The sequence below is a fragment of the Colwellia sp. BRX8-9 genome (assembly GCF_014077245.1).
Taxonomy (GTDB): Bacteria; Pseudomonadota; Gammaproteobacteria; order Enterobacterales; family Alteromonadaceae; genus Colwellia_A.
The window spans coordinates 115,344-173,014 of sequence record NZ_JACGVN010000007.1; the positions used below are offsets into that span (position 1 = coordinate 115,344).

General features: G+C 37.8%; 52 protein-coding genes and 1 pseudogene (2 of these 53 cut by a window edge). 9 read left to right on the forward strand and 44 right to left on the reverse strand.

Annotation, left to right across the window (positions count from 1 at the left end):
• Positions 1-1,547 carry the 3' end of a TonB-dependent receptor gene (locus tag H4J70_RS07880; RefSeq protein WP_182250861.1) on the forward strand. Its footprint begins 1,693 nt before the window's first position, so the window shows 1,547 of its 3,240 coding nt (coding positions 1,694-3,240); the start codon falls outside the window, past its left edge; its stop codon occupies positions 1,545-1,547.
• Positions 1,548-1,712: 165 nt separating this feature from the next.
• On the opposite strand, the gene H4J70_RS07885 is transcribed toward H4J70_RS07880, so the two are convergent.
• Positions 1,713-2,720, reverse strand: a complete 1,008-nt coding sequence (locus tag H4J70_RS07885; protein ID WP_182250862.1) for an AraC family transcriptional regulator — start codon at positions 2,718-2,720, stop codon at positions 1,713-1,715.
• 98 nt (positions 2,721-2,818) lie between these two features.
• Here H4J70_RS07885 and H4J70_RS07890 point away from each other — a divergent pair, with 98 nt between their 5' ends.
• Together H4J70_RS07890 and H4J70_RS07895 are read left to right on the forward strand one after the other, a co-directional pair.
• Positions 2,819-3,283 (forward strand): SRPBCC family protein, encoded by a 465-nt coding sequence (locus H4J70_RS07890; RefSeq protein ID WP_182250863.1) that lies wholly within the window; start codon positions 2,819-2,821, stop codon positions 3,281-3,283.
• The gene (locus tag H4J70_RS07895; protein ID WP_182250864.1) at positions 3,274-4,095 is read left to right on the forward strand and encodes a sterol desaturase family protein; all 822 of its coding nucleotides are present in this window, start codon (positions 3,274-3,276) and stop codon (positions 4,093-4,095) included. Before H4J70_RS07890 ends, H4J70_RS07895 begins: the two co-directional genes overlap by 10 nt.
• Positions 4,096-4,130: 35 nt before the next feature.
• Here the strand turns inward: H4J70_RS07895 and H4J70_RS07900 are convergent, their stop codons facing one another.
• Both H4J70_RS07900 and H4J70_RS07905 read right to left on the reverse strand, forming a co-directional pair.
• Positions 4,131-5,372, reverse strand: coding sequence for a CaiB/BaiF CoA-transferase family protein (locus tag H4J70_RS07900; protein ID WP_182250865.1), 1,242 nt, complete (start codon positions 5,370-5,372; stop codon positions 4,131-4,133).
• Positions 5,372-6,553 carry an acyl-CoA dehydrogenase gene (locus H4J70_RS07905; RefSeq protein WP_182215953.1) on the reverse strand — a complete coding sequence of 394 codons (1,182 nt, stop codon included), beginning with the start codon at positions 6,551-6,553 and terminating at the stop codon, positions 5,372-5,374. The genes H4J70_RS07900 and H4J70_RS07905 overlap by 1 nt, the downstream gene beginning before the upstream one ends.
• Positions 6,554-6,685: 132 nt before the next feature.
• On the opposite strand from H4J70_RS07905, the gene H4J70_RS07910 reads away from it, so the two are divergent.
• The gene (locus tag H4J70_RS07910; protein ID WP_182215951.1) at positions 6,686-7,567 is read left to right on the forward strand and encodes a LysR family transcriptional regulator; all 882 of its coding nucleotides are present in this window, start codon (positions 6,686-6,688) and stop codon (positions 7,565-7,567) included.
• 72 nt (positions 7,568-7,639) lie between these two features.
• On the opposite strand, the gene H4J70_RS07915 is transcribed toward H4J70_RS07910, so the two are convergent.
• Both H4J70_RS07915 and H4J70_RS07920 read right to left on the reverse strand, forming a co-directional pair.
• Positions 7,640-8,074 (reverse strand): GNAT family N-acetyltransferase, encoded by a 435-nt coding sequence (locus tag H4J70_RS07915; protein ID WP_182215950.1) that lies wholly within the window; start codon positions 8,072-8,074, stop codon positions 7,640-7,642.
• A 214-nt stretch (positions 8,075-8,288) separates the two neighbouring features.
• The gene (locus H4J70_RS07920; RefSeq protein ID WP_182215948.1) at positions 8,289-9,134 is read right to left on the reverse strand and encodes a carboxylate/amino acid/amine transporter; all 846 of its coding nucleotides are present in this window, start codon (positions 9,132-9,134) and stop codon (positions 8,289-8,291) included.
• A 191-nt stretch (positions 9,135-9,325) separates the two neighbouring features.
• Here H4J70_RS07920 and H4J70_RS07925 point away from each other — a divergent pair, with 191 nt between their 5' ends.
• Positions 9,326-11,509, forward strand: coding sequence for a prolyl oligopeptidase family protein (locus H4J70_RS07925; protein WP_182250866.1), 2,184 nt, complete (start codon positions 9,326-9,328; stop codon positions 11,507-11,509).
• A gap of 228 nt (positions 11,510-11,737) precedes the next feature.
• On the opposite strand, the gene H4J70_RS07930 is transcribed toward H4J70_RS07925, so the two are convergent.
• From H4J70_RS07930 to H4J70_RS08000, 15 genes and pseudogenes are all read right to left on the reverse strand, one after another.
• Positions 11,738-12,562, reverse strand: a complete 825-nt coding sequence (locus H4J70_RS07930) for a hypothetical protein (protein ID WP_182250867.1) — start codon at positions 12,560-12,562, stop codon at positions 11,738-11,740.
• A gap of 963 nt (positions 12,563-13,525) precedes the next feature.
• Positions 13,526-14,122, reverse strand: a pseudogene (locus tag H4J70_RS07935) (RHS repeat-associated core domain-containing protein); the annotation flags it as partial.
• Positions 14,123-14,302: 180 nt separating this feature from the next.
• Positions 14,303-15,838, reverse strand: coding sequence for a Fic family protein (locus H4J70_RS07940; RefSeq protein ID WP_182250869.1), 1,536 nt, complete (start codon positions 15,836-15,838; stop codon positions 14,303-14,305).
• A gap of 206 nt (positions 15,839-16,044) precedes the next feature.
• Entirely contained in the window at positions 16,045-16,596 is a 552-nt protein-coding gene (locus H4J70_RS07945) for a hypothetical protein (protein WP_182250870.1), read from the reverse strand.
• A 613-nt stretch (positions 16,597-17,209) separates the two neighbouring features.
• Entirely contained in the window at positions 17,210-17,539 is a 330-nt protein-coding gene (locus H4J70_RS07950) for a hypothetical protein (RefSeq protein WP_182250871.1), read from the reverse strand.
• A gap of 71 nt (positions 17,540-17,610) precedes the next feature.
• Positions 17,611-21,912, reverse strand: coding sequence for an RHS repeat domain-containing protein (locus tag H4J70_RS07955; protein WP_182250872.1), 4,302 nt, complete (start codon positions 21,910-21,912; stop codon positions 17,611-17,613).
• A 579-nt stretch (positions 21,913-22,491) separates the two neighbouring features.
• Positions 22,492-22,806: a DUF4144 family protein gene (locus H4J70_RS07960; protein ID WP_182215936.1), complete on the reverse strand. Its 315-nt coding sequence runs from the start codon at positions 22,804-22,806 to the stop codon at positions 22,492-22,494.
• 54 nt (positions 22,807-22,860) lie between these two features.
• Positions 22,861-24,309 carry an NAD(P)/FAD-dependent oxidoreductase gene (locus tag H4J70_RS07965; protein WP_220465333.1) on the reverse strand — a complete coding sequence of 483 codons (1,449 nt, stop codon included), beginning with the start codon at positions 24,307-24,309 and terminating at the stop codon, positions 22,861-22,863.
• A gap of 429 nt (positions 24,310-24,738) precedes the next feature.
• Positions 24,739-25,008 carry a hypothetical protein gene (locus H4J70_RS07970; protein WP_182222612.1) on the reverse strand — a complete coding sequence of 90 codons (270 nt, stop codon included), beginning with the start codon at positions 25,006-25,008 and terminating at the stop codon, positions 24,739-24,741.
• A gap of 113 nt (positions 25,009-25,121) precedes the next feature.
• On the reverse strand, positions 25,122-25,532 hold the full coding sequence (locus H4J70_RS07975) for a PaaI family thioesterase (RefSeq protein ID WP_182222644.1): 411 nt from the start codon (positions 25,530-25,532) through the stop codon (positions 25,122-25,124).
• 139 nt (positions 25,533-25,671) lie between these two features.
• Positions 25,672-26,052, reverse strand: coding sequence for a VOC family protein (locus tag H4J70_RS07980; RefSeq protein ID WP_070376776.1), 381 nt, complete (start codon positions 26,050-26,052; stop codon positions 25,672-25,674).
• Positions 26,053-26,285: 233 nt separating this feature from the next.
• On the reverse strand, positions 26,286-28,571 hold the full coding sequence (locus H4J70_RS07985; protein WP_182250873.1) for a xanthine dehydrogenase family protein molybdopterin-binding subunit: 2,286 nt from the start codon (positions 28,569-28,571) through the stop codon (positions 26,286-26,288).
• A gap of 6 nt (positions 28,572-28,577) precedes the next feature.
• Positions 28,578-29,072: a (2Fe-2S)-binding protein gene (locus tag H4J70_RS07990; protein ID WP_070376774.1), complete on the reverse strand. Its 495-nt coding sequence runs from the start codon at positions 29,070-29,072 to the stop codon at positions 28,578-28,580.
• 639 nt (positions 29,073-29,711) lie between these two features.
• On the reverse strand, positions 29,712-30,605 hold the full coding sequence (locus H4J70_RS07995; protein ID WP_182250874.1) for a DMT family transporter: 894 nt from the start codon (positions 30,603-30,605) through the stop codon (positions 29,712-29,714).
• A gap of 103 nt (positions 30,606-30,708) precedes the next feature.
• Positions 30,709-32,637, reverse strand: a complete 1,929-nt coding sequence (locus tag H4J70_RS08000) for an alpha/beta fold hydrolase (protein WP_182250875.1) — start codon at positions 32,635-32,637, stop codon at positions 30,709-30,711.
• 476 nt (positions 32,638-33,113) lie between these two features.
• Between H4J70_RS08000 and H4J70_RS08005 the strand changes: the two genes are divergently transcribed.
• The gene (locus H4J70_RS08005; RefSeq protein ID WP_182250876.1) at positions 33,114-33,887 is read left to right on the forward strand and encodes a hypothetical protein; all 774 of its coding nucleotides are present in this window, start codon (positions 33,114-33,116) and stop codon (positions 33,885-33,887) included.
• 141 nt (positions 33,888-34,028) lie between these two features.
• Here H4J70_RS08005 and H4J70_RS08010 read toward each other — a convergent pair whose 3' ends face one another.
• From H4J70_RS08010 to H4J70_RS08040, 7 genes are all read right to left on the reverse strand, one after another.
• A complete protein-coding gene (locus H4J70_RS08010; RefSeq protein ID WP_182222617.1) occupies positions 34,029-35,438 on the reverse strand; it encodes an aldehyde dehydrogenase family protein in 1,410 nt (469 codons plus the stop codon).
• Between the two features lie 59 nt (positions 35,439-35,497).
• Complete coding sequence (locus H4J70_RS08015; RefSeq protein ID WP_404842491.1) at positions 35,498-37,138, reverse strand: acetolactate synthase large subunit; 1,641 nt, start codon at positions 37,136-37,138, stop codon at positions 35,498-35,500.
• Between the two features lie 166 nt (positions 37,139-37,304).
• Complete coding sequence (locus tag H4J70_RS08020) at positions 37,305-40,424, reverse strand: efflux RND transporter permease subunit (protein WP_182250877.1); 3,120 nt, start codon at positions 40,422-40,424, stop codon at positions 37,305-37,307.
• A gap of 2 nt (positions 40,425-40,426) precedes the next feature.
• Positions 40,427-42,013 (reverse strand): efflux RND transporter periplasmic adaptor subunit, encoded by a 1,587-nt coding sequence (locus H4J70_RS08025; RefSeq protein WP_182250878.1) that lies wholly within the window; start codon positions 42,011-42,013, stop codon positions 40,427-40,429.
• Positions 42,010-43,479: a TolC family protein gene (locus tag H4J70_RS08030; RefSeq protein ID WP_182250931.1), complete on the reverse strand. Its 1,470-nt coding sequence runs from the start codon at positions 43,477-43,479 to the stop codon at positions 42,010-42,012. Before H4J70_RS08030 ends, H4J70_RS08025 begins: the two co-directional genes overlap by 4 nt.
• Positions 43,480-43,765: 286 nt before the next feature.
• Entirely contained in the window at positions 43,766-44,209 is a 444-nt protein-coding gene (locus tag H4J70_RS08035; RefSeq protein ID WP_310733792.1) for a CopL family metal-binding regulatory protein, read from the reverse strand.
• Between the two features lie 45 nt (positions 44,210-44,254).
• Complete coding sequence (locus H4J70_RS08040) at positions 44,255-44,530, reverse strand: metal/formaldehyde-sensitive transcriptional repressor (protein ID WP_182242684.1); 276 nt, start codon at positions 44,528-44,530, stop codon at positions 44,255-44,257.
• A gap of 102 nt (positions 44,531-44,632) precedes the next feature.
• Here H4J70_RS08040 and dmeF point away from each other — a divergent pair, with 102 nt between their 5' ends.
• Positions 44,633-45,574 carry a CDF family Co(II)/Ni(II) efflux transporter DmeF gene (gene dmeF, locus H4J70_RS08045; protein WP_182250879.1) on the forward strand — a complete coding sequence of 314 codons (942 nt, stop codon included), beginning with the start codon at positions 44,633-44,635 and terminating at the stop codon, positions 45,572-45,574.
• Positions 45,575-45,781: 207 nt separating this feature from the next.
• Here dmeF and H4J70_RS08050 read toward each other — a convergent pair whose 3' ends face one another.
• Positions 45,782-46,471 carry a tetratricopeptide repeat protein gene (locus H4J70_RS08050; RefSeq protein ID WP_182215909.1) on the reverse strand — a complete coding sequence of 230 codons (690 nt, stop codon included), beginning with the start codon at positions 46,469-46,471 and terminating at the stop codon, positions 45,782-45,784.
• A 503-nt stretch (positions 46,472-46,974) separates the two neighbouring features.
• Here H4J70_RS08050 and H4J70_RS08055 point away from each other — a divergent pair.
• Complete coding sequence (locus H4J70_RS08055) at positions 46,975-48,360, forward strand: lyase family protein (RefSeq protein WP_182250880.1); 1,386 nt, start codon at positions 46,975-46,977, stop codon at positions 48,358-48,360.
• 290 nt (positions 48,361-48,650) lie between these two features.
• Here the strand turns inward: H4J70_RS08055 and H4J70_RS08060 are convergent, their stop codons facing one another.
• Positions 48,651-49,169, reverse strand: coding sequence for a hypothetical protein (locus H4J70_RS08060; protein ID WP_182215906.1), 519 nt, complete (start codon positions 49,167-49,169; stop codon positions 48,651-48,653).
• Positions 49,170-49,574: 405 nt separating this feature from the next.
• Here H4J70_RS08060 and H4J70_RS08065 point away from each other — a divergent pair, with 405 nt between their 5' ends.
• Complete coding sequence (locus tag H4J70_RS08065) at positions 49,575-49,757, forward strand: hypothetical protein (RefSeq protein WP_182215904.1); 183 nt, start codon at positions 49,575-49,577, stop codon at positions 49,755-49,757.
• 161 nt (positions 49,758-49,918) lie between these two features.
• Here the strand turns inward: H4J70_RS08065 and H4J70_RS08070 are convergent, their stop codons facing one another.
• The 15 genes from H4J70_RS08070 to H4J70_RS08140 all read right to left on the reverse strand — a co-directional run.
• Positions 49,919-50,386 (reverse strand): N-acetyltransferase, encoded by a 468-nt coding sequence (locus tag H4J70_RS08070; RefSeq protein ID WP_182250881.1) that lies wholly within the window; start codon positions 50,384-50,386, stop codon positions 49,919-49,921.
• Positions 50,387-50,469: 83 nt separating this feature from the next.
• Positions 50,470-51,186: a riboflavin synthase subunit alpha gene (locus H4J70_RS08075; protein WP_182215900.1), complete on the reverse strand. Its 717-nt coding sequence runs from the start codon at positions 51,184-51,186 to the stop codon at positions 50,470-50,472.
• Positions 51,187-51,714: 528 nt separating this feature from the next.
• Positions 51,715-51,861, reverse strand: a complete 147-nt coding sequence (locus H4J70_RS08080; RefSeq protein ID WP_182215898.1) for a hypothetical protein — start codon at positions 51,859-51,861, stop codon at positions 51,715-51,717.
• Positions 51,862-51,996: 135 nt separating this feature from the next.
• On the reverse strand, positions 51,997-52,248 hold the full coding sequence (locus tag H4J70_RS08085) for a GlsB/YeaQ/YmgE family stress response membrane protein (protein ID WP_070376763.1): 252 nt from the start codon (positions 52,246-52,248) through the stop codon (positions 51,997-51,999).
• A gap of 115 nt (positions 52,249-52,363) precedes the next feature.
• A complete protein-coding gene (locus H4J70_RS08090; protein WP_182250882.1) occupies positions 52,364-52,891 on the reverse strand; it encodes a DUF1439 domain-containing protein in 528 nt (175 codons plus the stop codon).
• A 104-nt stretch (positions 52,892-52,995) separates the two neighbouring features.
• Positions 52,996-53,235: a DUF2798 domain-containing protein gene (locus H4J70_RS08095; protein WP_182215894.1), complete on the reverse strand. Its 240-nt coding sequence runs from the start codon at positions 53,233-53,235 to the stop codon at positions 52,996-52,998.
• A 175-nt stretch (positions 53,236-53,410) separates the two neighbouring features.
• Complete coding sequence (locus H4J70_RS08100) at positions 53,411-53,824, reverse strand: hypothetical protein (RefSeq protein ID WP_182215892.1); 414 nt, start codon at positions 53,822-53,824, stop codon at positions 53,411-53,413.
• Positions 53,825-53,970: 146 nt separating this feature from the next.
• On the reverse strand, positions 53,971-54,411 hold the full coding sequence (locus H4J70_RS08105) for a GNAT family N-acetyltransferase (RefSeq protein ID WP_220470370.1): 441 nt from the start codon (positions 54,409-54,411) through the stop codon (positions 53,971-53,973).
• Between the two features lie 266 nt (positions 54,412-54,677).
• A complete protein-coding gene (locus tag H4J70_RS08110; RefSeq protein WP_182242698.1) occupies positions 54,678-55,037 on the reverse strand; it encodes a hypothetical protein in 360 nt (119 codons plus the stop codon).
• Positions 55,038-55,134: 97 nt separating this feature from the next.
• Positions 55,135-55,467, reverse strand: a complete 333-nt coding sequence (locus H4J70_RS08115) for a hypothetical protein (RefSeq protein WP_182250883.1) — start codon at positions 55,465-55,467, stop codon at positions 55,135-55,137.
• Positions 55,468-55,601: 134 nt separating this feature from the next.
• A complete protein-coding gene (locus H4J70_RS08120; RefSeq protein WP_070376757.1) occupies positions 55,602-55,796 on the reverse strand; it encodes a DUF4177 domain-containing protein in 195 nt (64 codons plus the stop codon).
• A gap of 90 nt (positions 55,797-55,886) precedes the next feature.
• Complete coding sequence (locus H4J70_RS08125) at positions 55,887-56,423, reverse strand: TlpA disulfide reductase family protein (protein ID WP_182215886.1); 537 nt, start codon at positions 56,421-56,423, stop codon at positions 55,887-55,889.
• Positions 56,424-56,463: 40 nt separating this feature from the next.
• Positions 56,464-56,817, reverse strand: coding sequence for a hypothetical protein (locus H4J70_RS08130; protein WP_182250884.1), 354 nt, complete (start codon positions 56,815-56,817; stop codon positions 56,464-56,466).
• 133 nt (positions 56,818-56,950) lie between these two features.
• Positions 56,951-57,202, reverse strand: coding sequence for a hypothetical protein (locus H4J70_RS08135; protein ID WP_182250885.1), 252 nt, complete (start codon positions 57,200-57,202; stop codon positions 56,951-56,953).
• Positions 57,203-57,401: 199 nt separating this feature from the next.
• Positions 57,402-57,671, reverse strand: partial view of a LysE/ArgO family amino acid transporter gene (locus H4J70_RS08140; RefSeq protein ID WP_182250886.1) — the 3' portion only. The gene runs 330 nt beyond the window's last position; only the last 270 of its 600 coding nucleotides appear in the window; its start codon lies off the right edge, out of view; the stop codon is at positions 57,402-57,404.

Here is a 57,671-nt window from a genome sequence, read left to right on the forward strand (position 1 = left end):
AAAATTCCTATACCGGCGATACTCAAGACCTTGCTTACGATGTTTCACGTAGCCAACTATCCTTTTATATTGAAGACAACTTCGACCTAACAGACGATATCAATGTTACTGCAGGTGTTCGTTATGAACGATTATCATCAAGCGACAAGCCAACACTTAATAGCAAATTTCAAGAAACTTACGGTTACACTAACCAGGAAAATCTTGACGGTTTAGATATTATTTTACCACGGGTTAATATTGAATGGAGATTCTCTGAAAAACTAACACTTTCTGCGGGTATTGGTCGTTTTCAAGGTGGTATCCCAAATGTTTGGTATAACAACCCATTTCAAAATGACGGTATTACGCTGGTTGCTGCATCAAGTAAAGTGATTGAAGATTATTATAAAGATAGACTTGTTGAGATTGACTTCAATGTTCCTAGCGAAATAATCAGCTCACTTGAAAAAGGCGCTGGTAGTACAAACTATACTGACCCTAATTTCAAACTCCCTTCAAGTTGGCGTAGCCGCATTGCCGCAGATTACACTTTTGACATTGATGGCTTAGGCGAAAACTTTAACTGGTCAACAGAATTGATGTACCATGTTAAAGAAAATGAAGCTGTTTGGAAGAATACCGCATTACTTTATCCTATTACCGCTGCTGATGGTGAACGTCTAATCTATGAAAGCCGTTACACCGGTGATGTAGAGGATAACTTTGATATTCAAATGACTAACGCGCAAGACAATGGTCGCTCTATTATCTTCTCAACAGCGCTAGCAAAGCGTTGGGACAACGGCTTAAGTATGACCATGTCTTACGCTCATCAAGATATCGAAGAAAATCACGCAGGCTCATCATCACGCGCACAAAGTAACTACAAAAATAATGTTATTAAAAGCCGTAATATTGATTTCGTTGCTCGTGGTAATTATGAAGTTGAGCATAACCTAAAAATTAACTTAGGCTATGAAACTGAGTTTTTTGCCGGTTATAAAACCAATATCAACTTATTCTTTGAACGTCGTTCAGGCCGTCCATTTAGCTGGGTAACAGGTAACTATCAAGATGAAGACTTAGGTGATACTCGCGACTTTTATTCAAACTCGGCTTACTTAGCGTACATTCCAACAGGTGCTGAAGATCCAAATGTAAATTGGACCGATTCAGGAATGAAATGGAACGAGTTAGAAGCGCTTTTAGACCGAGCAGGTATTAGCGAACGAGGTGAAATTCTTGACCGTAATACTGGCACACAACCTTGGGTAACAACTATGGATCTAAGCATTAAGCAACAGATCCCAGGTTTTGCAGAAGGTCATAAAGGTGAAGTATTCTTGATGGTGAACAATTTTGCTAACATGTTAAATGATGACTGGGGTGTTGAAAAGCGAATGGGCTATCCACAACAAGCTATTTATGATTTTGCTGGTTTAGATGGTGATGGTAAATATAAAATAGATAAAGTTTATAATGGCTCTGATACTCGCAGTTACGATCGAACAGTATTAGGCTCATCTGGTTGGCAGATGAAGGTAGGTATTAACTACAAATTCTAATACCAATCGGTAAAACTGCTTAATAACAGTTTTGTTTAAAAATCGAACGGCTTTGATTTAATTCAAAGCCGTTTTTTTATTTTACGGCTAACTTTTAACTGATAAGAATGCTCACAAATATAATTACCTGCTGGGGTTTATCTAGTGGTCCCCAGAAGAATAAGCTTATGTTTTAATTAATTTATATTTTAAGTAATACAGAGGGCTGCAACCATACCAACGTTTAAATGCGCGATTAAAAGAACTTTGATCGTTAAAACCAAGTTTTAAGGCGATAGTACCTAAGGGATATTTACCCATATAGCCTTGTAACCGCCTTTGGCGTTCGCTTTCAAGTAAATAAACAAACGAGGTCTGTTGTTGTTTTAACTGACGTTGCACCGTTCGAACTGTCATGTTTAAAGCACTTGCTGTGCGTATTAAATTGCAATCGTCCAAATCATTTTTAGCCATTAGGAGATGGCTTATTTTCTCGGCTAAGCACTGTTGGCTTTTAAAACCTGACAATTGCTGCGCCGATACTTGTTTAAGTGCTAAATTAATAGCGGCGTTATCAGTTTTAAAAGGCAGTGCTAAATAGCTACTAGGAAAGATAATTTGATTATATTGTGCATTAGTTTTAATCGGGCAGTTAAACCAATCAGCGAGTCTCTTTATTTCAATATCAGGCCAAGACTCAGTAAAAAAAATATAACTAGGTGAAAGCTGGGAGTTAAGCAATTGGCGAATAACACTGACCCAAGCCGTCATATTACGTAAAATAGCCTGCGGGCTGCAGCTTGCGTCTGGCAACCATCGAATAATAGCAATATCTTCTTGTTGTTCAAATTCAGCCTTGCCGATATCAGCGACCAAACGGTCATAAATTAACAGCGATGAAATTGCGCTTGCTAAATTATTACTCGATTCGATGAGATAACCCAGCACACCAAAATCGGCGGCTCTGATTTGCTGACCTAATTTAAATCCAAAAATTGGCTCATTTAAAGTCTGTTGCGCATAATCAAGCAGTGCATTATAACTGCTTAAACTAATGCGAGGCGCTAACTGTTGTGCTTGCTTATTCGCGTATTCATCAAAGTGTATCGCCGACAAAACGCTTTGACTCTCTAAACCAAGCGTTTCAAGGTAATCAAGGCAACTTGTATAATAATGATCGGCCAACGTAGTCATTTGTCACCTAAAGCTAAAAAATGGTCATCTATGAGCAAGTCTGCCACGGAAGTTTTTTTTATACTAGTGGTAATTATCAAGAGTGGTGCGTTGTAACTATGATCTCAATAACCTTAAAACAGAATATCAATGCAACGCCGCAACAAATTTGCGAGACCTTGCTAGAGCATCAGCAATTAAGTCGTTTTTTTGATGCAACTTTTAGCCTGATTCAACCACAAAATAAAGATGAACTAAAAGGAGGTAAAGGCGCTATTAGGCAAGTAAAAATCAGTGGCATTAAGTTTTCTGAGCGTATTATTAGCGCTGACCATCACCATATAAGTTATCAATTAATGGGTAATAAACCCGTTGCAGAGCATCGCGGCGACATTTATTTTAATGAAAAAGACTTGGCTAAAGATAGTAACATCCCAGCAACCACTGAAGTTACCTACCATATTAGCTGCAAAGCCCCCTGGTGGTTACCGAGCTTTATACTGGCTTTTTTTATTAGAAAAGATTTAGTGCAAGCACTTAAAAAATTAGCGTTACACTTTAAAGGTGACATGGTATGTCCATAGAAATTATTTTACTGGCGCTAAGCCCAGTCTTTATTATTTTTGTTACGTTAGAATTTATTAAATATCGCCGTTATTACGATATCAAAGACAGCTTCGCCAACACGGCACTGGCTCTGATGCATCAAGGTGCAGATGCTGTCGCCTTACTGATATTAATGCCCTTTTTTTATTGGCTTTATGATTATCGACTATTTGATATAGCGCTAACCCCTATCAGTATTTTTGGCGCCTTTATCTTGCAAGACTTCTTGTATTATTGGTTTCATAAGGCATCGCACCATATTCATTGGTTATGGGCCGCCCATGTTGTTCATCATAGTTCGACCAAAATGAACTTTACTACCGCCTTTAGACAGAGCTTAATGTATCCGCTTGCCGGTATGTGGCTATTTTGGTTGCCGATGATATTAATAGGTTTTGACCCCATTACCGTATTTACTGTAGTGGCACTTAATTTGGCTTATCAATTTTTTGTGCACACTCAAGTTGTGAATAAGTTAGGGTGGTTCGAAAAAGTTTTTAATACCCCATCGCATCACAGGGTTCACCATGCAATAAATGCAGGTTACCTTGATAAAAATTTTGCTGGGGTTCTGATTATTTGGGATAAATTATTTGGCACCTTTGCCGAGGAAGAATCAGAGAAACCTTGTAAATACGGTATTGTTGGACAACTGCACAGTAATAACCCACTGACGATTACCTTTCATCAATGGCGTTATTTAATAAGCAGTATGTTGACCAGTAAAGGCATGAAAGCAAAACTGAAGGTACTCTTTGGTTATCCGACCAGCTCCGTTAAAGAGAAATAAGTGAGATAACCGCTAAGCTTTGCTGGTTCTTACGACTAAGCAACAACACCTTGCTCAAAAGCACTTGAGATAATGGCGTCATCATAGTTAAGCATATCCTTTAAAACAAAGTAGGTATGCTGTCCTAACTCGGGTGCTGCACTATGGTATTGCAGAGGTGTCGCCGACAGATTAATGGGTGATGCCACAACATCGATTAAATCGCCATTATCGTTTGGCAGTTGCTTAACCATAGCTCGGTGTTTTATTTGAGGATGGTCAAATACTTGCTCTAGGGTATTTACCGGTCCACAAGGTACTGATATCAATTCAAGTTGCGCTATCCACCACTGCGTTGTTTGTGTCTTTATTTTTTTAGCCAATGTCGACACCACATCGTCTCGATGAAGAACCCGTTGAGCATTCGTGCTATAGCGGTCGTCTGCTGCAAACTCGTTTAGCTGACACAAATGACAAAACCTTGAAAATTGGCTGTCATTGCCGATGGCTAAAATTAAGTCACCGTCTTGGGTGGTAAACGTTTGATAGGGCACGATGTTTGGGTGTGCATTACCTAATCGAGGTGGGTTTTCATTAGTGGTTAAGTAATTCATCGCTTGATTAGCCAGCATTGCTGTTTGAACATCAAGTAAAGCCATATCAATATATTGACCACACTTGGTGTGATGCCTAGCCATAAGAGCGGCTAAGATAGCGTTACAGCTATATAGCCCTGTCATAATATCCACGACTGCAACCCCAACCTTCATTGGACTGCCTTGCTGTTCACCGGTAATACTCATTAGGCCACCCTCGCCTTGTATCATGGCATCGTAACCGGGTTTGTGAGCATAAGGACCCGTTTGCCCATAGCCAGTAATTGAACAATACACCAAATTAGGATTAATTTTTTTCAACTCAGCATAATCTAAACCATATTTAGCTAAATCACCGACTTTAAAGTTTTCAATAAAAACGTCTGACTGCGCCACTAAATCTTTAATGATCTGTTGACCTTGCTGACATTGAATATCAATGGCAATAGATTTCTTGTTGCGATTAGCGCAATGAAAGTACGCCGCTTGTGGCGGTTGACTGGCTGTTTGGGGTTTTACAAAAGGAGGCCCCCAAAAGCGGGTGTCATCACCTACTTTTGGCCGTTCAACTTTTATCACCTCAGCCCCCAGATCAGCGAGCATTTGCGAGGCCCAAGGCCCCGCAAGTATCCGGCTTAAATCGACTACCTTGATACCTGCTAATGCCGATGGAGGGTTTACGTTTGTAGGAGTATCTGTCATTAGCAAAAAGCTTGTAAACCGGTAATGGCACGACCTAAAATCAGGGCATGAACATCATGGGTACCTTCATAGGTATTAACCGCTTCAAGATTCATCATATGGCGAATAACCCCATACTCATCACTGATGCCATTGCCACCGTGCATATCACGTGCAACACGAGCAATATCAAGCGATTTACCACAATTATTACGTTTCAATAATGAAATTAATTCAACCGGACATTGATCCGCATCCATTAACCGTCCCATTTGTAAGCAACCTTGTAGACCAAGACTTATCTCAGTTTGCATATCGGCAAGTTTCTTTTGAATTAATTGGTTAGCAGCCAAGGGGCGACCAAATTGCTCACGGTCTATCGTGTAAAGTCTTGCGGCATTAAAACAGAACTCTGCAGCCCCTAAAGAGCCCCAAGCGATGCCATAGCGCGCTTTATTTAAACAACCAAAAGGCCCTGCTAAGCCTTTAATCTCTGGGAACATATTTTCATCGGGTACAAAAACGTTATCCATAACAATTTCGCCAGTGATTGAAGCACGTAAAGAAAATTTGCCCTCGATTTTCGGTGCTGTTAACCCTGTCATACCTTTTTCAAGCACAAAGCCGCGAATTATTCCTTCAAACTTTGCCCAAACAACAAACACATCAGCGATAGGCGAATTGGTGATCCACATTTTACTGCCCGTTAAAGCATAGCCACCCTCAACTTTCTTGGCGTGCGTGCTCATTGAAGCAGGATCACTACCTGAATTAGGCTCAGTTAACCCGAAACAACCCACCCATTCGCCGGAAGCAAGTTTAGGTAAATATTTCATCCGCTGCTCTTGTGTACCATAGGCATAGATAGGATGCATAACGAGTGATGATTGCACACTCATCGCGCTACGATAGCCACTGTCAACGCGTTCTACTTCACGAGCGATTAAGCCATAGCTAACATAATTAACTTCACTGCCACCATACTTAGCAGGCAAAGTAGCCCCTAGTAAACCCAATTGACCTAATTCACGCATTATTTCTCGGTCAAAATGTTCATGTCGATTGGCTTCGAGTACTCTGGGCATCAATTTTTCTTGGCAATAATCATAAGCGGTATCGCGTATCATACGCTCTTCTTCGGTTAATTGATTATCAAGGAACATCGGGTCTTGCCAGTTGAAAGGCGTTAATTTGTCGCTCATCAGGTAACTCCATTAGTAGGCGGTTATGCGCTAAAGTTTATATTTATACGTTAACTCTATCCTCAAAATAAAAATAAATATAATATATAGTTATTATATTTATCATAACTTTTACTTATCAGTAGGCTTAATATGAATTTAAAGCGTTTAGCATATTTTTGTCAATTAGCCTTATTAGGCAATTTTACTCGGGCTGCACATAAAATAGGTATTGCTCAGCCAGCATTGAGTATAGCTATTCAAAAGCTAGAACAAGAAGTTGGTTTGAAGCTAATTAATCGTACCGATAAAAACTCCTTATTAACCGCTGAAGGTGAAGTGCTCTATAAACTGGCAACACAATTATTAAGCCAAGCAAAACAAGTTGAATTAGAGTTAGAAGAACTGAAAGATTTAGAACGAGGTACCATTCGCTTTGGTGTTTCCGCGATGATGGGCTCATATTATTTTCCGAAAGTATTAACGGCATTCAAGCAAAAGTATCCAAAAATAAAAATACACTTGATTGACCAAGGCACAGCGGCACTGGAGAAAATGTTAATGAATGGCGAACTCGACTTAGCCTTGATCCGCGGTGATTTAGAGAATCAACAACTGCGTTATACCGAGCTTATTGATGAGGAAATTGTTGCTGCTATGGCGATTTCACACCCGCTAGCAAAAGAAGAAACTTTATCATTGGCACAATTTTGTCAAGAGCCACTGGTGTTGTTTCATCAAGGTTATTTTTTACGTGAAGTGGTTAGCCACTATGCAAAAGCGCATAACTTATCATTAGACATACGTATGGAAACGAATCTTATTGAACTGCAAAAATCATTGGTTCGCAATGAGGTAGGTATCACTACCTGTTTATCGCGTATTTTGCAAAATGAACAGCAGATAACATCAATTCCGTTTGAACCAAAACTCGCCTTTAAATTGAGTTTGGCATGGAAAAAAGATCATTACCTTTCTAAAGCGAGTAAAGCCTTTATGACTTGTTTAACCTCTACACTCGATCCCATCAACTAAGTATTAGTGCTTTGCTTAGGCTTAGGCAACATAGAAGATTATCTTCGTTGTTTTGGTCTTTATAGATTGACCTTATGTTGAACTTAATATGCCAACATCGATTGCCTGCTGTTCATTACTAAAAATAGCCATTGCCGTATTCATTTGTTTAAAGCCAAGCTTTTTATAAAAACCTTCTTTACCCGGATTAGCATATAATATTATTTTTTTATGTCCGAAAGATAACTCAACTAATTGATTAATCATTTTACGCCCTAACCCCATCCCCTGATATTCAGGATGAATGGCAACGTCACATATATATGAACAATCAAGTCCGTCAGCTAAAGCTCTCCCTGCACCAATAAGCTTTTGTTTTTCATAAATAAAGCATTTAAATTTACTGTTTGAAAAAACAATATTAAGGTCGTCTTTGGCTTTGTTACCTAAAGGCGCAATACGATATAACCTTGATAACTGCTGCCAATCAATGTCGGCTTGGTCGTAGACCCATGAAAAGTTCTGCATATATTCCTTATTTAACATCACAACAAGTGGCTAACAATTGTCGTCTATTATCGTAAAATAATGACTAGTATTTTTATCATCTTTTATCAATAAAAGAGAAACCGTAAGCACGTTATAAAGCGCTGTTCATTGTTTCAGACAACTAAATTTAGTCATTGCCCTTTTGAATAAAGTCGTACGTTGAAACTAACAATAAGTAGAGCCTTTATAAATACTATTCTCTATTATTTATATGGTTGAATAATAATGCGGCTAAAATAATTCCCGCGCCAATGCTTAACTTCACTAGGTCGGCATCTCTGTTCCAAATAAGTACGTTCACAATAATACCTGCTGGAATAAGTAAATTATTCATCACGGCTAATGCACCGACATTGACTAAGGTAGCACCTTTATTCCAGCCAAAGTAGCCTAAACCCGACGCTACAATGCCTAGGTAAATAAGGACACCCCATTGCGTTGCTGTATTGGGTAATTTATCTGAATTGCCGAATAAGGCATAGCAAACAACAGCAACGATTAATGCACCAATAAAAAACCAACCAAAGACCGTTTTATCATCTAACTTGCTATTAGCCATTAAGCGTTTGTAAGTAACTTGTCCAGTTGCAAAACAGATGTTGGCGGCTTGTACGAGCAGAAAGCCTGTCCAAAAGTTGCTGTTAATACTTTCATAACGGATAGCTACAGCGCCACCGACGGCGATAACGGCAGTTAGAAAAAATTTAGGGTTAAAGTGTTTTTCAAGGGCATCATTTAATAGCGTAATATAGATAGGCGTCATTACCGTAAACAATAAGACTTCCGGTACAGATAAATATAAAAAGGAATGATAATAAAAGCTATACATAACGCCAAGTTGCACAGCGCCTATCATCATAAGCTTTAGCGCTAAGGGCTTTGGTGTTTGTGTTAATTTCAAAAAAGGTAAAAAGACTAAGGTAGCAAGCGTTATACGCATAAGCACGCTAAACCATGCATCAACCTGCCCTGCCAAATAAACGCCAATTAAACTAAATGAAAATGCCCATAGCAGGGTAACTGCAAATAAATAGCCCATAAATTCTATCGTTAAGTAATTAATGACCGCAGTCTATCTGTTATTAATTACGGTATAAACAATAAAAGATCGCAACAAGCTATATAAAGACTAAACCAAGCAAAATCAATTATTTCAGCTGCGACTTGAATGTAATGCCGAACTCTGTTTATATTGATGCATATTCAGCAAAATCTTAATAGAAGGGAACTATGTCTGTATTGAATCACCCCAAGAAAACCCTATTTTTATGCGCAGCACTTTCACTCACCGCTTGCCAAAATGATAAAGAACCTAATAAGGCCCCCGTAATGAAAGTGGAAAACCTTGATAAAACTATCACCTACGACACCTTAGGAAAAACTGATCAAGATCATTTATATCTTGAGGAAGTTTTAGGTGACAAAGCATTAACTGAAGTAAAAAGCTGGAATACCCGCACCCTCGACCGCCTAATGGCAGACCCTCTATTTGAAAAAATGAATAGCGAAGTGTTGGAGATTGTTAACAGTAAAGACAAAATTCCATACGCGTCTTATCGAAATGGAGAAGTGCATAATTTTTGGCAAGATGAACAACATGAAAGGGGGATATGGAGAAAATCGACTCTCAGTAGTTACCTTTCAGACACTCCGGTTTGGCAAACTGTTTTAGACTTTGACGCTCTGTCAAAAAGTGAAAATAAAAACTGGGTCTACAAAGGCAATAACTGCCTTTCACCTGATTACGAAATTTGCATGGTCAGCCTTTCTGATGGCGGTAAAGATGCCGTTATTCAACGTGAGTTTAATACCAAAACTCAAACTTTTGTAACCGATGGTTTTATCACCCAAGAAAGTAAAGGCAGTATAGATTGGCTAGACAAGAACACCTTAATTATCGGGGTTGATTTTGGTGAAAACACCATGACAACTTCTGGTTACCCTATGGTTTCTAAACTATGGCAACGCGGTACTGCGTTATCGAGTGCCGTTGAAATTGACCGTGGCGAGCAAACAGATGTTGGCTATTGGGGGGGTATAACAGAGCTAAGTGATGGCCGCCGCGAAATTATTACTACCCGGGCATTAACCTTTTATGACACCGAGTATTATTGGTTTCCACGCAAAAGTGATGGCAGCATCAGTGAAAAAATCAAATTACCAATACCTAAAAAATCAAATTTAAGTGGTGAGTTTAAAGGGCAAATGATTGTCAAATTAAACGAAAACTGGCGTGAATTCAAACTAGGCGACTTAGTCAGCTTTAACATTGATGATTTTATGAATGATGGCAAAATTGACCTTGTTAACCTTGTTTTTAGTCCTGATGAAAAATCTTCAATTGGTAACTTTGGCGTCACAAAATCTAAAGTACTGATGAGCATCTACCATGATGTAACCGGCTCTGCTCATCAATTCGATTGGCATGACAATAAATGGACCTCTAAAAAATTAGACTTTCCAGCTAATGGTTCCGTCTCAATTGGCAGTACCAACAGTAAAGAAGAAATTGCTTTTATTTCAGCAGAGAGCTTTCTTAATCCTGACACACTTTATACTTATAACACCGCAACAGGCGAAAAAGCTAAAGCGAAATCTTTACCTAGCTGGTTTGATGCTGAAAGCATGGTTAGTGAACAATTTTTTGTTTCTTCAACCGACGGTACTCAAGTTCCCTACTTTGTTGTTCGACACAAGAACACAAAGTTAGATGGTAAAAACCCAACTCTTTTGTATGGCTATGGCGGCTTTGAAGTTTCTCTAAACCCTAGTTATTCGGCTACTCGCGGAAAGTTGTGGTTAGAAAGAGGCGGTGTCTATGTCTTAGCCAACATTAGAGGCGGTGGCGAATATGGACCTAAATGGCATCAGGCTGGTTTAAAAACCAATCGCCAACGTATTTATGATGATTTTATTGCTGTCGCTCAAGATTTAATCACCAAAAAAATAACGTCTCCTGAGCATTTAGGTATCGAAGGTGGCTCAAATGGAGGCTTGTTAATGGGGGTGATGTTTACCCAACGTCCAGATTTATTCAATGCGGTAATATGTGCTGTGCCCCTGCTTGATATGATGCGCTATCATACCCTATTAGCAGGTGCCTCATGGATGGGCGAATATGGCGACCCTGAAAACGAAATTGAAGGTAAGTTTTTGCGGAGCATTTCGCCTTATCATAATATTGACCCTGCTGTAGATTATCCAGAAGTCTTCTTTATAACATCGACTAAGGATGATCGTGTTCATCCGGGACATGCTCGAAAAGTAGCGAAACGCATGGAAGACCAAGGGCATAAATTTTTATACTATGAAAATATTGATGGTGGGCACTCTGCTGCTGCCAACCTTAAAGAAACCGCCAAGCGAATCGCACTGCAACATACTTATTTAATGCAAAAGTTAGCAAATAATTAACAGTTTTATAGCGTAAAACTGATGATAGTGGCAGGATAATTCGCAGCTTTTGTCTAATTATCACCGTAGGTTTTTTGAAGTCTGTTTAACGTCGTTAAACAGACTTTTTATTAATGGCAGTAACCAGGTCTTGTCATCAATAGCTATAAGGAACGTCGTTTCTGTACCTTTATTTAAAGTACCTTGCGAGGCTAATATGGGTAATTAAATACCCACAACCTTAAAACTCTAGCTTTTGTCTTTTGATATTTGATGAATAAGTGATGTACCCCAATCATTCATTCCATCGCCAATAGCACCGACCATCAGCGACAAATACTTTTTCCCGGTAGCTTGCTTATAAAAATTACTATATTCATTTAGATCTTCATTACTGATGTCACGATAAATAAAATATGACGTTAAAACCATTTGCTGTTCCATTGAAGGCTTTATATTGACCGCCATTTGTTCTAATTGAGCATCGAGTTGCGTGGCAAGCTCAACATTTTCTGGTTGGGTGATTTTCAACGCTTCAAACATATTTTCTAACATCGCCATCATCAAATTCATCCCTTGTTCTACAATTTCTGATGACTCAACATAATGAATAATTACTTTTGTTCTCTCAGGAGATGGCGGGCTTGATTGCAACTCAGCCATATAAAGCATTAAGTTTTGCTGAAACTTTGGATCCGTAGATTGAAGCTCAGCACTTACAACGCGAGAAGCAAGATCACTATCCAACCACTTAAGAATCGGCTGTAGTTCAGCTAATGAGACATTCTTCCTTATGTTTTCAGTCATTTTGTTTAGCATCACATCAGGATTTAATGACGATACAAACACTTGCATAAATTTTTCATGTTCAACTGGATTTTTAGCCGTTAAAGCCATTTGTTGTCCCATCGCTTGCAATTGTAGCGGTAATCCTTCAATTGACTGGGTTATCCCTGATTTATCCATTAACTGATATATTTGTTTATCTGTTATCTGATCATTGGCATACGATGTTGTGATGATAGACGACACTAAAATAATGCAGCGAGCTATAAACGTAGTAAATTTTTTCATGTTGTTCTCCAGGTTTATTAAACTATATGTTTAAAAATCTTTAGTGACTTTACCATTAGAAGTAAGTCGCTAAATTCCATTAAAAAACTATCTATAAATACAAGTTATGCCCCCCTTTTCGTTATCAAACAAAAAAAAAGCCTTGCGTACCGTGCTACTGAAAATGTGATAAAAAGGAGTATCCAATAAACTAATTTTTTGTGAACTAGGCTTAGGTATAAAAATCACTCGACTTAATAAAGGTAACTTAAGTCTAGTTTATTAAAACAAAACAGCATAAGTTATTATGGGTGGTCTAATAAGTGGTGACACCTGACTTATCCATTAACTGATAGACTTGAGCATCACTTATCTGATTGTTTACAAATGAATTTGTAATAATAAATGACGCTAAAATAATGCAGCGTCCAATAATCGTAGTAAGTTTCATTTTATTCATTTAGTTGTTAGCAACATTTTATTATCATATTGAATCTAAACCTACTTACGTATCCCTAAAGGTATTAGATAAAGCCTTTGAAGAAGTAACCAAATTTATGGGGTTACTTCACAAAGGGCTTTGTATTCAAAATATAGCATGAGTTCAAATGAGAATAGTTCTCAAGTGTCACCGACCCCTTTTATTGAAGGTTAACTCAATAATATTTTTCCATTTATATATAAACCTGCTGCTAAAATCGAACTTAGAATAACTACAGTCGTAAATATTAATCTTGTTGGTTTCTTAATATTTAGGTTCGTTATTGCATACTTGAAAATCATTATTTGCATAATTGGTCCAATAATGAAATACGCTAGAAGTATGTAACTACCCAAAGATAAATGGGTATCTTGAGTATTAACCCCGAACAATAACAGTATTTTATTGAATAGCGTTACTATAGTTGGGAAATGAAATATAGCTATGATAATCGGAATCCATAGTATTAATTCAATCAAAATTATTATCATTTTTTTATTCATTTATTCGTCCTTAATAACTGTAATGTTATCTTTTGTTTTAGCATCACCTTTTAAATTAAAGTCAACAGAATTTGGTGATTGAATCCCCCCAGCAAAAACATCTTCTCCTCCTGCATTTATTACACTAACAGCGGCATCCGCACAATTATTATTAATTGACCATTCTTGATCAGAGTCAGAAATTAAATTCTTAGCAAAATCATTTGCTGCACCTTCATCTGGAAGCTTCACATCAATTATTACATCGGGTTCCCTACCATATATAGCTACATCTTGTTCGTATGTATGAAACTCTGCTGGACTACCATTTCCATTTGTTGGGAATTTACTAACATAGGTTCCATTATTTGTCATCGTTGCTGCATGACCAGCGATGCTGTTTTCGCCATTAGCTTTTTTTCCTGCATTCCATGTATAAACCTTAGCTTCACCTGCTGGATCTGTATATTTATAAGGATTATTCGCTACATATGAATAACGGTTAAAAGTATCAACTTCACCTGTAAACCCAACCGGATCATTAGAGTAGAAACGCCCGATAACCTGAGCATAGTATCGTGCCTGCATATAAATAATCCGAATCTTGATCCAGACTACTTTCTTTTGAAATGGGAATAAAGTGCTTTGTAGAGAGGGCCTTACTTCCTTGGCTGTATTTTAAAGAACATCATCAATTCGTCACTGAATCGCATAAATTTAGCATATTTAATGAACAGTTAGTAAACAGTATTGTTCTCTCATATGCTTACTAACTATTCATTCTATTAATGGTTAAGTTTAATCAACCTCAAACACCTCTTGATATTTACTTTCTATTTCTTTTACTTCGACATCAGTTAGTGCAGAGAACTCCTTAGTTTTGGCCCTCTTCGATAATTGACCATTACTCTGACGCAAAAAATTAAGTAGTAAACTTAAACTCTTCTGAGGCATGTCGAATCGATTATTTACATAGTTCCAAATCTCATCGTATCTTTCGAGATAAAGAACTTCCTCAGGAAGAACTGTGTCTACTGTCTCTTTTACACACTCAAACAAAAACTCTACTTGGCACGTCATATCACCATATCGATATAAGTCAGCCGTTTCGTTTGTTACATGAACATTATTATCTTCGGTCGGTTTCCATTCGATATACTTTAAGCGCGGTTGTGTAAACTGCTCTAACACGGCTTTGTACTCTTCTATTCTTTCTAAAATCACCGCTGAAACGGGAAAGATTACGCCTTTAGGTGTGAAGCCACTTTCAGCTAATACATGATGAATTAAGTAGCGATGAATTCGTCCATTACCATCTTCTAACGGATGAATAATTACAAACGAAAAGGCAATGATTGCAGCAGCTAAAACAGGATGAAATCCTGAACCTTTCATTAGTTCATAAGCACTTAGATAAGCAACGAGCAGTTCATCTATATCTTCTGGCTTTGCAGATATATGCTCAGGTATTGGTATGTTGGTCACACGATCATGCTCACCTACAAAACCGCCAACGCAACGAATTCCCGGCAGGATAAATCGACGATCAGGAATTACGACTTCTTGCAAACGTTCTATCTCATCTACGGTTAATGGTTGCATGCCTGCTTGACCGATGATTTTCCCCCATCGCTCTATACGATTATGAGGAGGCGATTCTCCTTCAATGGTATACGAAGCCTTAGAATCTGAAAGCAGCAGAAAAGCAGCGGCTCTTGAAAGTAAATCACTGTGAACAGCTCCTATATTTTTTGCCGCTTTTTCGTCTAAATTCTCCCCAATATATTGAACAAGCTTCTCTGTTTTTTTAATTAAAGGACAAAAACCATTAACACCAGGTAAGTTGTTATTTATTCGTTGGCGTGAAACTTTGGTTTTGGCGCAGCCAAATTGTAGTTCTTCATTTAGCGCGTCAACATAGTTCCCAGTAGTAATATCCTCAATGGGTATTACTTGCGTAGTAAGCCATTCATAGAAAAACCAAATTCGACGGCTATAAGCACCTGTTATTTCATTTTCAATTGAGGCGGTAATGTCTTCTGTTGCCAAAGCGCCAAAGAAACTTCGCATAATAGCTAAATCTACACCTTCGTATTTCAACGCAAATGTTAATTGTGCAAACCAATGGGATTCAGGCTGATAACGGCTTCCCCATATTAACCACCTTCCTTTACTGCGCTTAGCATTCTTAGCTGGAACAATTGCACAAATAGCATTAGGAGCAGGAACTCTTAGTTGGAATTCATTGATAAGCCAAGCATATCCAACCAGCTCTGCCCCAGGCTCTGGGTATACTTCTTCATCAAAAAACTTTGCGCGTTTAGCTAATACCATATTACCAACCTAAAAATGATGATTTACCATGAAAAACGATTATCACCCATGAAAAGTAATTATATAAAGTATTACTTCATGAATAATAATTACAAACTATATTATGACTGAAAACTTAAATCAACTGCGTGAAAAACAATTACTAGGCGTGAAATATGATTATAATGAATGAGGTGACGTGAATTCTGATTATTTATTGGTGAGTGTCATAGTAATCCCTTCAAAGGTAAGAACAATAACTTGATCAAAATAAAAGCCATTAAAGCGATGCAAGCAAGTGCAACATACAATCTTGGATCATTAAACTCGAAATCCAACGACCCACTACCATCGAAGGTTTTACCTAGAATGATCGAAAACAATACAAAGAACGGAATATTTATAAGCGCCTTTACCCTGAAATTATGATAGAAGATCAATGAATGAAATTTAATACCTTTAGGTAAAAGTACTACTGATAAGCTGAGCATGAGAACCACTGATACAACAAACGTTTGAGCCAACAAATATATGCCTAGTGCAATCTCATCTACTACTTTTATCGTTTTTAGTTCATATAAAAATGGCACATAGGTGCTTGCTAGTTTTGCCAGTACAACAAATAAAGCTAATGATGTGACCATATCGCCAATAGCTTTAACTTTGTTATCTTGAAAACTTTGTTCTTTAATGCTTGAATTTCGAAGCAGAGCTAAAGCCCGTTGTGAAAACCCCAACAAACCAACTCTATCCAGCATTTCTTTAATGATTTCTTTCAACTAGTAACCCCTTAAAATTTTATAGAGAAATTCATTCTACTCTAAAGCGCAAAAATTCACTCATTAGGGATTATGCATTGATTAAGTGCTGGACAATATTATTTAGCATTGAAGCAACAAAAAGCCCCGCGAGTGCGAACCACTAGAACAGCAGAGTACGGGGCTAATGTTCAATCCCTTTTGGCTTCAAAAGCAGCCAAAAATAAAGCCCCCGACAGGGGCTTTGGATTCAATATCCTAAATGCTAACTTTAAAAAATGATTACTAATTTTGAGCTAAACAATTAGCAGGCTAATGAAGACCTACAACATACATTTGATAGAGCGCTGTTAAGCCAATAATTGTGTATATGACAACCGTTGTTAAAGCAAAATAGATTAGTATTTTTAGTTGACCATCAAACAGCCCATGCCTCCATTTATTTATCAATATCCCTATAAGTAATAATATATTTGCAGCTAGAATGACAAACGAAAAATTTATCAGGTAGGAGCCGTCACTAAGATCTATTAGGTTTGAAAGAAGCCTCCTAACAGGAGTAGGAAATAGAGTCAGCAAAATTATGATATCTAATAATGCAACTGAGAGAAGTGCTATAACGTTAATAGGCATATTAATTTATCTCCTTATCTTTAAATTCAACTTGATCTCTATTGCTATTACCGGGAGATGATTTAAGGCTATCAGGAAGGATAACTGTCGAACCTTGAGCCTTATCAGCAACAGCGGAAGCCGCACTATTACTATTAACTCCAGTGTACGAATACTCCTTATTTTCAACCACTGAAGTTGCAGCATTATCTACGTCTGAATCATTAGCTATGATTTGAGTTATATGATCTCCCAAGTCTTCAGTATTAGAACTAAGAGCTTCCCATGCTGCTCTGTCAGTAGCTCCGGTAGTACTTGATGTACCCTGAGTTTTTCCTGTTACTTTCCCCATTATCCCTTTTCCATTATTTCCATACGAATGAATTGTTGCATTCTTATCCCCAACAAAATCAGCATTTGAAACTATGAAACTATGAAATTGTGATTGGCAACCATACCAATAACAGGATTATTAATTGGCCTACTAACTAGAAATGAAGCTTCACCAGTAGGATCTATGTACTTATAAGGATTATTATTGGCATAAGCATAACGGTTAAAACTATGAATATCACGAAATCCTATCGGATCATTTGAGTAAAAACGCCCGATAACTGGATCATAGTATCGTGCTTGCATATAACTTAGGCCAATATCAGTATCGAACTTATGTCCGGTATAACCTACATCATCACTTTGTGTTCCAATCGTTTCACCAAAAGGTTGATAGTGTAGAGTTTTTATAATCACTCCCGCTAAGTTACTAAATGCCGCGGGACTGCCTAAATAATCAGTATGAATGAATTCTACACTGGAATTTTTTGTAGCGACTAATTTACCACCTAAACGGTAGTAATCTTTGTTAACACCACCAACTTTTCTAAACATTAGCTGACCAGATAAGCTGTACATCGAATAACTTAAGCCTGAACCATCGTTTGTTTTCACTCTTCGGTTATGGCCATCATAAACATAAGTATTGCCACTTGCTTCGTCCATTTGACCGGCAACATTATACGAAAAGCTATCATGACCATTTGAAGTGACATTCCCTCTACTGTCGTAAAGAAAGTTATATGATTTACTTCCTGTGGTGTAATTTAAACGGTTTAAGCTGTCATAAGCATACCCAATCGATTTAGAACCTATTTTATAGTAGGTAATATTACCTTTGGTGTCGTAATTAACATCTCCTGTACCCGAGTAACTATCGGTGATCAGGTTTAACCTATCAAGCCCGTCATAGGTTGCTTTTAAGTCATAGGCATTATTTTTTTGGTCATCCCAGAACGTCAAATTATTATTTGAGTCGTAGGTCATGGCTTGTTTTATCGCATAAGTGCCACTTCTTGCATCATAGGTTGAAGCAAGTAAGCCAGCACTGTTTAGCGTAGCAGAATACATAAACCCATTGCCATAATTATGAGACTTAATAGCACCTAATGCATGATACTTAGCATTTGTTGCGTAATTACCCACTCGCAATTGTTGACTTAACGCATTATGCTTGACATTCATCACTTGCCCGCTGGGATAAGTGATTGAACTTTTATTACCTAAATTATCCGTTTGATAAGTTAAGGTGAAGGTATTCCCGTCTATAGATAAGCTTTCAGAGGCCAATCCCCCTAGACTATTGTATGAATAATGACTAGCAACACTGCCCGTATTAAGGGTAATTAACTGACCATTTCTATCATAATAAAAGCTTTTGTTTGCTCTATCATCCTCATATGTCTCAGAAATAGTATTTCCTCTGTACCCATAGAAGTAATTCGTTTTATTTGAACTACTTACTAAACTATCGCACGAGGTGGTGCTAGTGCTAATTGACGTTCCATAAGCTTTCCAGCTTAGCTGTCCGACACTATCAAATGAATAAGCTCTCGGGCCAACATCCTCTCTAACAACTTTACAAAGCTTTTGATAATCATCATAAACGCGGTATTCATGCTCTCCGCCTTGGCTAACGCTGCTAACATTACCGTAGATATTGTAGGCCATACTTGTACTAACACCAGCGGGTGAGCTAATTAAAATAGGCATTGATTGACTAGGTGATGCATAAGACAAATAAGTGGTTGTGGTAACATTGCCTTTATTATCATTAACTTCTACTTTGTCATTAACCAAATATCGATAAGATATTTGACCTGAAATGGCATTGTTATTAACCGTCTTTGGACGCCCTAATCCATCATAGCTGTAATTAACACCATAATAAGTAGACGCAGAACTTGTCTGCTGACTTTGAAAAGTTGGTTTATTTAAGTAGTTAAAGTTTGTTCTTACATACCTTGTTGTATTACTACTATCGCCGTTATCCCACTCTTTTACGGCCAATGGCCTCAATAGTCCATCATAAAAAGTCTGTTTACGGTAGTCACCTTGACTAACCGTTTGAACCGTCATACCTGAAACTGTTCCTGGAACGCCAATACCACCTGATGACTGTGAATATGAAATATTGGTATTTGACCATTCTTCGTCACAAGGGTCTATTAAGGTTAACCGCCCTAAAGTGTTATAGCTGTAGTTTTCACAGTTACCTTCAAAATCCGTTACTCGAGTAACCTGAGCATTGGCATTGACTATTCGATAACCATATTGAGAAACTGTACTGCGGCTCTTAGGCGTCTGAATAGTTCTAGGAATTCCACGATAATAATTTGAATATTTTACCCACTGATTATTGGCATTTCTTGTTATTTTATTAGGTAATCCATTTGATAAATAGGTGTAATTGGTATGCCAACGACCAAAAGAGTATTGGTTAGCGGGTTGTGATTTGTAGATCCCCTCAGCAGAGTGATAAGTCGTTTTTGCTACTTCTTCATAAATAGTACCGTTAAAGACATTTTTTTGATATGGCCGACCAATTAGCCAGTATGTTGGATCATTATTATAGGTGGTTTGAATATATTTATGTTTGTTGCCATTAGCATCATTGTATTGGTGTGCCTGCGTTGGGTTACCATAAATATCATATGAGGTGGTTAGGTGAGTAAAAACATCTTTACCACCTACTCTATAGTATTCTTTTACTTCAGAAGCAATTAACGCTCGGTTTGAATGAGCAACACCACTGCTTAACTCAAATCCCACATTACCAATATTTTGACGAGTAAATGTTTTCTTTGTTTGGAGCAGCATCGCGCCGTTTGTATCAAATTCTTCTACAGCGGCTAAGCTACCGTCTAAGTAACTGGAGTAATCACGGTTATGATAATATTTTGTTCGACTGTTATCTGGAGCTATTACTTGTGTCCATTTATAATCTTTATTATTGATATTGCTCGGTAATGTACCCTTTAATAACATACTACTTTGGATATTTTCATTAGCGGCAAAACCTGTGTTTTCAGAGTAATCATAATTCCATGTCATCTTGGACATTCCCGGTCCATCTAACACTTTTTCAATAATAGACATGGTTGCGTAGCATTGAGGCTGTATATAGGGGCCGTTATTACTGGTAGTGGTTACAAGCGTGTTACTTCTTCCTTGAACTTTTCCTTCAAATTGAAATGTGCCAGTTACACCATCAGGGTGTGTGATACTTGCAGTACTGTTTTTTGGTGTATAATTTATGGTGTATGCACAATCATCCATTTCGTCACCGTTCCTGGTACCAACAGTTGGTTTAGCATTTCTATATGGGCTTAAATCAAAAACCCAGCTTTTACCATCAGGTCGGGTAACAGAATCTAGCCCTTCAGTACTCCCATATGAATATGTCCAATGACGTCCGTTATAAGAAACTTTAGTAATATGATTTAGATGGGATCCCGTTCCATAAGTCATAAAAACTGTTCTGCCATCACTGGACGTTATTGAAGTTAGCTTGTTACCAGAATAATTATACTGAATCCAATTACCGAAACGATCTTCTACTTTTGAAGCCAACATAAAGGCTTGATACCGAGAAGTAACTTTATAATCTCTATAAATACCCTTAGAGGATATTAGTCTCATTTTGTCGAAAGTGTACTTAAGCCCATCGGGTGAGTGACCGATAAAACCTTCGCCATTGCCGCCTGAACGAGTAAAACAATCGAACTTCCAATTAGATTTTGTTTTTCTACCGTTTTTTTCAACTAACTTCTCTTGCCGACCGGGTAAAATAAGAGAGTCACCGTTCCAGTATTCATGAGATTCAAACACGTTACCATGATCAGAAATCCCGCCAGGGTTTAAGGAACCAGAGCATTCTTTGCCTATTCCCCATGAACCTGAATACCGAGAACCATTAAAAAGTAGTGTGGTATGAATCGCGGGAATTTCAAGTAACCAATCATCAAAAAAAGCTGAATTATAAGCAGTTAAACCAGCAGCTTCAGGATAGAACTTTCGAGCTATGACAATGTCGGGGCCAATCCCTTTAGCCACCAAATCAGTATGGCTAAATCCAATCGTGCCAGAGTTAAGGTCAATATGCTCGCCGAGTAAGTCGGTTGTATAAGGCGTAACAGAATCTTTTACAGACATACGCGCTAAGATATCTTCATTGGCAATACCATAAGCATCCCCACCACCAGGTTCGTCTCCGGGATCACCACCGCTAGGAGGAGCTAAAGCAGACATTTTTGTTGATGACTTGTGCGTTGTTGGTAAGTTTTGGCTAACAATTGCTGAAGTAATTTCCGCAGTCATTGCTTCATTGAATGGAATTTGTTTAGCAAATGCCATTATAGGTAAAATTAATGCTATCGTTAAATATCTCATAGAAATCCCTTATCTATTAATAATTACAACAATATTCAGTTACTTATTTTAATAACTTATAAATAAAAGTTAAAAGACAGCCAATAAATTAACCAGGTACACCCAAACTAATCTACTTTTTCGAACGCTGGTTAAAAGATTATTTCATTTTATTTAAAGCTGTAAATGCTTAAGTCTTCCAATTTCAAATAATGAAATATTCGCATAACTTTTTGTTTACTTGTTTGTATGGATATTAAGAGCTGTATATTATCCATACAAAAGTAAATTAAAAGTTAATATAACGTAAACATAAAATAAATATAGTTGCTAAATATCGCTAAAGCAATTTATGCGTAGACATTAATGAGAGAAAAGAAATAAAGTTATGCATGTGTATAAAGTTTTATAAAAGGCGTATTTATAAAATAATTTTATGTGTTTGATATCATGAGTTAATTAACAAAATGATGATGCTATTAAATAAATAATAGCGTGTAATAATAGGCATTTATTATGTTTTATATAAAAAAATCGCTAATTAACCCTAATAGATAGGCTTTAAGGGAGTTGTACCACTCATTAGCTGTTCACTTTGATTTAATAGCGTAGTGAATTAATAGCATCTGCTACTGTTAAGAAATATATTTTAGTGAGACAAAGCTCCGCCTTACTAAACTCATGAGCACGGATCAAATCTAAAACTTCCGCTATAATGACTGTTCGCCCTGTTTTAACTAGCACTCGTTGTTGTGATACACATTCTATTAAATAGCAAACACCCATAGAATCTATAACATAATCCTCATCGCTAAGAATTAAATCCTGACATTCTGAAATAAAATCTAGCGCAGAGGCTAAATATGTAAGCTCATCTTCGCCTTCTAACTTTAAAACACATGGCCAACAGATCATAAAAACTCTCTATAAATATAACGGAAAAAACAAGCCTGCTCAGTCAAGGTTTACTTACAAGCCATCTCTTTGAAGGCAACGGCCCCTGGGTTCATCACCTTCATGAAGCACAGTGTCGGTATGTAGAAACTTTGCCGCTTCTGCAGAATCTTTCACTTTAGAGGCACTGCGCGCTAGCATTTCTTCTTCAAACTCATTGAGTACACTTTCCCTTATGCCAGCATCTCGCCATTGAGATAATGGCCGACATCCTATCGATATGCCTCGTGCAAGCGACAACGCATCGAGAAGCGCTTGATTTGCTCCCTGTCCTTTGAATGGGCTCATCGGGTGAGCCGCATCACCAATGAGCGTCGATTGTTGCCCTTGCTGCAATAACTCAGCTTCGAGTAATGGCCGGTCATACACGGGATAACCAGAAACTTGAGCCACCAAGGTAGCAGCTAAAACTTGCGGTATAGGGTCATGCCACTGAGTTCTTCGACACGCTTCGTCTTTTAATGCCTGAGGACCTTTAGCGCTTAATGCCTTAGCTTCCGCTTCAGGCATCGGAAAACTCAGCTGCCACATCACAGAGTCAGACGCATAAGGCATCATATAAATACGTTCATTACCATTCGCCGTTTGAAAAACAGTCGCTGAGTCCAGCAGTGAACTTTTAAGTCCTTCGAGTGCCGCCAAAGGACAAATACCCAAAATAACAATACAGTCTAAGTAACGTAGAGGTGTTTTATCATCAGTTACCAGTAATTTTCGCACTGAACTGCGAATACCATCAGCGCCAACAACAAGATCGGCCTTGACGCTTTTCAATTCACCTTCGACCTGAAAACTCAAATCAACACCTCCCCCCAGCGACTCCTTATAACCTACTAATTGGTGACACCATTTTACTTGGTTGTCACCGACGAGTTGCTTAAGTAAAGCTAAACGCAAAGATTGGCGAGCGATATGAACATTGGTGCGTTTAACCGACGATTTCACCGCAGAGGGGTGCCACTTTCTGATCCCCCATTCACCAATAACTTTACCCGTGGTGGTATGAACAACATGCCTAGTTGAAATAACGCCTTGGGTTAACACAGAAATGCCAAGCCCTGCTATCGCTCTACTGGCTTGTTGTAATGTCAGTCCGTAACCCTGAGAGCGAGTATCAAAGCCACTGTCTCTTTCATAAAGTGTAAAAGGAATACCGCGGTGTAAACAAGCAACTGCTAGCGCAACACCGCCGATACCGCCGCCGATAATAGCAATATGTGGGTAGTTTTCTTTATCTGCGGTGGTAATATCTTTCGCCTGAACAAGGCCAGTTCCATTGCAATTTAAACAATCAAATAAATGTCCCTTAGGACGAATTGGAGGTGTACCTTCGCTTTGTTTTTGTTCAAATTCATCCAACTGACGCTGATACTGAAGTCGCATTTTTTTGCGTGGTCTTTTATTTTTTTGACCAAGCCCTTGGCACTGCTGACAAATGGTCCAATTAATTTCTTCGTTGTTCAACTTTATAAGTTCCTGTTTATTTGACCTGATTTTAACTTCACTTTTGCGGAAAAATTCGTGTTAACAACTCATGTTAGGGTTAAATGCAAAACGGTACATTTCACTAAGGCTATAACAATTTAATGGCTTACTATATCGTTGCAATTAATAATAGCAGTAATTATTTAGCCATAATTTTGCAAGAAAAACTGATGGGCTAGGATTTTAGACTGCTTTTTATCAAGAAGACATTCATTTGATGAAAACATTAACGCTATAGCGAAAAAACAGTGAATATATGGATTCGATATTCGATAAATACGCCACTTAACGTAGCGACTTGTAATCGAATAATATGTTACTTTTATTTTAGCGTTCAGCTGAGCATGTATAGTACCAACGCCAATGGTAGAGTAATTAATAGCCGATTAAATTAGCAGTCGATAGTGTTTATTCTTGCACAGTTTTACATGTTTTTTGAATGAGCATTGAAACCGACAACGCAATTAATAAGCCCATAAAAAAATAGATGGCGATTAAGTACTTCCCTAAATCAGATGCTTGTATTTCACCATTAACTAATACACATTCACCTTTGCTGTAATTGAAGCTACCACCATTATCTAAGCATTGATCAACCAAAAAGAAATCATTAACTAACCAAATAGCAACAAAACTAATGATGACACCGATAAACTGTGGGATAGAATTTTTTTTCATAAGTTCCTAAAGACATAACAGAAGGTCAAGTAACACGTCATTGTTGATAATAGTGTAATACAAAATGAGGCTCGATCGATAATTATCCCTGCTTCTTTATAGACTTATTTAATTTATCTTGCTTTAGGTATTGAATAAGTTCCAACAACATGTGCAACAGGGTTTACATCACCTTCGGAGTATAAGGATACCTCTCCAACAATGAGTGACTTCCCTATCTTTAGTAAGGTACATTTACCAATAATATCTTTGCTTGAAGAGGGTTTTCTCAGAAAGTTAATGGTTAGGCTGGTGGTCACAGCAAGAGAAACGATGCCTATCTCACCAAGAATAGCCACATATAGAGCACAATCGGCAACGGTCATTAACACGGGGCCAGATACAGTTCCACCTGGCCTTAATTCATCAAAACCTACGGTATGCCTTATTGTTGCTGATTGTTCTCCAACAGCTTCAACAATGCACTTGGCCTGTGGAAACTCTGTTCTCATAAAGTCTGTTACTTCTTGCTTAGTCGCCAAGATAGTTCTCCAAAAAACACTAAACTAAAGGCAAATAATACTACCTGTAAGATGTCTAAAACCGACTATTTCGGACATATTTAAAGCTGTTTTTGCCCTTACTTTTGTAAATTATTATGGTAGTAAAAATTAACAATTATTTTTAAACGATTCGATGAAGCGCACAAATTTTGTTATCTGAGGGATCACGTAAATAAGCGAGATAAATCTTACCTATCGTTCCATCTCTTACACCTGGAAGGTCTTCACACGCACGACCACCATTAGCAACACCCGCTGCGTGCCATGCATCAGCAATAGCGGTACTCTCAGCTGCGAAACCAATAGTAGAGCCATTACCATGACTAGCAGGCTTACCATCTATCGGCTTACTTAGTGCAAAAACTCCGTTTTTGGTAAAATAAAAACAACGACCTTTGGCGTCAATTACACCAGGCTCGTGGCCCATGGCACCAAGAATGGCATCATAAAAAACTTTTGATTGTGCGACATCATTTGCGCCGATCATTATATGACTGAACATTTTTTTCTCCCTATTAATATTAATCAGGCCATTAAAGGCCAATGAACTTGTCGGCTATAATATTTATTTTTTAGTTAGCCAATTTAATAAGACAATTAAGTACTACCTTATCTTTTACTGACTTATAAAAAAAGCCTTTAGTGACGTATTATCGACACAAAAGGCTTTGTTATTATTACCTATGACCATCTTTCTTATTGGCCATATTAGCGATACAAAAAACTAATAATATTTTATGTACTTACTAACGCCGCTGACTTAATAGGTAAATCTCGTACTCTAACTCCTGTTATCTGAAAAATAGCATTGGCGATAGCGGGCGCTATTGACACAACACCAGGCTCACCTAAGCCAACAGGAAACTCTTCGCTTTCAACAAATTCAATATCAAGCTCAGGTACATCATTCATTCTTAATGGAGTGTAAGTGTTTAAGTTAAGATTACTTACTTGACCATTTTCTATCGGACTTTGTTCGTGTAATGCTAAGCTTGTTCCCCATAGCATTGACCCTTGTACTTGAGCTAAAGCGCCATCAGGATGAATAATAACGCCGGCATCAGCAATCATAGTCAATTTCTTAACCGTGATTTTGCCAGAGCTAGGTTCGACATGTACTTGAGCGGCACAAGCCATCCAAGCCGGCATGGTGCGTTCTTGTCCCGAACTTATCGCAACACCAATCGCTTCGTTTTTTCCTAACTTAACATTGGCGGTCTTTTCTTTAAGCCTAGTTAATACATGGGCTAAACGCTTAGCACCACCAACACTTTCGGGTGCTTTACCCGCCTGTTTTCCTAAACCATCAAGCATCGATAAACGAAAATCAATAGGATCCATTTTACTTTGATGCGCTATTTCATCAATAAATGATTCTAATCCCCAAACAATCCAACCCTGCCCTACGGATCTTAACCAACCGGGCAGCATAGTTTGTTGTGCTAGGCTATTATTAGCCACGCGCACACGATGGTTTTCCATGCTGTACCAATGATCTGCACCACTGGTGGAAAACATATCGACACGAATTTTTTTATCTAGACTTTCAGGCATAAACCCTGGCGCCATTGATAAGGTTGGCCAACCCGCAGCAAGTGCGTGTTGCATGCCGGTAAATTTATTTTTTTGATCAAATAACGCTTGAAACGAAACAACCGAAGGCGATCTTGGTTGGTCAAATCTAGAGTCATCTTCTCGGGTAAAGACCATTTTTACCGGTTTGCCAATAGCTTTAGCCGTTAATACAGCTGGAATCGCATAATCGCCAAATAAACGACGACCAAAGCCACCGCCTAAGTATTGCTGATGCATAACAACATTTTCATCTGAAACTTGTAGCGCTTTAGCGATCGCTGGCAAAGTTAACGACTGCCATTGATTACCGGTATAAACATGCCACAGACCATTTTTTTCTTCTACCGTTGCGTTAACTGGCTCCAAAGCAAAATGTAACGCGGTATGGGTGCGGTAAACAGCATTAATAGATTTATCTGCTTTGGCACTCGCCGCTGAAAAGTCGCCGTCATTAATAAACAACCCACCTTCGTTTTCATCAGCAACTAAACGCTCACCTTCTTTAATAATATCTTGCTCGCTAACTTTGGCTGTTTTACCCGCTTGATAGCTTACTTTTAACGCATCGCCGGCTTTAATCGCGCCGTAATAAGTATCGGCCTCGACACTCACCCAGCCCTGAATGTTTTCACTTGGGTCTTGCAAAATATGATAGCCAAGATAACCTTTAACCTTTTTAGCCGCACTATCATCAACATTGGTGACCTTAGTGCCATAACGTGTTGGTGGAACAATAGGTCGAGCATAAACCATCCCTTCCAACTCAACATCAATACCATAAACCGCCGAGCCATTGGTTTTATCGGGAATATCGAGGGCTAAACTAGGCTTGCCGACTAATGTTCTTTTACTGGCTGGTTTTAAGGGTAAGGCATCAATTTCTTTTGGTGTAAAGACACGATTAAAGGTGCCCTGAGTGACAATTTCACCAAAACTTAACGATTGTTCTTGATAAATTACTGCACCATTTTCAACACGACATTGCTCTGCTGGGCAATTCAATATTTTTGCCGCGGCTTCTATTAGCGCAATACGACCGGCTGCCCCAGCCTGAGAAAGTGGCTTAAACGTTTGAAATACTGACCAAGAACCGCCCGTGACCATATAACCCCATTTAGGGTCAGTGTCTACATGAGTAATAGAGACTTTAGACCAATCTGCGCCTAACTCATCCGCCACAACACGTGCGAGTGCCGTACCAATATGCTGCCCCATTTCTGCCTTAGCAATATTAATGTTCACATCGCCCTGTGGGTTAATTTCAAACCATACAGTTGGCGAAAACAATTTATTTTTTAGAGTTTCTTGTGGGCTTTGCCCGATATTGGCGGCGCTAGCTAGGGGTGCGAAAGCCATTAATAATGTACTACTGACCGTACCAACTAAAAAACGACGGCGAGATAAGCTGACATTGTTTTTTGCATCTTTAATATTTTGCATTGTCATACGCCTTTATGATTGTTGGGTTGAAGAGCGTGGATCAAACGTTTGTACATCGGCTGACATAACATCTGCAGCACTTTTAATAGCGCTTTGAATACGGATATAGGCCATACAACGACATAAATTGCCGCTCATATGATCAACAATTTCTTGGTCACTTGGCGAAGTATTACTGGCTAGCAAAGTTGCGGCCTGCATAATTTGTCCAGATTGACAGTAGCCGCACTGAGGTACTTGTTCATCGATCCAGGTTTGCTGCAATGGATGATTGTTGTCTAAACCTTCAATCGTGGTGATATTTTTATTTGCGGCGGCTATTAATGGAAAAGAGCAGGTTCTGATCGCCGCACCATCGATATGTACAGTACAAGCACCACACATTCCAATACCACAGCCAAATTTTGTGCCTTTAAAACCAAATTCATCACGGATAACCCATAATAAAGGCGTGTCTTCCTCTGCAGTAGAGGAAACATTTTTCCCATTTAACTTGAATGCAATCATAACTTTCTCTCCAAAACTGAGCTAAAAAATTATCAACTCATCTATTTATTAAGTACACCACTTATTAAAGTAGCTGATTTTTATTTCTGATTATCTCTGTATTAACAGATTGAATTATTTTCAACAGCGCAAACTTCTACCTTAAGATAAACTTTGAACAACTTATTGATAATTATATAATGATGCGTTTATTTATAGTTAACTTATGCCTAAAAGATCAAAAGTTTGAGCAATAATATTTATTACTACCTTCATAGGTTAGCACCTTAGGTTTATTTTTCCTCATTAAGGGAAAATATTAAACTAAGCTAAGCGTTCGCCATTAGAATTAGCGCTGTTTTCGACGGGACCGCTATCACCAAAAAGGTACAATAGTACAAAATTACTATTATTGTAGTCACTTAGTTTAAGAATGTCGCATACGATCGAACCCTATAACTGTACTATTGGGCTATTTCGGTACTATTGAGCTTTCGTGCGATGCTGCACAGTGATGTGGATCAATCCCACTTAACCCTTGGGATTATCGGTTGTATGAATGAGGCGGTTAAACGATTATCAATGGCGATGTGCATTAATGTTAAGCTAAGACGCTAACTTTTCAATAATGGTCAGCTGAGTGCTGATTAAAAACATGCATTAAGTGATGGGTGGCTTCTTTGCTGCTAACTGAACAAAATAGTATCGACCTAAGATCACCGTTAAAATACCACCAAGCACTAAAGCGGATGACTCAACCAAACGTAATGTAATCAGTTCATTGGCAAACAGTATTCCGCCTGCAGCAGCAATAACAGGTACAAACAACTGCACAACAGCGGCTTGTGTAACAGAGAGTCCGCGCAGCGCTATATACCAAACAAAATAGCCTATGCCAGAAGCTATACCACCAGACAATACCGCAAGTAATATCCCCATTGGTGTTATATGAGCATCATTAAGTCCAAAAATTATCAGTATTAAAATAAAAGGAGATGTTCTCATAAAATTATAGGCGGTATCACTAAGTGGATTTTTAGATGTTCTGCCAGCAAGGGTATAAAGTCCCCAAGCAATACCTGAAACAGCCATAAGTATAAAGCCTTTAAATGATGGTGTTACTAGGCTCGGCACGATTAAATAAACAAAGCCAGAAAATGCAATAATGAGTCCTACCCATTCAGTAAAATGAAGTTTATTACCTGAAATTACACTCGCCATAATCATCGTTATTTGTACTGCGCCAAATAAAATCAGTGCGCCTGTTCCTGTATCTAATGAGATATAGCCAAATGAAAAAGCGATAGCATAAATAAAGAGCATACCTGCCGCCAACCAACTGCCTTTAGATTTAGGTTTTATTTCATTTGATTTACGTGTTAGTTGCAGCACAATAATTAATATAATAATGCCCGAAAGAAGCCGTATAATCGTAAAACTGCTTGCGTCAATGGCATTATCACCTAATGCTAACCTACATAGCACAGAGTTTGCCGCAAACGCTAAAAGGGCAAAAATAGTACTCGCAATAATTTTTATAAAATTGATGTTCAAAAAAAATCCCACTTAAAAACACTAGATTACTGACTTAGGTAATATCTTGGCTGCAATTAGCCTGTAAATCTCCCTTATACCATTGTGCACAAGGGAGCAGCCATTATAAAGTAACCGGATTATGTTTGTTTAGAAATTGAAGAACTTTTTCATGATATATAATTCGGTTGTCAGACTTATAAAAATTATGCCCTTCATTTTCAATTTCAAACCATTCGTACGACTTGTTATGCTTCTTTAATTGCTTAAGTAATACTTCTGCTTGCTCTAAAGGTGTTCTGTCATCCTTGGTGCCATGTACTAATAAAACGGGCGCTTTTAATAAATTAATCTTATGAATGGGTGAATGGTCTTTTTGGATGTTTTCTAGACCGACTCTTTTAATTAATATTTTCGCTACCTCAGGCTCTTCGTGATCAACCAATAATGGCAAGTCATAAACCCCTGATCGAGCAACAGTACACTTAAACAGATCAGGTGCAATAATGCTGCTTTGAATAGCACTATAACCGCCAAAACTTGCGCCCATGATGCAGAGACGGCTTTTATCTATGTATTTTTTGTCGACCAAATAATTGATGCCATCTAAAATGTCATACTGAATTTTATCTCCCCATTGGCCAAAACCAGCGGCTTCAAATTTCCAACCTAAACCTGTTGAACCACGATAGTTAACCTGAACCACTGCATAGCCTCTCGAAGCTAATAATTGAACTTCTGGATTAAATCCCCAATAATCTCGAGCATGTGGGCCACCGTGAACTAAAACAACAGCAGGTACTGCGGCAGTAGTCGTTTTTGTTGGTAAGGTTATATATCCTTGAATGGGGGTGTTATCTCTTGCGTTAAATTTAAACGAGTATTGCGGATGTAATTTTTTAGTATCAATACCCTTCTTGCTATGTGCAACGTAACTCAACTTATTTGTTTCACGGTCAAATAAATACCATAAGGTCGGTTGAATGTCGCTCGAAAGAGAGATTAAGGCTTTTGTCTCAAATGTCTTATCCCAGCTAACGTTAATGTGATAACCGGCAAATTGTCCTAAGAAGTCCGAAAGTTTTTCAGCCATAGGATGCTTTTTATCTAAAATTTTATATTGCGGGTACTCGTCAAAGTAAGAGACGGCAAAAGGTCTACCTTGATTATCTAAGTAAAGCCATTTGGTATCATAACCATCCACGGTATATAACGTCGATAATTGCTCAGTTTTTGGATTAAATAAACAAATAGAAATAGTATCGTTACCACAATAATCACTTACCACTAGTTGCTTTTGATCTTTATAAGTACTGATAATAGATAAGCTAGAGCTTGCATTTTTAGGTTTATAGTACAACCAAGACTCATCATCAAAATCATAACGCGCGATAGTAATATCATCATCTTCCGTGTTGCTGCTAAGCCATAACTCTTGGCTTTCATCGAAGTAATCTAGCTGAGTCGTTTGATGGTTTGCCTTGCTATCTTCAATTTTTGCTAACGTTTCTATTTGACCCTCATATATATTTAACTTAAAAACCCACATACCTTTATCATTATATTGTGACGTTGAAATAATGATATGTTCGGGGTCATCCTTTAACATGCTGATTATTTCAGGATGCGCCAAATGTTTTTCGTAATCGTGGTCTTTAGTGCCTTTTTTTATTTTTCCTCGACGAACAAGTGAACGGACACCAAAAATAAAGTCACCTTCATCTTCATCTATATTAATGCTATATATTTCACCATAGTAGCCCTTCCTCTCTTGATTTCTTTTTTTACTGGCAAGAAAAACCAGTAATCTTTCATTATTTGCCCATCGGTATTGACCGACACTGTCTTTATTGGCAAAGGAAATTTGATTAATCGCTTTCATCGTTTCAACAGCAACGATGATAAGAACAGGCGTCCCTTTTTGATCTTGGATCAAAGCAAGATGTTTACCATCAGGAGATAAACTAACATCACGGTAATCGTCTTCCTCAAAGAGTGTATTAATATCGAGGTTTTTTACCGCTAGTTTGTTTTCTATATTTTTATTTTCCAACGCGATAGCCATGGAACAGTAACTGAAAAACATGAAAACTAATGTCAGTATTTTTTTTGTTTGGGGATACACAGAACATCCTTTTATTATTATATTTCTGTTTATTATATCCTTGCGTTTTAATAAAGGGCAATATTTATTCGACAGTTTTACCATAGCCTTTATAGCTAACTTATTATAATAAAATGAGTTTTTATTAAGCATCCATAACGCTTGCTTGGATAAAACGGTGAAGTAATAAATAGCCGCAAAATTTCTGGCTTTACCGACAAGCCAAGTAACAGTAACTCAAACGGTTAAAGCACAAAATTATTGCATGAACATGCCTCAATAAATGGCTTTTATTTAATTTTTCACCTACACTTTTGATGAATCAACTCAAATAATAATACGACTACTTCGTATTATTACTCTTCCATATTCCATTTAGTTGTTGGCGGTTGTCATGGATGAACAATCATACAAAGGAAGCCAACATGACTAAAAATCTAAAAGTAATATTATTTTATTTTGTACTATTAACCTTGTTCTTAATGTTAAGTTGGGTGTCAGTACCGGTAAGTGCAGAAGAAAAATCAGTAAAAAACATTGCTAATGTGTGGTTATTTGTACCAAAACCAGGACAAATAGCTAATTTTGAACAAGCGTTTATAGACCACATTGCCTATCGAAAATTAATGAAAGACCCACGAAGCTGGTCTGTTTATCAAGCTGATATGGGGGCAAATATGGATGCTTACATCGTTCGGTCTTGTTGCAATACTTGGTCAGAGCTTGATGATTACCGTCAGTGGAACATTCAAGCGAAAGCCTCTGAAAACTGGCGTAAGAATGTCAGCAAATATATTTCTCATTATGAACACCACCGCGCTGAAAATGATCTAAACAACAGTCATTGGCCAGCAGATGTTACTTATAAATATATCGGTGTTAATACCTATCAGCTGAAGTTAGGACACAGCGAAGCTTTAGAAAAAGATAAGAAAATCATCAGTGATGCGGCTAAAAAAGAAAATTGGCCATATAATTGGTTATGGTATGACACAGTCAATGGCACACTTGAAATGAGTCTGGCTATCCCTTACATGACCTATGGAGCTATGGCGCCACCAGATATTAAGTTTAGTAAATTACTAGCTAAACATTTGGATAGTCCAAAGAAAGCTAAAAAAGTACTGCAAAGATGGTCATCACACTTTGATGAAATTTCTTATAACATTTACATATTACGTGAAGATTTATCGATGTAAGGTATTTGATGACTAGGCGCCGAATGAAAGTGCGTATAGAGCGAATAAAAAAGCGTCTTTGGTAACAACTAAAGACGCTTTTATTTTATAAAGACTATTTATTTCACTATATTAAAGCTCACTGTATTAGCGCTTACTGTATTAGAGCTTAATAACGGCCATCTTATCCTGAGACATATCATGCATAGTGTAAGCTATGCCTCCGGTATTATATCCTGAACTTTTGCGCCCAGCGAAAGGCATCCAATCAACCCTAAAGGCAGTATGGTCGTTGACCATTACAGCTGTAGCGTCTAATTCCTGTATCGCCTTCATCGCAACATCAAGATTCTTGGTAAACACCGATGCCTGAAAAGCATAGTCTAGTGAATTAGCCTGAGCAATAGCCTGGTCAATGTCATCATAGCCATAAACACAAATGACTGGACCAAAAACTTCCATGTTTGAAACTTTTGCATCGACTGGCGGTTCAAGCAGTACTGTTGGCGCATAAGTAGTATCACCCAAGCGTTTACCGCCGGTAACAAGTGTTGCGCCACCAGCCACGGCTTCATTAACCCACTCTTCAACACGATCGACTTCTTTGGGACGAATTAATGGCCCACATTCGGTTGTTTCATCAATAGCGTTACCGACAACGAGCTTTTCAGCGCCATCAGCTAGCATTTTTGCAATGGCTTGAGCTTTATTTCGAGGCGCAAAAATACGTTGTACAGAAACACATACTTGCCCCGAATGATAAAAACCACCTTTAAGCAAACTCGGGATCATTGCTGCAATATCGGCACTTTCTTCGATAATAACCGGGGCAACGCCACCATGCTCTAATGCACAGCGTGTTCCTGGCGCTAATTTAGAACGTAACATCCAACCAATTTTGGCTGATCCAATAAAACTAAAAAAGGCGACGCGAGGGTCAGTGATCATTCTTTCAGACGTGGATGTCTCGCACGTAATAAAGCGACACCACTGAGGTGGTAATCCCGCTTCATGCATAATATCAACGAACACCTGACAAGATAATGGTGTATCTCGAGCCGGTTTAACTAACACCGGACAACCTGCAGCTATCGCAGGAGCTACTTGATGAACAATTAAATTTAATGGGTGATTAAAGGCTGAAACAGCAACCACAACTCCAATAGGCTCTTTACTGGTAAAAGCAATTCGCCCCGCTCCAGCTTCAGTTAAATCCATCGGTATTTGCTTACCTGTTAATGCCGATATTTCTTTTGCGCAAAGCTCTACACCATCGATAGCTCGAGTAACTTCTACACGAGCATCGACCAGCGGCTTTCCGCCTTCACTTGCGATGAGTAACGCTAATTCATCAGCTCGTTGTGAGATTAACACCGCCGCTTTTTTAAGAATACTTATCCGCTTAAAGGCAGGTAGCCATTGCTTACGATCTTTGAAGAGTTGCTGGGCAGTCTCTAAATATTCATCAATTTTATCCCACGTTACCGTTGGAACTGAACCTACATAAGTTTGGTCATAAGGGTTAACCACATCGAGTGTTTCAGCGGTACTATTTTTGTCTAAGTCGGCCATAATCTGCTCTTTATTAAGTTAAAAAATGCTTGCTGACAAGCGATATTAAGACAAAAGGTTTATATTAAACAAACCTTTGCTGCCAATTCATCAATCAATACCCTTTGATTCTCAGAGTAATCAACGGGTAGTTCAACAAGATGAACACCTCCCGCTGAGAATGCTTTTTCATAGGTAGCAATGATATCTTCAGCAGAGGTAACTCTGTGCCCTGTTGCGCCGTAACTTTCTGCGTATTTAACAAAATCAGGGTTATTAAATTCCAAGCCCCAATCTGCAAAGCCAGAGCTGGCTTGCTTCCAACGGATCATTCCATAAGAGTTATCATTTAACACGGTGATCACTAGATTCAAGCCTAATCGAATTGCTGTTTCTAATTCTTGTGAATTCATCATAAAACCGCCATCACCGCATATTGCCATCACACGTCGGTCAGGGTTTAACATTGCTGCCATCATACCTGATGGCAAACCAGCGCCCATTGTAGCGAGGGCATTATCGAGTAGTACCGTATTAGGTTGATAAGCTTTATAATTACGGGCAAACCAAAGTTTGTACATACCGTTATCTAAGGCGATGATATCTTTTTCACCCATGACTTTTCGAATGTCTGCAACAAAGCGCTGAGGAATAATAGGAAAGCGATTATCGTCAGCTCCTTCTTCAAGATGCTCATCTATGGCGAGTTTTACCTTATCAAAATAACTTCTATCAAACTTTACTTCTCCTGCTAACTTATCTTTTAAAGCAGTCACAGACGCCGCGAGATCACCAATAATTTCTGATTGAGGAAAATATACTTGATCAACTTTCGCAGATTTATAGTTAACATGAATAACTTTTTTACCCCCTTGCTCCATAAAAAACGGCGGTTTTTCAATAACATCATGTCCAATATTAATAATTAAATCTGCACGTTCAATCGCACAATGTAAATAATCACCCGATGATAACGCAGCAGTACCTAAAAAGAGACTTGAGCGTTCATCAACAACTCCTTTTCCCATTTGAGTGTCAAAAAAGGGAATACGTGTTGTGTGAACAAGATCACACATTGCCTCTCGAACATTTTGACGATTCGCGCCCGCTCCAATAAGTATTAACGGCATTTTAGCGGCCTTTATTAACGTAACCGCTTCCTCGAGTGCCACCTCATTAGGACCTGCATAATGACGTTTATGGGGTGTCATAATCCCTGCCGTACAATCTTCAGCAGCAATATCTTCAGGCAACTCTAATAATACAGCACCCGGGCGCTCTTCTTCACTGAGACGGAAAGCTTCACGCACTAATGACGGAATCGTATTGCCATGGACAATTTGTTTAGACATTTTGCAAATGGGGTCAAACAAGCCAACTACATCAATAATTTGGAACTGGCCCTGCTTAGATTTTTTAATTGGCTTTTGTCCGGTGATCATAATTAAGGGCATACCACCTAAGTGAGCATAGGCCGCAGGTGTAGCTAAATTTGTTGCTCCTGGGCCTAGTGTTGCCAAACAAACGCCCGCTTTATTAGTCAAGCGTCCATAAGTTGCCGCCATAAATCCTGCGCCTTGTTCATGGCGAGTTAACACTAATTTTATCGACGACTTGCGAAGGGACTCGAGCATATCGAGGTTTTCTTCGCCGGGAACAGCAAAGATATGATCGACTCCTTCGGCTTCTAATGCTTGCACAAATAAATCGGATGCTTTTATTTTGTCATTTTCGTTCATAGTTTTCCCTCATTAGTTTGTACACAATGCTTTATAAAACTTTACCCAACTACCCTACCATCAATGAGACTTAAAAGTACGGGCGCTATTTTAAAACGCCATAACCTCGATGAATATTAGGGTGATTGCTAAACTATTTTTATCGCCACTATTTTATCGATGACGAACGCCATAAATAAAACAGCGTTGGTAAAACCAGTAATGTTAAAATAACCGCGCTCAACATACCGCCAACCATAGGTGCGGCAATACGACTCATCACTTCAGAGCCCGTACCTGTGCCATATAAAATAGGGAGTAAACCAACAATAATAGCAGCAGCAGTCATCATAACAGGACGAACACGCATCCCAGCGCCATGTAAAACAGCCTGTAGTACATCTTCTTTATTAGTGATGATACCTTCTAAGCGGTGTTCACTTAGCATCGATTGGTAAGCCTGATTGAGGTACACCAACATAATAACCCCAATCTCTACAGCAACACCGGCTAACGCAATAAAACCAACGCCAACAGCAACTGAGAAGTTAAAGCCTTCTAAGTACATTAACCAAATGCTTCCTACCATCGCAAAGGGTAAAGTTCCCATAATCATCGCCACTTCAATAACGTTCCTAAAATTCAGATAGAGTAAAATAATAATAATAAATAAAGTTAATGGCACCACATAAGTCAGCTTAGCTTTAGCACGTTGCATATATTCATATTGTCCAGCCCAAGTAATAGAGTAGCCAGCAGGCAAGATTAATTTATCAGCAATCACTTGTTGCGCCGCTTCAACGTAGGTTCCGACATCAACGCCATCAATATCAACAAAAGCCCAGCCATTGAGTCGGGCATTTTCAGATTTAATGCCCGGAGGTCCATTTTCTACGATGATATTGGCAACATCACCTAACGAAATACGTTGTCCGTTTGGCGTCACTATGGGCAGTGAAGATAATTGTTCAGGCGAATCACGATAATCTTGTGGATAGCGTAAATTAACGGGATATCGCTCTAAACCTTCTACCGTTTTAGTAACATTCATTCCACCAATAGCCGTTGCCACCACTTGTTGAATTTCTGCGATATTTAGGCCATAACGAGCAGCTTTTTCTCGCTGGATATCTATTTTAATATAACGGCCACCGGCAACTCGCTCTGAATAAACGGACGCTGTGCCGGGAACATCGGCTAAAATGACTTCTATTTGCTGACCTATTTCTTGAATAACGTCCAGTTGTGGCCCCGCTATTTTTATGCCTACCGGTGTCTTAATACCGGTTGCCAACATATCAATACGCGTTTTAATAGGCATAACCCAAGCGTTGGTTACTCCGGGTAGTTTGACTAACGCATCAAGTTCTTTCTTTAAGCTCTCTGTGGTTACGCCCTCTCGCCATTGGTCATGAGGTTTTAACTGAATAAAAGTCTCTATCATAGTCAGTGGCGCAGGATCTGTTGCGGTTTCAGCTCGACCAACTTTACCAAACACGGTTTGTACTTCGGGGACGGTTTTAATCAATTTGTCGGTTTGTTGAAGAAGTTGACGAGCTTGACCAATAGAAATCCCTGGATAGGTTGTCGGCATATACATCAAGTCACCTTCATCAAGTGGTGGAATAAATTCGCTACCAATTTTATCCAATGGATATATGCCAATAGCCAACACAGCTAATGCCGCAACTAAAGTGATTTTTGGAAAATGTAAAACCTTCTTCAAGGCTGGCATATAAATAAAGGTCAGAAATCTATTAACCGGATTTTTATGCTCTGCTAACACTTTACCGCGAATAAAATAGCCCATAAGTACCGGAACTAAGGTAATAGCTAACGCCGCAGAAGCCGCCATAGCATAGGTTTTAGTAAAAGCGAGTGGAGCAAACATTCGTCCTTCTTGTGCTTCTAAAGTAAATACCGGCACAAAACTGACAGTAATAATTAATAAGCTAAAAAATAATGCCGGCCCGACTTCACTGGCTGATTCTGTGACAATTTGCCAGCGATTTTCTTTTGTTAAGGGCGTTTTTTCCATATGCTTATGCATATTCTCTATCATGACAATGGCGCCATCAATCATCGCACCAATAGCAATAGCAATGCCGCCCAACGACATAATATTCGCGTTAAGCCCTTGCAAGTGCATAATGATAAAAGCGGTTAATATACCTACCGGTAAACTAATAATTGCCACTAAAGAAGAGCGAACATGAAACAAAAAGATAATACACACTAATGCGACTACGCCAAATTCTTCGAGCAACTTGTAGGCTAAATTATCTACTGCACGTTCAATTAAGGCAGAGCGGTCATATACAGGTACTATCTCAACGCCTTCGGGCAAACCTTTTTTGAGTTTTTCCAGTTTATCTTTAACACGATTAATGACTTGCTGTGCGTTTTCGCCAAAACGCATCACCACAATACCACCAACAACTTCACCTTCGCCGTTCAACTCAGCAACACCACGACGCATTTGCGGACCTGTGCCTATATCGGCAACATCTTTTAATAACAGCGGTGTTCCCTTCTCGTTAACCCCTAGCGGAATGTTTTCTAAATCACTGACACTTTTAATATAACCTGTCGTCCTGATCATATACTCGGCTTCTGCCATCTCAACAACTGATGCGCCTATTTCCTGATTACCTTGTTTAATGGCCTGTTGTATATGAGAGAGAGGTATACCAAAAGCACGCAGTTTTTCTGGGTTAATTTGTACTTGATATTGTTTAACCATGCCACCAATAGCAGAAACTTCCGAAACGCCAGGCACGGTTTGTAACTCAAATTTTAAGAACCAATCTTGTAAACTCCGTAATTGGCTTAAATCATGTTGACCAGTTTTATCGGTTAGGGCATACAAATATACCCAGCCCACGCCTGTAGCATCGGGACCCAATTGAGGGCGAGCATCACTGGGTAAGTTTGGGGCAACTTGACTTAAATACTCAAGAACTCTTGAACGTGCCCAGTAAAGATCGGTATCTTCATCAAAAATAACGTAAACATAAGAGTCACCAAAAAATGAATAGCCTCTTACCGTAACTGCGCCGGGCACGGACAACATCGCTGTAGTAATGGGATAAGTAACTTGGTCTTCAACAACTTGTGGCGCTTGACCCGGATAACTTGTTTTTATGATGACTTGCACATCAGATAAATCTGGTAGTGCATCAATAGGCGTTTTGCTGACAGAATATAAACCAGCAGCCACCAGTAATAATGTAGCAAGTAAGACAAAAAATCGATTACCAACAGACCATCGAATAATAGCAGTGATCATCATTATTTCCTTTCGTCGTTAGTCATGTTATTTGTATCGACACCAGGTGCCGACATTGCCATAGCACTAACAATAATAAAATTACCCGCGCGAATTTCAAAGGTAAACATCACATAGGCATTGATTGAAAATAAGGTCATATCAACCTTTTCATCGACAATAAAATCGACTCTATCGGCTTCTCGATCCCATTTCACAATGGCTTCTCGGTCGATAGTCACCATTCGATGATTTACCATGGTCGAAATAACGGTACCATTGACTGTTGCAGAGGAAACACTCTCTTTGATAACGTTATTATTGCTATCACTCATCGTCATCGCTATTGAGTCATTTGAGTCAGACGTTGTTTGTTCCAGCTGATAATGCATACGTTTAAAGTCAGAAGATTTACTCGATTCAGAATCCAATAAGAATTGTGCCGAGCTCACCACTTTATCGCTATCAGTAAGGCCGGTTAGTATTTCAACACTGTCACTGCCATAACGCCCAACAGAAACCTCAACTGACTTAAAACTGCCTTCTCCTAATGCCAAAACAACTCTGTCTTGATTACCCGTTCGAATTAACGCTTCTTTAGGAATAATGAGTGTTCGTTTATCACTTGTTGTATCTATGGCAATTTCTGCAAACATATTAGGCTTAAAGTCACCCGCTTCATTATTAAAACGTAAACGAACTTTCACAGTACGTGTTTTAGCATCAAGTATTGGGTAAATATAGTCCACTTGTCCCTGCCATTTTTGACCCGGTAAATAATCAAGTGTCATGGTAACGGGTAACCCGGTTTTAACTAGACTTGCTTGCCTTTCAAACACCTCAGCCTCAACCCAAACTTCCGATAAATTAGCTACCGACATTAATGTTGTACCTGGCTTTACAAAAAAACCTTCACGGATATTTAGACTTTCAACAACACCGGTTTGTGGTGAATAAAAAGTTATTTTTTGTTGTACTTTTCGCGTTTTCTTTAGTTCTTTAATCGCTAGTTTAGGTAACTGTAGTGCTGATAATCTATTTTCTGCCGCATTAATTAATCGATTATTTTTTCTCTCTAATGCCAGCAGTAGCTCTTCTTGGGCATTAACTAACTCAGGAGAATAAATATCATATAATGGCTGATTTTTTTTAACTGGATCTCCAACAGCTTTAACATAGAGCTTCTCAATCCACCCTTGTACACGAGGGTGAATATGAACAAGCTTATCTTCGTTATAAGTAACATAACCAACGGTATTAATTTGGCTATTGAGCTTTTTATATTGAACATTTACCGTACGTACGCCTAAATTATTAACTACATCAGGTGAAATACGAATGGTGCCGGGACCTTCATCAGGTCCTTTGCCACCGTCATCGTAAACGGGTACTAAATCCATGCCCATCGGTGATTTACCCGGTTTATCTTTGATATAATTGGCATCCATTGGTGCGACCCAATAAAGTGGCACTTTCTCTTTAGACGTAACATCCGAAACTGAGTTACTGCCCGAAGTGATAAGTTTAGTGAGAGCAACAGTCAGCATCCCACCAATAATAATACCAAGAACTAATGGTTTAGCGTATTTGGTTGAGGTAGATGTGCTCATTGTTTTTCTCCCGAAATAATCGTATTTCGTCTACTTTTGTCTAAAGCCAGTTTGCTATTTTTGTTTTGTATAGCGACCGAATTGGCACCGCCAATAAAAAGATAATTAAGCTCAAGCCTTATCTTCTGCTCTTCTACATTAAGTGTTAGCTCGTCGATTTCAGCGTTTAGCACGGCAATACGTGAGCGAACAACTTCTGAAAAGTCGCCATCATCATTGGTATAAGCAGTCAAAGAGGCTTCTGCTTGGTCATGTATTTGTGGTAATAATTTATTTTTATATAAATTTTGTCTGTCGTTTAAGCGCAATAGTCTTCCTTTGGCGCTCGAGTAAGCACCTAGCAGTTGTCTTAGTAATAGTAACTTTTCGGTTTTCACCGCTTCTGCTTGAGATATCGCCGATTGAACTTCTTTGTCTTGTCGGTTTTCAGTAAAAAGGGGGATGTCAAAAGTTACGCCTATAGAGAATAAATCGGCGCGACTTCCTCCCATAGCATCATCGCCACGATAGCCATAACTTGCATTTACACCCCATTCAGTTTTATATTTTTGCTGCGCCAAATTTATCCCTGTTTTGGTCGCAGTCACCTTCTTATCGACAGCAATAACCGCCGGGTGATTTGAAAAATATGGCAGCAACTCTCCTGGTGTAAGCCAATTTTCTTTCAAAACTAAGTGACTATTCATTAACTCTAGTTGCGGTAATTGATGACTGACTACAATATCATGTGAAGAAAAGTCAGTTAGTAATGACGCTTCATCTATAGTACTACCCGTCTTATAAAATGTGTTTAGCCAGGGTAAAAGCATGCCTTCATAGTGATTTTTCTGCTGTGCTAATTTATCTAACCTGTCTTCTAAATAGGTTAATTCTAATTGCGCACGAACAATATCTTGTTGACGAGTTTTACCTAAAGCCGATGAATAGCTTGCAGTTGCTACATCAGCTAACTGTTCAAATAACGATCTATTTTTTTCAATTAAAACAATACTTTGCTGAACTCGATAGGTGTCCAACCATAAACTTCCTACGGTAACCGCAACCTTTGATTCTCTGTCTTTACGTTGATAGGGAAACGCTTCACTTTCAATTTTTAGTTGTTGGCTTTTAATCGCTAGACTGTCGCCACGTGGAAACATTTGTGAAATAGCCACTTTAATTTGCGTCATACCTTCTTGACCAAAGTCAAAACCGTTAGTCGGTAAATTTGCCAAGCCAATTGACATTTTAGGATCGGGTAAGGTACTAGCAGCTGAGCTCATCGATTCAAGAGCGTTTTGTTGATGAACATTCCCCGTTAACCAAGGATCATTTTTTTGAGCGACCTTAACTGCCTTTATAAAAGACAATGGTGGCGGGCTCTTAACCATTTTAACATCAGAGGCGCTGGCAGAAATGACAATCAAAGCAAGCAGCCCTGCACTGTATTTTAAGTAAAACTTACTATTGATGTTGTGATTATTCATCAGCATATTCCTTAATGGAACACCGTTTGTCAGAACCCATGTTAACGGTCGCGTCACAGTAGCAAGTGCAGGCACTTTATTATCTGAGCCAACAGCAAAGTCTGCCATTAATTTTGGTGTGAATTTTTTTGAAAACATAACCCCTCCAAGAGGGATATCAATTAATATTTTTGATTAATTAGGTTTTTTATCAGTGATAAGTTGTTATAACAACGCAATATCAAAAGAGCCTAATACAAGAGTAATGATATAAATGGTCCAAAATTTGGAGGCATTTATCCTGTATTTAGCTTAATATTGGTGGGCGGTACAAAGATGCTGGTTGTTGGCTTAAAGCCAAACTAGAAGAAGAAAAAATCTTAGCTGAAAAATTAGCGACAGGTCCGTTACCTGCAACACCTTTGATAAATGCGATAACCATAGAGCAACCGCCAGCAGAGCATTTACATGAAGACGTACAACAATCTTCTTTTGTATTTTCTGACTGCTCAGTTGAGTCACTAGCCATAATGTGGTCGCTGTGATCCATCATAGACATATCTTGTGGCTGCGCATTCATTACCTTCATACCTATCATTTGATAAGCCATACTAGTAGACGCCATTGCCTGACCAACAAAGGCCAAACATACGAACAATACTATTAATGTTTTAGGGAAAAGAAATCTCAAAGTAGCCAACAAAATATTATGATAATAATAAATGATTACATAACTGTTTTTTTTATTCAATAAAAAATATTAATCACTACTTTTCATCGGTGTTAATTACGGTGATTATTTTAAGTAACTTTTAAGAATAGAAATAACATCTTCTACTTCTGCTAATCGTTGCTCTTTTGTCATATCCTCCGCACCTAAATGCTCTCGTAAATGAGCTTCTAGCACTTCTTTCATCAAACCATTAACCGCACCTTTTATTGCAGCAACCTGTTGCAAAACAGCCATGCAATCGGGCTCTCCTTCTAAAGCAGTCTCTAGAGCAATTGATTGGCCTTTTATTCGTCTAACACGACTAAGCAGCTTTTTATTTCCGGCGGCAGTATGTGACATAAATTTCCTTTACTTGAATTGCAGTATACTAGGGTATAGTATATTTCAAAAAATATATTGATGCTATGACTAACTGCATTAAGCAACCGATGGAGATATTTAATGAAAAAAGATAGTGGTATTCAGTGGGAACACTCGCACGATTTTGGTATTGACAGTAAGCTTCATGAAAATAAAGTAAAAATTGTTTTCTGGCTAACAACCATCATTATGGTACTTGAGATTGCTGCTGGTACATGGTCTGGTTCTATGGCTCTGCTTGCTGATGGTTGGCATATGGGCACTCATTCTGCCGCTTTTCTTATTGCTATTTTTGCTTACTCTTATGCTAAAAAGCATGCCAGTAATAAAGACTTTAGTTTTGGAACAGGCAAAGTAAACTCTTTAGGTGGTTTTGCCAGTGCAATTGCATTAGCGATTGTCGCATTGATGATGATAATTGAATCTGCTCAGCGATTGTCAGCCCCGCTATCAATTCATTTTAACGAAGCAATCGTTGTTGCGATTATAGGGTTACTGGTGAATGTTGCCTCTGTTTTCATCTTACATGATGATCACCATCACCACCACCATGACCACAACCATGACCACAACCACGAGCACCAGCACGACCATACGATGAAAGCCGCCTACTTTCATGTACTAGCGGACACCCTCACCTCTTTATTAGCGATTGTTGCCTTATTGGTGGGTAAATATATTGGTTTATTATGGATGGATCCACTGATGGGGATTGTCGGTGCCATCGTTATCTTGCGTTGGTCTTATGGATTAATTAAAGAATCAAGTGAAGTACTGCTTGATAAATCGATAAATAAATCAACCATGGATGAAATTTCAGCGGTATTAAGTGAAAAAAATAGCGTGATCAACGATATTCATGTTTGGAAAATAGCAAGCGCACACCAAGCAGCAATTCTTAAAGTAACCTCTGCCGAGCCTTTAGATTCAAACGAATATGAACGTATTTTAAAAGGATTTTTACCACAGTTATCACACATATCTATTGAAATACGCCATGATCAAAGTGAATGCATGACCTAACTTGAAGCGATAAACATCGGTAATTTTATGACTTGATGATGTAATAGCGGTTAAAGTAGAAATTTACTTTTACGATGTTTTTCATCCTTAAAATTAAAATGCAGCCACATTAGCAGCCCCAAAAGGGTTGCTAATGTGAGATAAGCTTTATAACCATTGCCCATAGCATTGACAGCATATGGTTAATATCTAGCTATTAATTGATTATTAAATTTTAGCGCTAACCGCTAATGTTAATTCATTCAACAGTGCTTGCTCGTTAACAACATGAATTAAAGGAACTAGGGTATTGAATGACGTTGGTAAACATTTTACCGTGCAAGTTTGCAGCTCGGCATTGTACAAAATATAATCCCAGTAGAACTGATGAGTCACTGCAATATGCTCGATGCCATCATCATTTTCTGTGTTAGACAACCGCTCTTCTTTTGTTTGGCTCGCTTTACTCAGTAATGCTTTTATTGAAGGTCGTTTTTCAACTTGCTCTTCATTTAAAAGCAGCGTTAGCAAACTAACATTACGTTTAGTGTTTAAGACATTAAACCTTTCGGTTTTTTTAAACCAAACGAGTGCTTTTTCAAGATCTTGCTCCATGTGTAAACCATACATCATATTATAAGCAAGTTGATACATTGCACCAGGCTCACCATCTCTGGCTGCTCGGATCAGTAACTTATTGGCTAAAGGTATATTTATTTCACGCCCATGACCTCTATAATTCATGATTGCCATCGCTAAGTTTGCCAAAGACGAACCTTCTCTAGCATATGTCTTAAAAAAGTTATATTCCATTTTGCAATCGCGCTCACAATAACTATAGTTTATTGCTGATTCCGCATTGGCATTAAATAAAAAACAACCAATTAAAAATCCCGCTAATAGTTTGATACTTTTCATATTATTCCTTCATATAAAGTAAAAAAAGTTTTATAGAACCAGACTTAACTCATGGTTAAAATCTGAATAAATTTAATATAACAATATAACAATATAACAATATAACAATGGTATTTATAAATTAATTTAATTAACGACTTTTGCGTAGTAGCCATAAATAATTTAAGTGTCTGCTAGAAAATATTTTAAGCAACTATCGAGTTCTATATGGGCCTTAGTTGCCACAATTATTTTGATACCTGTAATTGCTCGCCCGGCGGTAAAAAGGTACTTATTGCACCTAAACAATTAGCGTCTTTAAATTGGCAAGATAAAACGGTAACCTGTAGTCTTAATGTAGAGCAAATAAACTTATTCGCACAGTATCAGAGAGAAAAATTGAATGATGCTAATTACCTAAAGCGGTTAAGGCAAAACTAATATTTGAGAAATAACCCTATTCAATAGACTCTTTTCGACCTTTCTCTATGATTAATGTGCGTGATACTTAAAAGGCTAACTAAATGCAAAAAAAAGACGATAAAACAACAGTTAATAAAAAGCATATAACTGCCTGTTTATACGGTAATGAAACAGCTAAATCATTAGCCAACTTCACTATTAGCGATTTAAAAATGCCACGCGCTTTCCTTTGGGCATTAGGCACAATCAAGAGCGCATCTGCACAAGCGAACCAAGAACTGGGTCTACTTGATGCTGATAAATCTGCAGCAATTCAATTGGCTGCCAAAGAAGTTGCGGATGGTTTCCACGATAATCAGTTTCCCGTTGATGTCTTCCAGACAGGGTCGGGAACCAGCACGAATATGAACGCAAATGAAGTGATTGCTTCATTAGTTAAGTTAAAAAGTAATCAAACCATAAACGTTCACCCTAATGATCATGTAAATATGGGACAAAGTTCTAACGATGTGATCCCCTCTTGTATCCACTTAAGTGCAGCAAAACTTATCGCTGAACAGTTATTACCCTCGCTAGAACACTTACGTAACACCTTAGACAACAAAGCCGGTCAGCATCATGACACCATAAAAACAGGCCGTACTCATTTAATGGATGCAATGCCATTAAGTTTTGCTCAGGAAATAAGTGGTTGGAGTGCTCAAGTGAGTTATGCCTATGACCAGCTACAAAATAACTTACCAAGTTTATACAAGCTTGCCATTGGCGGCACAGCTGTAGGTACTGGAGTTAATACACACCCAGATTTTGCCACTATTGTCACTCGTACCTTAACCGAGAACACCGGTTTAACCTTCATGCCTGCCGATAATTATTTTCGGGCAATTAGTGCACAAGACACAGCGGTATGCATTAGCGGTATTCTTAAAACCACCGCGGTTAGTTTAAGTAAAATCAGCAATGATATTCGCTGGCTAAGCAGTGGACCATTAAATGGATTAAATGAAATTCGATTACCTGAACTACAAAAAGGTAGCAGTATTATGCCAGGGAAAGTCAACCCAGTGATCCCTGAAGCGGTTTTAATGGCTTGCACACAAGTCATCGGCAATGACACAACCATTACGTTGTCAGGACAATCTGGCAACTTCCAACTTAATACCATGCTACCTTTAATCGCTCATACGTTAGTGCAAAGTATTCAACTACTCAGCTCAAGCGCTAACGCACTTGCTGATAAAGTTATCAAAGATATAAGCGTGAATCATGACGAAATTAAGCAAAATTTAGCAAAAAATCCAATTTTAGTAACCGCGTTAACTGACTTGATCGGCTATGAAAAAAGTGCTGAGATTGCTAAAAAAGCATACCTAGAAAAAAGAACCGTAATAGATGTCGCTATCGAACTAACCAATATTAGTGAAGCAGAGCTTATGGCAAGATTAGATCCTAAACAGCTAATTGGTGGTGTTAATAAAAGCCAATAACCGGTAGCTTTCCCAATAAAGAAAACTTTCCCCGTGATCTTTTTAGAGGTGATCACGGAGTTCTAACTCATCGATTAGTCGTTATTTAAGATGATATACCAAGCTTACTAACTCGTTAATCGTTCATTATTGAAATGGGTTAACTCAATGTTATTTTCAGTAAGAAAACTAAAAATCAAAAACAGTAAACATATTTCAATATCTGCCAATAATTAACCAGATAGTACTGTAGGCTAAATTTAATCGGAAAATATAATTTAATTAATTTTATAAATAATCGAGTTAGCTAATCAAGCTGGCTCAGCAGGCTTACTCAGTAAAGTGAAGGTATACACATAACCATAAATAGCGGTAATGATTATACTAGGTGTAACCGTTAACCATAAATTAGGCGTCTGGTTAATAAAGTTAACACCAATGGCAATGCTAGATTGAATCGCTATAGGTAAAAGTGGTGCTAACAAAGTACCTGGTATAGCGTTATTACTTAAATATTTAGCCGAGCGGTCTAAGGCATTTCTGAAGGTTCTAAAAATGGCGATGTTTTGTTTTGTTTTAGAAAACACTGTACAGATGATAGGCACAACAAATATTAATGAAAGATAACTTTGCCCAAATTTCGACACTGATTTTTCTAATATAAAAGTAAATAAAATAGTAATCGTGCCGCTTAATGTTCCTTGCACAATTGCCGATCTTAACACTAGTGATTGATCTTCACTGACTAAACCATTCGCCCAATATGACCAAGCAAAATAAAAACAAAATGAGATCCCCGCCGAAAGAATCAGTCTTACTCTAGATGACATATAAAGTTGCCTTACCTGCGCTTTAGTTAATTTTCCATACTACCGCTATAATGATGCCCTCGCGATAAATATTTATTTTCAACGACGTTGTTGCTTGATATTTTATTAACATGTGACCTGATAAAATTTAAAAGCTTCACGGCCATCTCGGCTTTTTAGAAAAGGCTTAGAGTCATCGACTAGTGAAAATAAATCGATAATTGCCAGCTTAGCTGACAGTATAATCAAACTCTAATCTTTAAATGTTAACAATTCGCAAATCCATCTCTGTATATTAATGGCTGATTATTCTTACCATATTAGCCAAAATTATCATTGAAATCAGCCTGACGAATTTTTGCACTAATATGTTCATAAAAAGATGATATGATAAGTTAAATTAATTTAACATAGCGAAGATTAGTAATGCGGATAAAATTAACTCAAGACCTAGTATGTGGCAATGACACTTTTTTAACGGGTGAAGAATACGAGGCAGTATTGATATTACCCCGTTCAACTACCGTAGAATTTATAGCTGACTCAGGTAAGAAAGTCAGAGCATTTAACTATGAATATACGACAGTAGCCTCTGCAACTGAAATATAGCAAGGTGAGTGCGATCACAGCCGTTTAACAGATCAATAAACGCTGAGAATCACAAAGTGGCTTAACTTAAGTTATATCAATTGATAGTAACCGCTTTCAAAACACTCAATAAACGTAGTGAACGACCCAGCAGCGTCACTACGTTTTAAAAATATAACAACCTATATCGTTTTAATCATCTGCACCGTTTCAGGTTTAAAACCTAACGTTTGGTAGAAGTCGTTTGCTTTTTTATTATTAGCGAAAACTTCCAGATGCATTAACCTGCACCCTAAATTTTTAGACCATTTCTCAGCAAACCCAATTAAAATCTTACCAACACCTAAACCCTGTGACTCAGGTGAAACAGCCAACAAAGGTATTGTTCCACACATCTCACCAGATATACTGTCTTTATGGGTTCTAACATGAATAAACCCCAAAGAAACATCACTTTTTTCAGCGATAAAGGTAACGTTGGCTTGTGATGATTCAGCAAGCATTTCAGCAATATAATCAAATTGCATTTTTTGAATAACATCGTCAGAATGCCAAGATAACTGAGCAACGTCAGCTAAAATAGGTGAAAGTTTAAAAATAAACGAATGATCACTGAATTTTGCTTCCCTAATGACTAGTTCGTTATCCATAAACACTCTACATTCACACTTAAATATCAATTAAATATTAGCCGTTTAAAACGGCTAATATCACGTAACAATAGCCTACTATTTTAGCTGTTTTTATTTATTGGGGATTTTACATTATGCCCTAAAGCATTAATATCAACGCCTTGTTCAGACAGAATTTTCTCAAATAACGGCAGTAAAGCCCCTAGATTTTCTTCCAGTGTATCGCGTAAAGTGTCAACAACAACTTGAGTGCCACGTTCTATCTCTATGTTAATATTTTCGCCAACAGTCTTAGCCTCAAACACTGTCATCCTTCGAGTCTCAGGAATTAACCAAACTTCAAACCACTGCTCTGTCTTATTCACTTGAGAAATGGTTAAACTAGCTCCGTTTAAGGCAATGTAGCCCTTTGGAAAGACATAGCGCTTCCATTCTTTTGACAAACCTAAACGGATACAATAATTGTCTTCTATGTGAGTAATGTTGACAATAGGGGTTTTAAAGTCCACATGCCCCGACAGAGGATGACCACCAATTTCAGCCCCCTCTTTAGCTGCTCGCTCTACATTGACACAAGTATTTTTTCCATATTCGCTGAGGGTCGTTATTAAAAGGCTTTGTAGCATTACATCAAACTTGACCCTAACTTCAGACACTATTTCAGTAACCGTCAAACATACTCCGTCGACAGAAACACTTGCTCCTATTTCTAGATCAGTGCAAAAACCTTTGTTGAAATCAATAACAAAAGTTCTGATACCCTTTTCATCTGTAATATCGATAATTTTAGCTATCGATTGAATTATTCCTGTAAACATAAATATCTCTTCTTTAATTAGGCAACACGACTTAATACTCATACATTGTTAAGCAGTGAAAAAAATGAACGTTGTTGTCGGATAAGCTATGCCAATCAGTTTGTTGTTATCACTTAAGGATATCAAATTGTGTTGAATGGTTAGAAGTTTCGATCTGCATATTTAATTAAAAACATCAAAAACTATACTTTATTTTTCGCTGTGACCAAATAATAAATCAAATAAGATAGGGTCAATACGGTAGGAATTTTCAAGATTTTCCCTAGCCATCTCTCGTTCTTCTTTAGTTGCATCAGGTTAACCAAACGATTCATAGTAATCGCCAGCTTTGGCATTATTATGAGCTCTTTTATTTAATGCTGAACTGGAGAAACGACCGGTGAGTAAAAAGAAAACGATAAAAATAAAGACGCTGCAATAACACTTATCAGTAAACACAAGTTATATAAGCTAAAATAGTTGGCTAAAATTTGAAAAAAATAGCAAAGCCAACCTTATTTTATGACTTCAAGTAGAAGCTATCAGGTGTTATTTATCGTCATTTTCAGAGACAACTTGCTCGTCTTCTGACGGTACCTCCTCCACAGCTGATTTTTTCAAACGTTTTTCTTCCTTTTTTTTCTTTTTAGCTATTTCTTTCTGACGTTTTTCGAAAGAGTAATTTTGCTTAGCCACTCGTATTCTCCTCTGGGTATCTTAAATTTCTAGCATGAATAATACGGCATCCCCGGAATAATTGCGCCCTTGATTACGATTATAATAGATAAAATTAAGGGATAATGCTTTTATTTCATCTGTCGTATCAGGCTATTAGGCCTTTTTTATGATACCAACAACAAATATCAATATAACCGCCCCCGCAGTCGCCGTAACAATTGTACCAATGACTCCGCCAGCAGATATACCAAGTAAGCCAAAGACAAAGCCACCAACCACTGCGCCTATAATGCCAACAACGATATTACCGAGTAAGCCAAAGCCAGCCCCTTTCATTAACCTTCCCGCTAACCATCCGGCTAAAGCACCGATAGCTAGAAATATCACCAATTCTGTTAAATCCATAAATTCACCTCTGCTATTAAGTCTTTTTCAATGCGCGACAAACTGTCACATTACAATCGTAAAATATAAGTTGGCTATATCTACAGTAAACAACACTAGTCAACTGTTTGTTAATTTAAAACACACCAAGCGTTATAATTAATTTTTCATCTTTTACTTCCAATGATTTCAATACTGCTTTGGCTAATTTGTGTTTTACATTATCATCTTTAAATTTATAAACTGGATAAACGGCCATCACTTTTGAAAGCATGGCCTGCGCAATATCTTGTATTTTTGGAGTGAAATTTTTAGGAACTTTATCAATGGCTAAACTAATAATTGTAGGGTTTTTAAAATAAAACTCACCTTTTTTAGGCTCATAATCTAATGTGCCTTTAATCATTACTTCACCGCTACCCTTAATTCCACCGGGAGCACTAGCGTCAATATTTGCACGAATACCTATTTCATCACTTTCTTTTAGTAAATCTATTATAGGATTTGATAGGGTAACAGTGACAAAATATTTCTTTTTTTCGATTGGCATAAAAGCTGATATTTTTTCTTGTATCTCTTGTTCTGTGATTTCCTGTGTGTAATCTAACGCAACGGAAAACTGACTCAGTAGCGATAAAAAAACAAACATAATGCTTCGAAACATAACTTTTCCTTAAAAAATAACAACACTTTAAACAAAATATCAGCTAGCTAAAAATAAACGACACCGTAATAAATGCCAACTATTATTTTCGTCTAAATCATATATTAAATATTATGCTCTTCTTCGTGTAAAACAAAACTCACCAATTTATGTACAATAGGAGATATAATTAAAATAGTTGGAAAGGCAAAGATAAAAGCGAAACTCCACGCTTTTAACCATATAGGAACAATATTCGTCACCATACCTACGTTAAACACACTAATAACAAAAGACATTACGCAAGACATAAGTAACGCCATAAAAAAAGAAAATACAACTTTGTGATATTTACGTGAAATCATCTTAAATACTCATAGATTGTTCTAAGACTCAGTGTTTTGCTGAGATTAAAAAAAATTTTATGTCTGTTAACTTTGCGCTAAATAACCCCGTTCATTTATTAGCTTCGCCGGTAATTTAATTATTTATAAAATATCTATCAGGGAAAGAACCTAAGGTTGCCATTATTTAAACAGCTTATTGTATTTTTTTACAAGTAGACATATCTTTTGAAAGTTCTGTTATATATAAACCATTTTTACCGTGAAAGCGGTACACCATTATTACACCCAAATTGATAAAACTTTCTAACGCTTTATTCGCACATAATGTACCTATCAACACTTTCTCAATAATTGGTTCAAAAGCCTTTACATCAAGTTGATCAGCACTGTAATTTATCATAGTGTTATTATAGATAATGAAATTTTTGAATGTTGCTGCGTAATCAAGCCTTGTTTCTTCATCAATTATTTGAGCACCTTTAGCGTTAATTTTAGTAACTGCCTTAGTTAACTCTTGCGATAAAGATCGCTCTAATGGGGTCTGTTCAGCATGACACAACAACGATGTCGTTAAAGCGATAGGTAATATAATTTTTATTAAATCCATAAAGGTAATTTCCTTAAAAATCGAAAACTTGAAGGGATAAATTAGTTGATTAAAATATATAGCACAACTCACCGTAACAAATTTAGTCGCTGCACTATAAAGCGCTGGTTTTACCTAAAATATCAACTGCAATTAAAGCAATAAATCTAACGAGTATACTCAAAACTCAGCAGGCCATCATTCATTGCAACTTCCCTAAAACCATTAGAAACCAACACTTTTTTAGACGCTTTATTTTCGGGTGCAGTATGAGCAATAATACTATTGGTTTCTTCGAAGGAGCAGGCATGAGAAATGAGCAGGTTAACAATTTCTGTTGCATAGCCACGACATTGCCAACTAGGTAGCACAGAATAGCCAATCTCAACTATTCCATTACTATCTGGGGGACCAAAATATCCACCTGATCCCACGAGAGTTCTTTCTCCTGAAACGGCAATATTTATAGCATACCAGCCATACCAACCTTCAGCTAATTTACCGCCTTTTTCGAAACAAGAAAGAAAAAACTCCATTGCATCTCGGTCATATTCACCGCTAGGCCAATCGCTTGAAACAGATGCATTTAATTTTTCAGCAAGTAACAAAGGTGTTTCAAGTTCAATGTGAAGATGAGCGGCTGATGATGATATTAATTCGATGCGTTTTGAATTTAAATTTTTAATGATTTTTATTTACTCTATCGATTACGTTTTTTAACACTTATCCGTCAAAGACTATTTCAGCTTCTGCTTCAACTTAATAAAAACCACTTAAGCATTTAATAAACAGTCAATTAAAGCCTTTTATTTGTTTGGAATGAATCAAAAAACAGCCCTCTTAATACTCATTCTCAATGACTTATATCGCAAAATCACTCAGAAATAAAATAATAACCTTTAAATAAAGCGGGACGAAATGCAAAACCACTTAATGCTCTTAGTGGTGTATAAGATATTATATTGCCGGTTGAGACAAAACTTGAAACAACTCTTAACTGACCGTTTTCAAATTTAAATTTTAGCTGCTCATCGAGCGCGTAAACTCGACTGCTAACACCGCAATTAAAAGTGATGGCAGGTTCAAATTTATGGGTCAGCGTATCCATTTCGTTTATGGGTAATAGCTTACTCATAAGCATGCCATCAATATTAACCGCATACTTATTCAAAAAATCCTCTGCCGCAGTGCAAGACAAGGAAAAGCTTAATAGTATAAATGATAGTGTTTTCATTCGATCTCCCTATCGTTCTTTGTCGCTAAAGTTGCGGTCTATAATAGACGGGCCCTCAACTGTAATTTATCCGTTTGATTCACTTGTTTTAAAGTCTTTATAATACAGTAAAAGCAAAGGTTAATTTACAATCGATATATTTAAGCATGCGATTGACTATCACAGGTATATCAAAGCATTTAGTACCTGAATCCGAGCTAACCGATACAAATATATCACAGTCTTCAATATTAACTCTTTGTCGGACATAATAGTCACTAATGTCGTCGAAGTTAGTGTCTGTTAAGGGTACACAAACAACATAAACATTATTTTCAACATTTTTATCGCACAATGAGCCTAGTATCTCTCGCTCGAGTGTAAAGGCTTGCATCTTATCTAATCGATTGAACCTGAAGCTTATTGAAGCCCTAGTCTTTGAATTTTCCACCAAACTCTCTATTTTGTATAACGCCAAATAATCAGCGAAGTAATGTAAGCTAAATAATACAACGAAGTTAAATAACGTCGCCAGTGCTATGAAGTGATAGTAAACGGGTTAAGTATTCTAGACCTGTAAATGACCTAAATTTCTTTTTTCATTACGCCTGCGAACTCAAGACCACCTTCAAGTTCACGAAAATCTACGTTAACCAGTTCCCAACCAGCACTGCCAAGTGTATTGAGATAACTTTCAACATCTTCTCGTTTTCTCCCTTTAAACAGTCCTGCTGTCTCAACATCTCTGGTATCTACTATTTTATATTTGTACTGTTTCATCAATTTTATCCTCAAAATAATTCAATAATGCCGGCCTCAAACTTAACTAAGGAGGTTTATTACCCGCCCTTAAATTGTTGCTTATAAATTCTATATTTTATTTAAAGATACGCCATCCCTTAAAACTGATTGCCATTGGGTAAGTTGATTTAATTTATAGCTTCTCTCGATAATATTTGTGTCTCTATCAAGCTTTACTACATAAGGAACAGCACGCCCTTCGTTTCCAAAATAACGTTTCTGCAAGGCCATTGTGCCCTCACTAGCTATCCACACTTTACCCGTAAAACCGGTTTTAATTAACATGCGGTTAATTTCATCAATATCTTCATCCAAGGCAACAGCTAATAAATTAATGGGTAATTGCTTATTAGCGGTCACTTTCTCTAGCGTCATTAAAGATTTGTAGCAAGGAGTGCACCACGAAGCAAAAAAATAAATAACGGTATCGTTCCCCTTAAGTTCATCAAAAGAATGACGACTTCCTTGAAGGTCTATTAAATCTATTCTTTGAATGGGCTTGTTTACAACAGATGTAAAAGATGGCGATAAAAAGCCCAGGTAGTTTGCCCCAGCAAAGCCAATAAAAAATAATATAGGTAAAGAAATTAACATCCATTTTTTCAACGTCGTACTCCAATGTTTATTTAGCGCTGCTTAACTAGTCTTATTTGTCATCAGCCTGATAAGTGAATAAACCAATGAGTGCTTCACTCACGAAAATAACACCATACTGAATAACAACAACAAACATAAATCCAATACCTGCTTGAGCAGAAGGCGTTATGCCAAATAATAATACTGCGCATAATAGTGAAACAATAACGCCAGCTATCGCCCTACATCCTATTAACAAAGGGCTACTATAAGCGGCTCTATTTGCAAGCAAAAATACCAGCAGGTAAGGGAGCAAAATAAAAATAGCTTCCCAAAAACCAAACCCCCAATATTTATAAGTAACCGCTATTAAACTAATTAACGATAAGGCTTTACTATATTTATAAAGATTCAATCTAATCATTTGCATTCCTTTGCTCATCCGCTCTCAGTAGAGAGTAATATTATCATTGGCAAAATGCCAAATTAGTAGCACAGCTATTTACGTTATTGCCTGCCCTATTTAATTTATTATCGTTAAGTTTAACTAGTTTACTTTAGGTTTTCTCAAGAATACTGTTAAGTTCAGCCCTTAAACGTATTAGAGAGTCTAAGTGATTGTTTGAAGATTTGCCCCCTCCATATTCAGCTTGTCTAGATTGAGAAAATTTAACAATATTTAAGGCCATGTCTATTTTCTCAACTAAAGCAGCACCCTCTTCAGGTATCGGTTTGATCCACTGTAATGAAGTTGATAGATCTTCAGTCCCTTTTTTAGATAATAATTTTATTAATTCACACGCGTTCATATAATACCTTTACTGATTATGCCCATTTATAGGCAATAAATATCTAGCTAAAATATTGAGGAGATTATAATAACTATTTTTTGTTTAACTAAGCCTATAAGCCCCAAACCAACAAAAGTTAATAATAGAACTATTGCTGTGATGAGATACACACATTTCCCTTGGCAGCCAATAGTCAATTCACTGTTAAGTATACCTTTTAACTAAAAATTAACGTAAAAGCAATGATGAGCATAGTAAGTCCAACAATAAATTCTAGCACTTGCCATGACTTTGGTTGTTGAAATAGCGGGGCTAAAAATCTTGCTCCATAACCCAAACTAAAAAAGAAAGTGAATGAAGCTGAAATTGCCCCTAAGGTAAATTCAATTTGCTTTCCCTCATATTGTGTTGAAATGCTCCCTAAAAGCACCATAGTATCGAGGTAAACATGAGGATTTAACCATGTAAAAGCAAGACAGATGGCAAT

Coding starts and splice junctions, on each gene's coding strand:
- H4J70_RS07900 (WP_182250865.1), bottom strand. CDS start 5,372: ATGACAGATACTCCTACAAACGTAAACCCTCCATCGGCATTAGCAGGT.
- H4J70_RS07970 (WP_182222612.1), bottom strand. CDS start 25,008: ATGAAAAAAAATTCTATCCCACAGTTTATCGGTGTCATCATTAGTTTT.
- H4J70_RS08095 (WP_182215894.1), bottom strand. CDS start 53,235: ATGATTTCACGTAAATATCACAAAGTTGTATTTTCTTTTTTTATGGCG.
- H4J70_RS08055 (WP_182250880.1), top strand. CDS start 46,975: ATGCAAAAAAAAGACGATAAAACAACAGTTAATAAAAAGCATATAACT.
- H4J70_RS07910 (WP_182215951.1), top strand. CDS start 6,686: ATGAATTTAAAGCGTTTAGCATATTTTTGTCAATTAGCCTTATTAGGC.
- H4J70_RS08075 (WP_182215900.1), bottom strand. CDS start 51,186: ATGTTTACAGGAATAATTCAATCGATAGCTAAAATTATCGATATTACA.
- H4J70_RS08020 (WP_182250877.1), bottom strand. CDS start 40,424: ATGATCACTGCTATTATTCGATGGTCTGTTGGTAATCGATTTTTTGTC.
- H4J70_RS07985 (WP_182250873.1), bottom strand. CDS start 28,571: ATGACAATGCAAAATATTAAAGATGCAAAAAACAATGTCAGCTTATCT.
- H4J70_RS07980 (WP_070376776.1), bottom strand. CDS start 26,052: ATGTTCAGTCATATAATGATCGGCGCAAATGATGTCGCACAATCAAAA.
- H4J70_RS08030 (WP_182250931.1), bottom strand. CDS start 43,479: ATGAATAATCACAACATCAATAGTAAGTTTTACTTAAAATACAGTGCA.
- H4J70_RS07930 (WP_182250867.1), bottom strand. CDS start 12,562: ATGAAAAAATTTACTACGTTTATAGCTCGCTGCATTATTTTAGTGTCG.
- H4J70_RS08120 (WP_070376757.1), bottom strand. CDS start 55,796: ATGAAACAGTACAAATATAAAATAGTAGATACCAGAGATGTTGAGACA.
- H4J70_RS08070 (WP_182250881.1), bottom strand. CDS start 50,386: ATGGATAACGAACTAGTCATTAGGGAAGCAAAATTCAGTGATCATTCG.
- H4J70_RS07915 (WP_182215950.1), bottom strand. CDS start 8,074: ATGCAGAACTTTTCATGGGTCTACGACCAAGCCGACATTGATTGGCAG.
- H4J70_RS08050 (WP_182215909.1), bottom strand. CDS start 46,471: ATGAAAAGTATCAAACTATTAGCGGGATTTTTAATTGGTTGTTTTTTA.
- H4J70_RS08005 (WP_182250876.1), top strand. CDS start 33,114: ATGACTAAAAATCTAAAAGTAATATTATTTTATTTTGTACTATTAACC.
- H4J70_RS08040 (WP_182242684.1), bottom strand. CDS start 44,530: ATGTCACATACTGCCGCCGGAAATAAAAAGCTGCTTAGTCGTGTTAGA.
- H4J70_RS07955 (WP_182250872.1), bottom strand. CDS start 21,912: ATGAGATATTTAACGATAGCATTAATTTTACCTATAATGGCATTTGCT.
- dmeF (WP_182250879.1), top strand. CDS start 44,633: ATGAAAAAAGATAGTGGTATTCAGTGGGAACACTCGCACGATTTTGGT.
- H4J70_RS08130 (WP_182250884.1), bottom strand. CDS start 56,817: ATGATTAGATTGAATCTTTATAAATATAGTAAAGCCTTATCGTTAATT.
- H4J70_RS07890 (WP_182250863.1), top strand. CDS start 2,819: ATGATCTCAATAACCTTAAAACAGAATATCAATGCAACGCCGCAACAA.
- H4J70_RS08085 (WP_070376763.1), bottom strand. CDS start 52,248: ATGGATTTAACAGAATTGGTGATATTTCTAGCTATCGGTGCTTTAGCC.
- H4J70_RS08110 (WP_182242698.1), bottom strand. CDS start 55,037: ATGAAAACACTATCATTTATACTATTAAGCTTTTCCTTGTCTTGCACT.
- H4J70_RS08065 (WP_182215904.1), top strand. CDS start 49,575: ATGCGGATAAAATTAACTCAAGACCTAGTATGTGGCAATGACACTTTT.
- H4J70_RS07960 (WP_182215936.1), bottom strand. CDS start 22,806: ATGATCTGTTGGCCATGTGTTTTAAAGTTAGAAGGCGAAGATGAGCTT.
- H4J70_RS07920 (WP_182215948.1), bottom strand. CDS start 9,134: ATGGGCTATTTATTTGCAGTTACCCTGCTATGGGCATTTTCATTTAGT.
- H4J70_RS07990 (WP_070376774.1), bottom strand. CDS start 29,072: ATGATTGCATTCAAGTTAAATGGGAAAAATGTTTCCTCTACTGCAGAG.
- H4J70_RS07925 (WP_182250866.1), top strand. CDS start 9,326: ATGTCTGTATTGAATCACCCCAAGAAAACCCTATTTTTATGCGCAGCA.
- H4J70_RS07940 (WP_182250869.1), bottom strand. CDS start 15,838: ATGGTATTAGCTAAACGCGCAAAGTTTTTTGATGAAGAAGTATACCCA.
- H4J70_RS07895 (WP_182250864.1), top strand. CDS start 3,274: ATGTCCATAGAAATTATTTTACTGGCGCTAAGCCCAGTCTTTATTATT.
- H4J70_RS07950 (WP_182250871.1), bottom strand. CDS start 17,539: ATGGGGAAAGTAACAGGAAAAACTCAGGGTACATCAAGTACTACCGGA.
- H4J70_RS08090 (WP_182250882.1), bottom strand. CDS start 52,891: ATGTTTCGAAGCATTATGTTTGTTTTTTTATCGCTACTGAGTCAGTTT.
- H4J70_RS08060 (WP_182215906.1), bottom strand. CDS start 49,169: ATGTCATCTAGAGTAAGACTGATTCTTTCGGCGGGGATCTCATTTTGT.
- H4J70_RS08100 (WP_182215892.1), bottom strand. CDS start 53,824: ATGGATTTAATAAAAATTATATTACCTATCGCTTTAACGACATCGTTG.
- H4J70_RS07905 (WP_182215953.1), bottom strand. CDS start 6,553: ATGAGCGACAAATTAACGCCTTTCAACTGGCAAGACCCGATGTTCCTT.
- H4J70_RS08010 (WP_182222617.1), bottom strand. CDS start 35,438: ATGGCCGACTTAGACAAAAATAGTACCGCTGAAACACTCGATGTGGTT.
- H4J70_RS07885 (WP_182250862.1), bottom strand. CDS start 2,720: ATGACTACGTTGGCCGATCATTATTATACAAGTTGCCTTGATTACCTT.
- H4J70_RS08135 (WP_182250885.1), bottom strand. CDS start 57,202: ATGAACGCGTGTGAATTAATAAAATTATTATCTAAAAAAGGGACTGAA.
- H4J70_RS08025 (WP_182250878.1), bottom strand. CDS start 42,013: ATGAGCACATCTACCTCAACCAAATACGCTAAACCATTAGTTCTTGGT.